Origin of the sequence: Bartonella elizabethae F9251 = ATCC 49927, from assembly GCF_000518165.1 — a bacterium.
GTDB classification, from domain to species: Bacteria; Pseudomonadota; Alphaproteobacteria; order Rhizobiales; family Rhizobiaceae; genus Bartonella; species Bartonella elizabethae.
The window spans coordinates 1-57,671 of record NZ_JADB01000003.1; the positions used below are offsets into that span (position 1 = coordinate 1).

General features: G+C 37.5%; 44 protein-coding genes and 3 tRNA genes. 25 read left to right on the plus strand and 22 right to left on the minus strand.

The genetic code is table 11. The features are described from left to right. The first annotated feature begins 155 nt into the window (after positions 1–155). The 4 genes from T429_RS0103750 to T429_RS0103765 all read left to right on the plus strand — a co-directional run bounded on the left by T429_RS0103750 (position 156) and on the right by T429_RS0103765 (position 1,493). Entirely contained in the window at positions 156–386 is a 231-nt protein-coding gene (locus T429_RS0103750) for a hypothetical protein (protein WP_005773397.1), read from the plus strand. A gap of 103 nt (positions 387–489) precedes the next feature. Next, a complete protein-coding gene (locus tag T429_RS0103755) occupies positions 490–735 on the plus strand; it encodes a ribbon-helix-helix domain-containing protein (RefSeq protein ID WP_005773398.1) in 246 nt (81 codons plus the stop codon). 2 nt (positions 736–737) lie between these two features. Beyond that, a complete protein-coding gene (locus T429_RS0103760; protein WP_005773399.1) occupies positions 738–1,007 on the plus strand; it encodes a type II toxin-antitoxin system RelE/ParE family toxin in 270 nt (89 codons plus the stop codon). A gap of 117 nt (positions 1,008–1,124) precedes the next feature. Further along, the gene (locus tag T429_RS0103765) at positions 1,125–1,493 is read left to right on the plus strand and encodes a transcriptional regulator (protein ID WP_005773400.1); all 369 of its coding nucleotides are present in this window, start codon (positions 1,125–1,127) and stop codon (positions 1,491–1,493) included. 100 nt (positions 1,494–1,593) lie between these two features. On the opposite strand, the gene T429_RS0103770 is transcribed toward T429_RS0103765, so the two are convergent. Further along, positions 1,594–1,668, minus strand: a tRNA-Glu gene (locus T429_RS0103770). Between the two features lie 1,429 nt (positions 1,669–3,097). Here T429_RS0103770 and T429_RS0103780 point away from each other — a divergent pair. Both T429_RS0103780 and glpX read left to right on the plus strand, forming a co-directional pair. Next, positions 3,098–4,414 carry a homoserine dehydrogenase gene (locus T429_RS0103780; protein WP_005773401.1) on the plus strand — a complete coding sequence of 439 codons (1,317 nt, stop codon included), beginning with the start codon at positions 3,098–3,100 and terminating at the stop codon, positions 4,412–4,414. Positions 4,415–4,547: 133 nt separating this feature from the next. Next, entirely contained in the window at positions 4,548–5,534 is a 987-nt protein-coding gene (glpX, locus tag T429_RS0103785; protein ID WP_005773402.1) for a class II fructose-bisphosphatase, read from the plus strand. A gap of 117 nt (positions 5,535–5,651) precedes the next feature. On the opposite strand, the gene T429_RS0103790 is transcribed toward glpX, so the two are convergent. After that, complete coding sequence (locus T429_RS0103790) at positions 5,652–6,758, minus strand: branched-chain amino acid aminotransferase (RefSeq protein ID WP_005775144.1); 1,107 nt, start codon at positions 6,756–6,758, stop codon at positions 5,652–5,654. 288 nt (positions 6,759–7,046) lie between these two features. Here T429_RS0103790 and T429_RS0103795 point away from each other — a divergent pair, with 288 nt between their 5' ends. Then, the gene (locus T429_RS0103795; RefSeq protein WP_005773405.1) at positions 7,047–7,322 is read left to right on the plus strand and encodes a hypothetical protein; all 276 of its coding nucleotides are present in this window, start codon (positions 7,047–7,049) and stop codon (positions 7,320–7,322) included. A gap of 198 nt (positions 7,323–7,520) precedes the next feature. Here the strand turns inward: T429_RS0103795 and T429_RS0103800 are convergent, their stop codons facing one another. The 3 genes from T429_RS0103800 to T429_RS0103810 form a co-directional block, all read right to left on the minus strand. Next, positions 7,521–10,031 (minus strand): SPOR domain-containing protein, encoded by a 2,511-nt coding sequence (locus T429_RS0103800; protein ID WP_005773406.1) that lies wholly within the window; start codon positions 10,029–10,031, stop codon positions 7,521–7,523. Between the two features lie 151 nt (positions 10,032–10,182). Next, positions 10,183–11,940 (minus strand): arginine--tRNA ligase, encoded by a 1,758-nt coding sequence (argS, locus tag T429_RS0103805; protein ID WP_005775143.1) that lies wholly within the window; start codon positions 11,938–11,940, stop codon positions 10,183–10,185. 30 nt (positions 11,941–11,970) lie between these two features. Next, positions 11,971–13,173: a deoxyguanosinetriphosphate triphosphohydrolase gene (locus T429_RS0103810; protein WP_005775142.1), complete on the minus strand. Its 1,203-nt coding sequence runs from the start codon at positions 13,171–13,173 to the stop codon at positions 11,971–11,973. A 110-nt stretch (positions 13,174–13,283) separates the two neighbouring features. Between T429_RS0103810 and T429_RS0103815 the strand changes: the two genes are divergently transcribed. The 5 genes from T429_RS0103815 to glmS all read left to right on the plus strand — a co-directional run bounded on the left by T429_RS0103815 (position 13,284) and on the right by glmS (position 18,826). Beyond that, on the plus strand, positions 13,284–13,607 hold the full coding sequence (locus T429_RS0103815) for a HesB/IscA family protein (protein ID WP_005775141.1): 324 nt from the start codon (positions 13,284–13,286) through the stop codon (positions 13,605–13,607). 40 nt (positions 13,608–13,647) lie between these two features. Continuing rightward, positions 13,648–14,631, plus strand: coding sequence for a hypothetical protein (locus tag T429_RS0103820; protein WP_034455975.1), 984 nt, complete (start codon positions 13,648–13,650; stop codon positions 14,629–14,631). Between the two features lie 25 nt (positions 14,632–14,656). Then, positions 14,657–15,463, plus strand: a complete 807-nt coding sequence (locus T429_RS0103825) for a cytochrome c biogenesis CcdA family protein (RefSeq protein ID WP_005773411.1) — start codon at positions 14,657–14,659, stop codon at positions 15,461–15,463. A gap of 14 nt (positions 15,464–15,477) precedes the next feature. Beyond that, positions 15,478–16,827 carry a bifunctional UDP-N-acetylglucosamine diphosphorylase/glucosamine-1-phosphate N-acetyltransferase GlmU gene (glmU, locus tag T429_RS0103830; protein ID WP_005773412.1) on the plus strand — a complete coding sequence of 450 codons (1,350 nt, stop codon included), beginning with the start codon at positions 15,478–15,480 and terminating at the stop codon, positions 16,825–16,827. A gap of 175 nt (positions 16,828–17,002) precedes the next feature. Continuing rightward, positions 17,003–18,826 (plus strand): glutamine--fructose-6-phosphate transaminase (isomerizing), encoded by a 1,824-nt coding sequence (glmS, locus tag T429_RS0103835; protein ID WP_005773413.1) that lies wholly within the window; start codon positions 17,003–17,005, stop codon positions 18,824–18,826. A 401-nt stretch (positions 18,827–19,227) separates the two neighbouring features. On the opposite strand, the gene recG is transcribed toward glmS, so the two are convergent. Next, a complete protein-coding gene (gene recG / locus T429_RS0103845; RefSeq protein ID WP_005773414.1) occupies positions 19,228–21,336 on the minus strand; it encodes an ATP-dependent DNA helicase RecG in 2,109 nt (702 codons plus the stop codon). A gap of 374 nt (positions 21,337–21,710) precedes the next feature. On the opposite strand from recG, the gene dnaE reads away from it, so the two are divergent. Further along, positions 21,711–25,199: a DNA polymerase III subunit alpha gene (gene dnaE, locus T429_RS0103850; RefSeq protein WP_005773415.1), complete on the plus strand. Its 3,489-nt coding sequence runs from the start codon at positions 21,711–21,713 to the stop codon at positions 25,197–25,199. A gap of 189 nt (positions 25,200–25,388) precedes the next feature. Here the strand turns inward: dnaE and T429_RS0103855 are convergent, their stop codons facing one another. Together T429_RS0103855 and T429_RS0103860 are read right to left on the minus strand one after the other, a co-directional pair. Next, on the minus strand, positions 25,389–26,636 hold the full coding sequence (locus T429_RS0103855; protein WP_005773416.1) for an FAD-binding protein: 1,248 nt from the start codon (positions 26,634–26,636) through the stop codon (positions 25,389–25,391). A 46-nt stretch (positions 26,637–26,682) separates the two neighbouring features. Beyond that, positions 26,683–26,931, minus strand: coding sequence for a zinc-finger domain-containing protein (locus tag T429_RS0103860; protein WP_005773417.1), 249 nt, complete (start codon positions 26,929–26,931; stop codon positions 26,683–26,685). Between the two features lie 325 nt (positions 26,932–27,256). On the opposite strand from T429_RS0103860, the gene T429_RS0103865 reads away from it, so the two are divergent. Next, on the plus strand, positions 27,257–29,440 hold the full coding sequence (locus tag T429_RS0103865; protein ID WP_005775139.1) for an RNA degradosome polyphosphate kinase: 2,184 nt from the start codon (positions 27,257–27,259) through the stop codon (positions 29,438–29,440). Between the two features lie 6 nt (positions 29,441–29,446). Continuing rightward, the gene (ppx, locus tag T429_RS0103870; protein ID WP_005773420.1) at positions 29,447–30,964 is read left to right on the plus strand and encodes an exopolyphosphatase; all 1,518 of its coding nucleotides are present in this window, start codon (positions 29,447–29,449) and stop codon (positions 30,962–30,964) included. A 484-nt stretch (positions 30,965–31,448) separates the two neighbouring features. On the opposite strand, the gene rnd is transcribed toward ppx, so the two are convergent. Then, entirely contained in the window at positions 31,449–32,603 is a 1,155-nt protein-coding gene (rnd, locus tag T429_RS0103875; RefSeq protein WP_005773421.1) for a ribonuclease D, read from the minus strand. Between the two features lie 132 nt (positions 32,604–32,735). On the opposite strand from rnd, the gene aspS reads away from it, so the two are divergent. Both aspS and parC read left to right on the plus strand, forming a co-directional pair. Beyond that, positions 32,736–34,529, plus strand: a complete 1,794-nt coding sequence (gene aspS, locus T429_RS0103885) for an aspartate--tRNA ligase (RefSeq protein ID WP_005773422.1) — start codon at positions 32,736–32,738, stop codon at positions 34,527–34,529. A 1,171-nt stretch (positions 34,530–35,700) separates the two neighbouring features. Further along, the gene (gene parC / locus T429_RS0103890; protein WP_005775138.1) at positions 35,701–37,950 is read left to right on the plus strand and encodes a DNA topoisomerase IV subunit A; all 2,250 of its coding nucleotides are present in this window, start codon (positions 35,701–35,703) and stop codon (positions 37,948–37,950) included. Between the two features lie 530 nt (positions 37,951–38,480). Here the strand turns inward: parC and T429_RS0103895 are convergent. The 10 genes from T429_RS0103895 to rpe form a co-directional block, all read right to left on the minus strand. After that, positions 38,481–39,737: a multidrug effflux MFS transporter gene (locus T429_RS0103895; RefSeq protein ID WP_005773425.1), complete on the minus strand. Its 1,257-nt coding sequence runs from the start codon at positions 39,735–39,737 to the stop codon at positions 38,481–38,483. 72 nt (positions 39,738–39,809) lie between these two features. Further along, a complete protein-coding gene (gene grxD, locus T429_RS0103900; protein ID WP_005773426.1) occupies positions 39,810–40,142 on the minus strand; it encodes a Grx4 family monothiol glutaredoxin in 333 nt (110 codons plus the stop codon). Between the two features lie 94 nt (positions 40,143–40,236). Then, on the minus strand, positions 40,237–40,470 hold the full coding sequence (locus T429_RS0103905; protein ID WP_005773427.1) for a BolA/IbaG family iron-sulfur metabolism protein: 234 nt from the start codon (positions 40,468–40,470) through the stop codon (positions 40,237–40,239). Between the two features lie 61 nt (positions 40,471–40,531). Further along, positions 40,532–42,742, minus strand: coding sequence for a phosphoribosylformylglycinamidine synthase subunit PurL (gene purL / locus T429_RS0103910; protein WP_005773428.1), 2,211 nt, complete (start codon positions 42,740–42,742; stop codon positions 40,532–40,534). Positions 42,743–43,030: 288 nt separating this feature from the next. After that, positions 43,031–43,702 carry a phosphoribosylformylglycinamidine synthase subunit PurQ gene (gene purQ / locus T429_RS0103915; protein WP_005773429.1) on the minus strand — a complete coding sequence of 224 codons (672 nt, stop codon included), beginning with the start codon at positions 43,700–43,702 and terminating at the stop codon, positions 43,031–43,033. 12 nt (positions 43,703–43,714) lie between these two features. Then, a complete protein-coding gene (gene purS / locus T429_RS0103920) occupies positions 43,715–43,954 on the minus strand; it encodes a phosphoribosylformylglycinamidine synthase subunit PurS (protein WP_005773430.1) in 240 nt (79 codons plus the stop codon). Positions 43,955–44,019: 65 nt separating this feature from the next. After that, entirely contained in the window at positions 44,020–44,784 is a 765-nt protein-coding gene (gene purC / locus T429_RS0103925; RefSeq protein WP_005773432.1) for a phosphoribosylaminoimidazolesuccinocarboxamide synthase, read from the minus strand. Positions 44,785–44,955: 171 nt separating this feature from the next. Next, complete coding sequence (locus T429_RS0103930; protein ID WP_005773433.1) at positions 44,956–45,504, minus strand: RBBP9/YdeN family alpha/beta hydrolase; 549 nt, start codon at positions 45,502–45,504, stop codon at positions 44,956–44,958. A 69-nt stretch (positions 45,505–45,573) separates the two neighbouring features. Beyond that, a complete protein-coding gene (purB, locus tag T429_RS0103935) occupies positions 45,574–46,881 on the minus strand; it encodes an adenylosuccinate lyase (RefSeq protein WP_026500874.1) in 1,308 nt (435 codons plus the stop codon). Continuing rightward, complete coding sequence (rpe, locus tag T429_RS0103940; protein WP_005773435.1) at positions 46,881–47,567, minus strand: ribulose-phosphate 3-epimerase; 687 nt, start codon at positions 47,565–47,567, stop codon at positions 46,881–46,883. Before rpe ends, purB begins: the two co-directional genes overlap by 1 nt. Before the next feature lie 145 nt (positions 47,568–47,712). Here rpe and T429_RS0103945 point away from each other — a divergent pair, with 145 nt between their 5' ends. Both T429_RS0103945 and dksA read left to right on the plus strand, forming a co-directional pair. Next, positions 47,713–48,246 carry a flavin reductase gene (locus T429_RS0103945; protein ID WP_005773436.1) on the plus strand — a complete coding sequence of 178 codons (534 nt, stop codon included), beginning with the start codon at positions 47,713–47,715 and terminating at the stop codon, positions 48,244–48,246. Positions 48,247–48,551: 305 nt separating this feature from the next. After that, positions 48,552–48,968: an RNA polymerase-binding protein DksA gene (gene dksA, locus T429_RS0103950; RefSeq protein WP_005773438.1), complete on the plus strand. Its 417-nt coding sequence runs from the start codon at positions 48,552–48,554 to the stop codon at positions 48,966–48,968. A 51-nt stretch (positions 48,969–49,019) separates the two neighbouring features. On the opposite strand, the gene T429_RS0103955 is transcribed toward dksA, so the two are convergent. After that, entirely contained in the window at positions 49,020–49,496 is a 477-nt protein-coding gene (locus T429_RS0103955; protein ID WP_005773439.1) for a flagellar biosynthetic protein FliO, read from the minus strand. 213 nt (positions 49,497–49,709) lie between these two features. Here T429_RS0103955 and T429_RS0103960 point away from each other — a divergent pair, with 213 nt between their 5' ends. Beyond that, positions 49,710–52,253, plus strand: a complete 2,544-nt coding sequence (locus T429_RS0103960) for a hybrid sensor histidine kinase/response regulator (RefSeq protein ID WP_005773440.1) — start codon at positions 49,710–49,712, stop codon at positions 52,251–52,253. A gap of 276 nt (positions 52,254–52,529) precedes the next feature. Here the strand turns inward: T429_RS0103960 and purN are convergent, their stop codons facing one another. Together purN and purM are read right to left on the minus strand one after the other, a co-directional pair. After that, complete coding sequence (gene purN / locus T429_RS0103965; protein WP_005773441.1) at positions 52,530–53,141, minus strand: phosphoribosylglycinamide formyltransferase; 612 nt, start codon at positions 53,139–53,141, stop codon at positions 52,530–52,532. Beyond that, the gene (gene purM / locus T429_RS0103970; protein ID WP_005773442.1) at positions 53,138–54,229 is read right to left on the minus strand and encodes a phosphoribosylformylglycinamidine cyclo-ligase; all 1,092 of its coding nucleotides are present in this window, start codon (positions 54,227–54,229) and stop codon (positions 53,138–53,140) included. Before purM ends, purN begins: the two co-directional genes overlap by 4 nt. 159 nt (positions 54,230–54,388) lie before the next feature. Here purM and T429_RS0103975 point away from each other — a divergent pair, with 159 nt between their 5' ends. The 5 genes from T429_RS0103975 (at position 54,389) to T429_RS0103995 (ending at position 57,305) form a co-directional block, all read left to right on the plus strand. Continuing rightward, positions 54,389–55,600, plus strand: a complete 1,212-nt coding sequence (locus T429_RS0103975) for an AI-2E family transporter (protein WP_005773443.1) — start codon at positions 54,389–54,391, stop codon at positions 55,598–55,600. Beyond that, entirely contained in the window at positions 55,597–56,286 is a 690-nt protein-coding gene (gene hdaA, locus T429_RS0103980) for a DnaA regulatory inactivator HdaA (protein WP_005773444.1), read from the plus strand. The genes T429_RS0103975 and hdaA overlap by 4 nt, the downstream gene beginning before the upstream one ends. A gap of 433 nt (positions 56,287–56,719) precedes the next feature. Then, a tRNA-Pro gene (locus tag T429_RS0103985) sits at positions 56,720–56,796 on the plus strand. Positions 56,797–56,883: 87 nt separating this feature from the next. Continuing rightward, positions 56,884–57,189: an ETC complex I subunit gene (locus T429_RS0103990; RefSeq protein WP_005775136.1), complete on the plus strand. Its 306-nt coding sequence runs from the start codon at positions 56,884–56,886 to the stop codon at positions 57,187–57,189. 39 nt (positions 57,190–57,228) lie between these two features. Next, a tRNA-Arg gene (locus tag T429_RS0103995) sits at positions 57,229–57,305 on the plus strand. Positions 57,306–57,671: the final 366 nt, after the last annotated feature.

Here is a 57,671-nt window from a genome sequence, read left to right on the forward strand (position 1 = left end):
GTGCGCTCTGCTTTGTCTCGTTGGGTGCGCGGCAAATAGGGCAGTTTCTTGTGTTGGTTGGTTACCAATTTATTTGGACAAGCAAGATCTGACCGCGATTAGTCCCAATTTAGCAAGAGATATATTGAAGCATAATCAACAGGGAGCACGCTTATGTGATTGGCAAAATGAGTAGAAAACAAAGTAATCAGGAACGAGATCTCTCAGAGACAGAACAACGGCTTCTTCATGAGATGATAGAAACCTATCAAGGCTTAAAGATGATGTCACGCATCATGAAGTGGATAGCCCTTATTGTCTTTATGTGTGTAATCGATTTTGCCCGTTTCATGGACGCGCTAGGGAATAGCTTCTCACACTTAAAAAAATGGATAACCAAGAGTTAGATATTTCTTCTGTAAAAAAAGAGATTGATATTAATTATAAGTTAAACTATGTTTAACTATGTTATACAATGTATAATCACTAAAATTTTAAAGAGGAGGTATTATGAGTATAAAAAGTGAACTTATAGCAGCTAAAGTAGATGTAAATTTAAAAAATGCATTTATGGCTATAGCTGAAAGAAAACACCGTCCAGCATCTCAAATTTTACGTGATCTTATTCGTATTTACGTTGAAAATAATAAAATACCTAATAAGGAAACGCTTGAAACTTTTCATAAAACCGACAGAAATGAAGATGTTTTTTATGCTAAAAATATTGCTGATTTGATGAAGCAACTGGACATCTAATTATGCGTTCAGTGAGTTATTCAGGAAAGTTTAAAAGAGATGTAAAACGGGCAAAAAAACGTGGGAAAGATATGCGAAAGCTTACAGAAGTTATGCAACTTCTCATTCATAAGCAGCAATTGCCTGCTATTTTAAATGATCACGCATTACAAGGCAATTGGAAGCCTCGTCGAGATCTTCATATAGAGGCAGATTGGTTATTAATTTATATAGTTGATGAAGAGCGAGTCCATTTTGATAGGACAGGTACGCATTCAGATTTATTTAAGTAAGAAATCGATAGTGAATTCTCAAAAAAATTCTGATTCGCATTAGCAATAATTGAGGAAAGTTTGAAAAAGATTTGTTAGAATCAGAGGAAATATTTCTTCTCTAACAGGACTTTTTATATGCTTACATCTTTTGGTAAAATTTTACGCAAAATTCGCGTTGATCATTTTGAACGACTCTTAAATATGGCTGATAAATTAGGTATATCTGTAGCATTTTTATCTTCAGTTGAGATTGGCAAAAAATCCGTACCCGTTGGTATGGAAGACAAGATTATAGAGCTGTATGCCTTAGATCAAGAGACAGCTTCTTTGTTAAGAAAGGAAGCTGATGTTTGTCGCAAGAATTTCACAATGAAATCTTCTAATTCATTGCAACATGAAACTATTGGTACGTTCGTTAAAAACTTAGAGAATCTTTCACAACAAGACTTAACAAGATTTAAAAAATTTGTAGAGAAATTTGATAAAAAAGCAGGCGTCCTATAGAGGCATGTTGCAAAATCCTATTCCCTTACACTTATTCGGGTATCCCTTACCTCTTAAAATATACGTGAAATCAATATATTATATATAAAAAAATAGGTAATGGTACGCCCAAGGGGAATCGAACCCCTGTTTCCGCCGTGAAAGGGCGATGTCCTAACCGCTAGACGATGGGCGCAAACCAATGATGAGGCTTATAGAGAGGATCTTTTTACTTCGCAAGCCCTCAGGGGCATTTTTTTTAAAAAAAGTGTGCTTTATGGAATGATTTTTGAGTGTTTTTTGTTGGGATCATTTTATTTTTTAAGATTTTTTGTCGAAAAAATATAGAGTTATCATGATGGATAGAAAATTTTACTGCAAATATCATTTACTGCAAATATCATATTGAGTGAATGATATTTTTTGTTTCATTTCAGTTTGAGGTTATAGATAAAAATAATCACAACAACATTTAAAAGATGTTTATTTTTGCATATTTTATTCATCTTTGTTTCATGCTTCTACATGTGAATATTTTGTGACTTGCTTGAGAGAGCTTTGATACAGAAAGCTGTTTATTTGAGCTTATCATAAAGAAAAACCATATAATTTATGAAGGAGAAAGCCAATATTTATGAGCAAGTTAACAAAGAGTACGAATCACATAAAAAGTTTTCTTTTGAAGCACAAGCCGTAGAAACTGTTCAATTTCAAAAAAAGAAAATTTGTAAGATAAAATGGAAGATATTGAGGAAAGTTCTATGAAATATCCTAAAAATTATTTTTTCTCAAACTTACTTTTGCACGATTGTAAAAAATTTAAATGTTTTTTATTTGTTCTCTTACATCTTTAGAAAGTTCTTTATTTGAAAATGAGGCAGTACAGATAAAGAGTTTATTGAGGTTTTTGTCATTTCAATTCGTTCGTTTTTCAAAAGAGTAGCAATAAGTTGAGATAAAATATGCGAATTTTGCAAATTTATTCTCCATATTTATAATGTTTCAGAATTATGCTGTACACATATGAGTTTTTGCTTTTTACTTTAATGTAAGGTTCTGTTTTTATATAGGAGAGCGTTAAGATTTTTGCATTAAAGAACGAGTTTAAGCTATATAATGGTAGGAAGGAATGTGGTATTATTTACTCATCTGCTTTATTTTATCCATTCTCCTTACGTATCACATAAGAGAATGTTTTTTGTTTAATACTTGTTGATTTAGAAGAGTTGTGTTTTTGTTTTCTTACTAAGTTTTCAATATTCTTTCGCTTGTTATTGATTTTTTTTGAGAGATTTTTTCTATCCTTTGTTGATAGAGTTGAGTTTTTGTGAGAAGTTTTTTGCCTATTTTTAAATAAGGAAATTTTAAAAGGAAACTTGCATTTATCCGTTTTGCAGATTTTCATTTTGAATTAATTTTTTTATAAAGGTTGTGAAATCTTTGAAAAAATAAATATTTTTATTTTTAGGAATTTTGATTGAACAAGCGGGGATAATTCTATTAGAAAAAAAGAAAGTGGAGTGAGCAGGGAATTTCTTTTGTTTTGAGGGATATAAGCATTCTTTGTGTCGAAGACACATCATTTAAACGATTTTTCAATAAAGATAGTGGGCAGTGGTTAAATAATGGCAGAAGCTTTAAAAGTTGGTGTTGCGGGACTTGGTACGGTTGGTACTTCAGTTGTTCGAGCTCTATGTGAAAAAGCGAATAGTTTAGCTTGTCAATGTGGGCGATCCATCAAAGTCGTTGCTGTTAGTGCACGCGATAAAGGCCGTGATCGTGGAATTGATCTCAGTAATATAAGATGGTTTGATTCACCTGTGGAGATGGCTGCTTTTGATGAGATTGATGTTTTTGTTGAGTTAATTGGTGGTGAATTGGATATTGTATATACTGCTGTTAAAAGGGCGCTTGAGGAAGGACATCATGTTGTGACAGCCAATAAAGCTCTTCTTGCTCGACATGGAGTAGAGCTAGCTATAATTGCAGAACAAAAGGGTGTTTTTCTTCATTTTGAAGCAGCTGTTGCAGGGGGAATCCCTGTTATTAAAGCGATGAGAGAATCACTTGTCAGTAATCACATATCGCGGATTTATGGTATTCTCAATGGAACCTGTAATTATATATTAACACGCATGTTTACAGAAGGTCTTTCATTCAAAGATTGTTTAGCAGATGCACAAAGACTGGGGTATGCTGAAGCAGATCCAACTTTTGATATTGAGGGAAATGATACGGCGCATAAATTAGCTTTGTTAACAAGCTTAGCATTTGGAACAGCTGTTTCGTTAGATGATGTTTATGTTGAAGGAATTCATAATATTTCGCAAATTGATATTCGGGCGGCTGATGAATTGGGATATCGAATTAAGCTTTTAGGGGTTGCATTAAAAACGGATTCTGGAATAGAGCAACGCGTTCACCCGACAATGGTCCCAACATCTTCAATGATTGCACAGATCAATGGTGTAACCAATGCTCTTTCTATTCAAAGTGATTTATTAGGTGAATTACTGTTTTCTGGTCCTGGCGCTGGAGGAATGGCAACAGCATCAGCTGTTATTGGTGATTTGGCTGATATAGCAAAAGCACGTTCTGATTTTCACTATGCACCTGTTTTAAGACGTCCAGCTTTAGAGCTTACTCCTCATAAAAAAGCACGCATTTCAAATCATGCAGGGGGCTATTTTATACGTTTAAATGTTCATGATCGTGCTGGTGTTTTTGCCACGGTTGCAAGGCATATGGCTGATAATCATATTTCGTTAGAGTCGATTGTTCAAAGACCTTTTATAGAAAACCAGATTGAAAAAACGATTATTTTAATCACGCATGAAACAACAGAAGTAAATGTACGACAGGCACTTGCAGAAATTGAAAAAGATGGACATCTTGTTGCAAAATCTCAATTCATTCGTATTGAACGTATGGCAGAGAATTGATAATTTATATTGATTTGACAAGCTGGAATACTTTTATCTCTTGTGGAAAGTTTTTATTTTTGCCAAAAGCTTTACTTTTAGAGCTTAATAGGGCTCATATTTTTCTGGTATTTATTCGGTAGGATTTTTTCACATGCCCACAACTCAGAAGACTTTAAATGGACTTGACCGTATTTTGACACTTGAATTGGTGCGTGTCACTGAACGTGCTGCTGTTGCTGCTGCGCGCTGGCGTGGACGTGGTGATGAAAAGGCTGCCGATCAAGCTGCTGTAGATGCAATGCGGAGGGAACTTAATCGATTACCTATTGAGGGTACAGTGGTGATTGGTGAAGGTGAGCGGGATGAAGCTCCTATGCTTTATATTGGAGAAAAAGTAGGTCTTCAAAATGGACTGGCAATCGATATTGCACTTGATCCATTGGAAGGAACAACGCTTTGTGCTAAAAATCTTGCCAATTCTTTAGCAGTGGTTGCCATTGCTGAAAAGGGAAACCTCCTTTATGCTCCTGATGTTTATATGAACAAAATTGCTATCGGTCCTGGTTATCCAAAGGGAGTGGTGGATATAGATGCTTGTCCTACCGATAATATTCATGCTCTTGCAAAAGCTAAAGGAGTAGCTGTTAATCAGATTACTGTTTGTATTATGGATAGGCCTCGTCATGAAAAATTAATTGATCAAGTGCGAGCGACAGGGGCATCGATTCGCTTGATTGGTGATGGAGATGTTGCTGCTGTTATTGATACAACTGATCCAGAAGAAACAGGTATCGATCTCTATATGGGGATTGGTGGAGCTCCAGAGGGTGTTTTAGCATCTGCTGCTTTACGCTGCATTGGAGGACAGATGCAAGGTCGTTTGTTGCTTGATACAGAAGAGAAAATTGCTCGTGCAGCCAAAATGGGGATTAGTGATCCTAATAAGGTTTATACAATGGAAGAAATGGCAAAAGGTGACGTTTTGTTCTCAGCGACAGGGGTGACAGATGGTAATATGCTTTCTGGTGTTAAATTCACGCCACGCTACATCCAAACGGAAACTCTTGTTATGCGTTCCCATACGGGGACAGTTCGTAATATTAAAGCACAGCATAGAGATCATTCGAAATTTGATTAAATATTTTTTCTTTTGTCATCCTTAGAAAAATAGAGAGATTATTTTTAGTGTCTACACTTCCATGAAGGTCTAATATATCTTCATGGAAGTGTTTATAGATATGAGAATATCAACTTATTATGAGAGCTGGACAGAATGAACCCAGCCATTTTTATCTTCTATATTCCCTTTTTGAAGATCAACTAATTGTGTTCGAAGTTGCTTTGTGACTTCTCCGACTGTTTCATTTCCGATAATAAATTCTCCTCCTTTATATCTAAAACGGCCAATTGATGTGACAACGGCAGCTGTACCACAGGCAAAGACTTCTTTAAGGTGTCCACTCTTTGCATCCTCTTGAAGCGATGCAAAAGAATAAGGACGCTCTTCTATCTTTAATCCTATTTGTTGAGCCAACTGCAAAATTGAATGACGTGTTATTCCTGGAAGAATCGTTCCATTAAGGGGAGGGGTTACGAGTGTGTTATTATCCATAATAAAACAGACATTCATACCGCCAAGTTCTTCAATCCATGTATGTTCAACCATATCAAGGAAGAGCACTTGGCTACAATTGTTTTCAATTGCACTTTTTTGTGCAAGTAAGCTGGCTGCATAGTTTCCACCACATTTGGCAGCACCTGTCCCTCCTGGACCAGCACGGCTATATTCTGTTTCAATCCAGACGCTGACAGATTTTTCTTCTCCTTTGAAATAGGATTCAACTGGAGAGGCTATGATACAAAAAAGATATTCTTGAGAAGGGCGAACGCCCAAAAAGTTTTCATTGCCAAACATAAATGGACGAATATAGAGACTGGCGTTGGGATGATCAGAAACCCATTTTTGATCAATTTTTACGAGTTGATGAACGGCATCCAGAAAAATATCTTTTGGTAATTCTGGCATGGCTAACCGTTTTGCTGACTCTATAAACCTTTGTGCATTGGCATCAGGACGGAAGAGCAAGATGCGTCCATCTTTTGTGCGATATGCTTTTAAACCTTCAAAAATTTCCTGTCCATAATGCAAGGCAGTACTTGCAGGGTTAATTTCTAAAGCTTTGTATTGAGAAATAACGGCGTTATGCCAACCTTTGTTTTCCGTCCATTGAATAGTACACATATGATCTGTAAAAAATTGACCAAAACCCGGATTTTTTAGAATTTCTTCACGTTTTTCTTCTGGCAAAGGTGATGGGTGCTTTTCTATTTTAAAAGTAAGTGACGATAGGGGAGATTTCATAAGAAAAACCTTTTGAGAATGTTTTATTTTTTATTAATAAATGATAATAAGATATTTTGATCATAACTGTATTATTAGCAAATCCTTTGTGTCAATGTTTTATTGTAGAACTCAAAGGCTATGGTTGATATTTTAATTCTATTCTCGGCTCTTTTTTCCATCTTTATGCAGGTATTTGGAACCTTTATCTCTCTTTATCGTTTTCTCAAAATAAGTATCTGAATAATTTCATATATGCATATTTTCTAGAAATTTAAAGGTAAGGGAATCGAGAAAAGGAAATCCACTATGATTGATAAAAATTATCACACATATGAAGAACGTATGGCTGAAGAAAGAAAAGATCGTGAACAGCGTGTTTCAATCGCTAAGGGTATTTTTGCTATTCTTCTCGCGCTATTTATTATCTGGTTTATTTTTGGTTTTTTAGGATCTTTTTTTGCAAAATCTCCTGAACATAACTCATATTATAATACTCCAGAAAAAAACCAGAGCATAACAATGCCCCAAAAAGATTTAAATTCATCTCCTCCTGTACCTTATACCTATAAGAGTACGCAGTGATTTTTTTGTAAACATAATCTTTTAAATAAAGCGAAAACTGACGTAGTTTAAAAAATAAAGTCAGTTTAAATACATAAGCAAAAAAGATTGAGATGATTTTAATTTCTGAAGTTTTTGATAAATCTCATTCAATGCTATTGAAATAAATGGCCTTAAAATAAATCATGTAACGGTTTTAACAACCGTTACATGATTGGTTTAACGTGTGATGAAGCAACTTCCACCAGAATTTTTAATGGTTTCACAAAGGATTATAGCTTCATTACGGTTTTGCGTTTGAATACGAACACGGTAATAGGTTCCTTTTCCTGGTATAAAAGCCGGCTGAATATTTAAAGGACGGGACCCGATAATGAATCCAAATTTGGATTTCATCTTTTTTAAAGAATCCTTCGCTAATTCATGCGTTGGTTGAGAGGAAAGTTGTACATAATAATCCTCTGAATTTTGGGGTGAAATTCTGTTTGCTGATGTGGGACGAGTGGCGGCGTTCGTTTCGACTTCTACATTTCTCTCTGCATGAGATGGAATTGGGATAAATTTTTCTTCAATACTCGTATTAGAAGTATTTTCAGCGATTATTTTATCAATATTATTTTTGAGATCATAATCACTTTCTTGGTCATTTCTATCGGAATTATGCGATGAAACAAAGGATGACTCTTGAATCTCGTCAGGAATTTGATCGATGGATTGTGTAGATTGAGCAGCTGTTTTGCTCTCTGTTTGATGTACAGGAGCCAGTGTAATTGTACCATCTTGATTGACAATAACGGTTTGTACTTCTCGCGTTGGAACAGTATGATTGATAGCTTCAGTGACTGCATCTTCAACATCAGATTCAGTCGAAGGAGAGGGTGAAACGTTTGGAGCCTCTTCTGAATTTAATCCCTCTAAGCTATCAGGTTTTTCAGAGCTATCAATAAGAAGTTGTTGTGTATTTTCTTGTTTGTCATTTTGTCCAGTTGTTTGTTTATAGACATCTAAATTATGGGCAATATCATTTTTCGTTTCAGTTGTTTCTGGTTTGAATTTAAAAGGTGTATTATCAGCGTGGATAATGACCCTTTCTTCATTTTTCTGTGATGGCATGAAAAAATAAGAGTAACCAGTAAACCCAATGGCTATTAAAATAAGAAGAAAAATACCTTTGATGAAAACTTTCCCCAAAACAGAACTTTTAAAGGGGGGAGGCGCTGAGGGAGGCGTAGGGATTCCATCTGAGCTTGTGTATGGTGAATTCTCACTCAAGGAGGGGGAATTATATTCGATATTGCCAGCAGAGAAATAGTCGGCATTTTGTTCTTTAGAGTTTATATACCCCCCTTCTTTTGAATTTTGCATAGTTTGATGAAAAATTTCAGTGAAAGCTTCATTGTTGTGTTGTTTTTGAGAAAAGTTATCTGTTGGAACATTTCCTACATTGAGTACATCTGCAAATTCTTCTTCTAAACCACCTGCTGGTACATCATATTCTGGGGCTTCATACGGGACTTCTGGAACCATAATAGGACCAGTTTTTTCTACGATTTCTTCTGAAAATTTATAAGTATCAACATTAGGAGGGGGCGTATCTCTGTGTGTATAATTATGGGCAAAAAAGCTCTCTGTTTGTTTCGTATGAAGAGGTTTTGATGAGGAAAGAAACTCATCTAAATTATTTTGATTATATGAAATTTCTCTATTTGGGTTAGAGACATTTTCAGGCTTATTGATGTATTGGGGTTGAGCCTGATTATATGTTGGAAATTTTTCACTATAAGTTTCTTGTTGTGAGGGATTTTCTTCAAAAAAATAGGGGTAATTGGTTGTATGATCCTCTTGTGAAGATCTCTCTAAATAAGATTGTCGGTCAACGTGTGTAGAATCCAAAGGAGAGGAGAAGCCACTTGTTGTTTGATTTCTCGGCGTGTTTTGTTTTTCCGACACAAGGTTGGAAGATGAGAAAAATTCATCTTCTTTTGAAGAAGAGGAGACATTCGTATAATCTTCTTGGGTCCAATTTTCTTGATTTGCTGAAATTTTATAGGGATGGTTTATAGAACGAACATAGAAGTCTTGATTGTCATCATCAGCTTTTTGTATATTCGAAGTTTCAGGTTGTTGTGAAGTCGTTTGTGAAAAACGGTCGGTTCTTTCAACAGTTTCTGTCTCATCTCTTTTATTTTCGCGTCTTTCAGATTCATTAAAAAAGATATTTTCTGATTCTGATTGTGAGATAAAATTCCTTTTTTCAAAGAAAGGATGAGCACGTGTTGCTGTCTTTTTCTGTTGAGACAATTGATTCTTTTGGATTGGTAATGGAGAAAGCGCGTCTAAAATTTGTTCTTCATCATGACTGGTCGGTGAAGAATATTTTTCTTCAGATAAATTATTTTGTTTTGAATGGTTGAAAGAACCAGTTTGTGCAATATCTGAGGCTGTTGCAGTGCTGGTTGCATGCGAGTTCCACGGTTTTTTTTGATCATCAAAGGTTGAGTCGCGTGTTAAATTATTTTCAAGTTCTTCTTCTAGGAAGGACAAATCAAAATCATCAGAAGATGATGTTTTGGAATGAGATGTCGAGCGATCTGTCTCTAAAGAAGAGTGCTCATTTTGGTTTCCGCTTTGTTTGGTCGGATTAAAAATGCGCGTAAGTCTTTCTAAAGGATCATGGTGTTCATGATCTTGTTTTATTTCGTGCGGATTTTTGCGATCGTTATCGCTCATAGCTTTTCTCACATAATGATTTGCACTGACGTGCAATCAATGGTTAATTTTGATTTGTTATGTTAAAATTATAAATTTTCCCCCTCTCATGCAAGGATACATGAAAAAGTTTACCAATAAAGTATCTATTGTATGTATTTATAGAACTTTTTCAACGCATTTCTATTGGGGCTTCGACTCCTATGATGCTAAGTCCTGATGATAAAATATTGATAACAGCTTGTATCAAGCCCAATCTTGCAAAGGATAACTCTTTATCATTAGGCTGAATAAAGCGTAAATTGAGACTTTCACTCCCTTTATTCCAATGGGTGTGAAAGCAGGAAGCAAGATCATAAAGATAAAACGCTAATCGATGGGGTTCTTTATGAACGACGGCTTGTTCAATGATACGGGGATATTCAGAAAGTTTGCGTATTAATAATATTTCATTGTCATCTGTTAGTCGATGAAGATGGGAGATCAATGTGTCCTTTGAAAAGCTTTCAATATGAAGTACTTCTTGTGCTTGACGAAAGACTGAGTGACAACGTGCACTTGCATATTGTACGTAAAAGATGGGGTTATCTTTTGATTGTTCCGTTACTTTTGCAAAATCAAAATCAAGAGGTGCTTCGCATTTGCGGTATAGCATCATAAAACGTACTGGATCACGACCAACTTCTTCGACAACATCTCTTAGAGTCACAAATGATCCGGCTCTTTTTGACATGCGTACAGGTTGACCATCGCGAAAGAGTTTTACCAATTGGCATAAGAAAACACTTAGTTTGGCTTTATCCCCAGAAATTGCTTTTGCCATAGCTTCTAGCCGCTTTATATAGCCAGCATGGTCTGCGCCTAGAATATAAATCATTTCATCAAAATGACGATTAAATTTATCCCGAAAATAAGCAACATCAGCAGCAAAATAAGTGTAAGAACCATCAGATTTAACCAAAACACGGTCTTGGTCATCACCAACATTTGTTGAACGAAACAAAGTTTGCTCGCTTTGTTCCCAATCTTCTATATTTTGTCCTTTGGGAGGGGGGAGTTTTCCTTTGTAAATATAACCATTTAAAGTGAGGTCGTTAATGGTATTACGAATAGCTCGGGCATTATCTGCGTAAAGCATTCGCTCAGAGAAAAAGATATCATGATAAATATTAAGAGCTGCCAAATCTTCGCGAATCATGGACATCATTGCCTGAATCGCTCGTTCTTTCACGATAGATAAGGCTTCATCTTTATCCATGGAGAGGAGCTGGTCACCAAACTCTTGAGCCAACGATTGACCCAATGGTATCAAGTACTCTCCAGGATAGAGCCCCTCTGGAATTTCATTAATTTTTTGTCCAAGCGCTTCACGATAGCGCAACAGTACAGAATGAGCGAGAACTTCGATTTGTTGACCAGCATCATTGATATAATATTCTTTCGTGATGTTATAGCCCGTAAATTGCAGCAAATTGGAGAGAACATCTCCAACAACGGCTCCGCGACAGTGTCCTACATGCATAGGGCCTGTAGGATTTGCTGAGACATATTCAACATTGACGCGTTTTCCCTGTCCCATCGGCATGCGACCATAAGAAAGGCCTAATTCAAGCATGGACTTTATAGCATCTTGCCAAAATAATTTTGTAAGCTTGATGTTGATAAAACCAGGGCCGGCAACATCAATATTCTCAATAGAAGAATCATTTTTAAGTAGTTCTATGATTTTATCGGCAAGCGCACGGGGCCCCATCCCAATAGATTTTGCAAGCACCATGGCAGCATTGGTTGATAAATGACCATGGGAGGAATCACGTGGGGGATCAACGGTGATTTTTGATAAATCTAGATCTTCTCCATTTTTTCCTTTTATATCAGATAATTCAATTGATTTTTTAATTTTTTTTTCGAAGTTTTTAAAGATATTCATATTGAGCTTCCATGATGATGCTAAAAGCCATTAAACGAAATGATCTGTATGGTCAAATAAACGGTGATATTCACGTAAAGCATAGTGATCAGTCATCCCTGAAAGAAAGTCAGCAATCAGACGTGCTAACTCTTGATTTTTTAAGTGCACTGCTTTTTTGCACCAACTTTCAGGCATTGTCTCTGGATTCTCATAATAACAATTGAATAATTTTTGTACAATGTTTTTTGCTGCATTGCGACGACTGAGAACTTGTTTGTGATAATAAAGATTTTTAAAAAGAAAATTTTTTAGTTCTTTTTCGTAAACGGTCATTGACGGTGAAAAGGTAACAATAGTTTGTTTTGCTTGGTAAATATCGCTTATACTGGTTGGTTTGATGCGTGCCAAATTTTCATGTGATTGTTTGATAACATCTTCGACCATGGTTGTGATTTGTCTTCGTACCAGTGTGTAACCGCGTCGTGCTTGGTCGAGCTGGGGGTGCTCATCGGTTATGTTTTTTAAGATGGCTGCTGTTAGAGAAACGTGTTCAAATTGATCGAGGGTTAAAAATTGCGATCGTAAACCATCATCAATATCATGGGCATTGTATGCGATATCATCTGCAATCGCAGCACATTGTGCTTCTAGTCCTGCAAAACAATCGAGTGCAAGATCTTGCTTTGCATTGTATTGTAAAATATCGGTGGAAACTTCTTTATTTTTCGCGTGAGGACCTAGAAGAGGCCCGTTATGCTTTACAAGACCTTCGAGGGTTTCCCATGTAAGGTTGAGGCCATCAAAATTTGCATAGCGCTGTTCTAGTTTTGTAACAATGCGTAAGGCTTGTGCATTATGATCGAAGCCGCCATAATCCGCCATGGCTTCATTGAGAGCTTCTTCTCCTGCATGGCCAAAGGGCGTGTGTCCAAAGTCATGAGCAAGGGCAATGGCTTCGGCAAGATCTTCATCAAGATACAGAGCCCTAGCGAGTGTTCGTGCAATTTGAGAAACCTCTATGGAATGGGTAAGGCGGGTACGATAATGATCGCTTTCATCAGCAATAAACACTTGCGTTTTATGTTTAAGACGTCGAAATGCATTAGAATGGATAATACGATCTCTATCTCGTTGAAAGGGTGAGCGCGTAGAGCTCATCGTTTCATGGAATAATCGGCCGCGGCTTGTTTGCGGGTGAGCACTGTAGACGGCTCGAGATTGGTAATTGAAGTTGATCGTGCCTATATCCATTGCAAGCTGTCCATTATCATCTTAAAATTAAGAGTGGTTTATGTGAATAAATTTTCTCTTTAATAGTGTGGGATACTCTTTCTTGATGGTTTAATGCAAGGATATATAAAATGAATGTGAAAATTTCAGAGGCTGCTGCTCAGCAAATTGTACAGATACTTTTGCGTGAACCTGATAAAATAGCCTTACGTATTTCTGTTGAAGGCGGTGGATGTTCTGGTTTTTCTTATAAATATGACTTGGTTTCTGAAATGTGTAAAGATGACCTCGTTTTCAAAAAAGATGGGGCAACGGTGCTTATTGATTCACTATCGATTCCTTTCATGGAAGGAGCTGAGATTGATTTTGTTGATGATCTTATGGGACAGTCTTTTCAGATTCATAATCCCAATGCCGTTTCATCATGTGGTTGTGGTGTAAGTTTTTCAATTTGAGAGTGGGGACTTTGTGATATTGTTTCTTGAAAAAAATATCATGTTGGTCAACAATGTAAAAATGGCTAGTCTTATAAAAATAGTGCACCGATGTGTGCGGTTATGCGTGGTGCTTACTTTGTTGATCTGGAGCCATTGTGCTTTTTGTGAAGAAGGAGTAGATCAACAGCAGGGACAATCACGGAGTTTTATTCTAAAGTCCCAAGAACAGCAAAAAGAGAATTTAGCATCTCAGGCACAACTCATTTTGAATGCTCGGTTAACAAATAGCCGTCAAGATATTGAGAAAGGGCTTGTCTGGCGCCTTTATGCCCCTATTCTAGGAATTGATAATAAATTACCATTAGTGGCAACCCATAAGGGGGGAAGTGCGCGTTTTGATTTAGAGCCAGGAAGTTATCTTGTTCATGTCTCATTTGGTCATATGAGTGCTATGCGCCATATTCGTCTAGAAAATGGGCAGTGTCTTGTGAAAAACTTTTATCTTGAGGCAGGGGGTCTTATTTTAAATGCAACACTGCTCAATGGTGAAATCAATGAAAAGGAATTACGTTTTACGATCTATGAGGATGAAAAAGAAAATGATGATACGGGGATCATTTTATCAAATGTTAAACCTCAATCCGTTGTACGTTTAAAAGCTGGTCGCTACCATGTTGCTTCCCATTATGGTTCCATTAATGCGACGGCTCGTTCGGATATTCAAGTAGAGGCTGGTAAAATAACGGAAGTTACTCTTGAACATCAGGCTGCTCAAATTGTGTTAAAGCTGGTACGACAAGAAGGAGGAGAAGCACTTGCAGATACAAGTTGGTCTCTTGCCAATGATTCTGGCGATATTGTATATGAAACAGTTGGGGCTTATGTTTCACTCGTGTTAGCGGAGGGAGAGTATATTGCCATTGCTAAAAATAAAGATAAAATTTATCAAAAGGTTTTTTCTGTCGTTTCTGGTCATGATGAAGATATAAGTGTGGTTGCGAATGAACAAAATATGCAACGAATTGATGAAGATATGGATTGATCGTTGTTCATAGAACTAAACCGTGATGAAAGATGGGGTGTGCGTTTTGATTGAAATTTCAACAATTAGTGTGTTTTTTGCGGGGGCTCTGTCTTTTCTGTCACCCTGTGTTTTGCCATTAGTTCCCCCTTATTTATGCTATATGGCAGGGATTGGTATTGATGACTTTCGATCAGAAAAGCGTGATGAGAAAGTCTTTATACGGTGGGCTTTATTGTCTTCTGTTATCGCTTTTGTTCTTGGATTTACCACTGTTTTTGTTGCTTTAGGTGCTAGTGCAAGTACAATTGGTAAATTCATCGGTTATTATCGTGATTGGTTTGCTCTTGCTGCTGGAGTGATCATTATTATTTTTGGTTTAAATTTTTTAGGGCTTTTCAAGATTTCGTTTTTATTTCGTGAAGCGCGTTTTCAGACTCATAAAACACCTGCTGGTCCTTTAGGAGCCTATGTTATTGGTTTAGCTTTTGCCTTTGGTTGGACCCCGTGTATTGGTCCCATTTTAGGACCTATTATAACGCTTGCTGGAACAAAAGAAACTGTGGGTGAGGGCGCTATTCTATTAGCAGTTTATGCGTTAGGTCTTGCTGTTCCTTTTGTATTGGCAGCCTTATTTTCGAGTCATTTTATGCGGTTTTTAGCAGCTTTTCGTATTCATTTAGGAAAAGTTGAAAAAATTATTGGTGTTTTTCTTATTCTTACAGGGATTTTGTTTCTAACAGGCTCTATGCAGGATCTTTCATTTTGGCTTTTAGAGCATTATCCTTCATTGAGTTATGTTGAAGATATTCGTTGGCACGATATTGTAAACTTTTTTGGATTTTCTCGTTAGTCTGATGTGTTTTTATGGTTAGAAGTTGTCTTTCTATTGTTCTTGCTGCAGGTGAAGGGACGCGCATGAAATCGTCTCTGCCTAAAGTTCTTCATAAAATTGCTGAATTGCCTCTTATATGCCACGTTCTAAAACAAATAGAATTGGCAGGATCTTCACAATTGGCTGTTGTTGTGGGATTTGGTGCTCAAGAGGTTGCACATGTTGTTCAGTCATGTGTAAAAGATGTGATGATTTTTGAGCAAAAAGAGCGTTTAGGAACGGCGCATGCTGTTTTATCGGCTCGTTTAGCTTTGCAAAGGCGAGTGGATGATGTTCTCATTGTTTTTGGGGATACGCCTCTCATTCAGCAAGATTCATTGCAGCAAATGCGTACACAGCTTGCTGATGGAGCAGATGTTGTTTTTTCAGGCTTTCATACCCAAGATCCAACAGGTTATGGACGTCTTCTCGAGAAAAATGGTCAATTGATTGCAATTGTGGAAGAAAAAGACGCAAGCGACGAAGAAAAAAAGATTTCTTTTTGTAATGGGGGAATACTCGCTATGCGTGGAAAACATGCCCTTTCTCTTTTAGAGAAGGTTGATAATAACAATGTGAAAAAAGAATACTACTTAACCGATATTGCTTCTCTGGCAACACGCGAAGGGTTGGATGTACGTGTCGTTGAAGTTCCTTTTGAAAATATCGCAGGAATTAACAACTCTCTTGAGCTCTCTGAGGCTGATTCTTTGTGGCAAAAACGTAAAGCGCGCGATTTAATGTTATCGGGTGTTACACTCTTAAAACCAGAAACAGTCTATTTTTCTCATGATACAGAAATTGAACCAGGTGTGGTGATAGAACCAAATGTTTATTTTGGATTAGGCGTGAAAGTACACTCTGGTGCTGTTATTCGTGCATTTAGTTATCTCGAAGGTGCTGTGGTGGGTCAAGATGCGCAGATTGGTCCCTATGCACGTTTGCGTCCTGGAACAGAGTTGGCAAAATCCGTAAAGGTTGGAAATTTTTGTGAAGTCAAACAAGCTAAGGTAGGAGAATCTTCTAAAATAAATCATTTAAGTTATATTGGTGATGCCGAAATTGGTGCACATACCAATATTGGAGCCGGTACGATTACGTGTAATTATGATGGATTTAACAAATATAAGACCACGATTGGTGATCATGCTTTTGTTGGGTCTAATACGGCGCTTGTTTCCCCATTGGTGATCGGGGATGGCTCTTATGTTGCTTCAGGAAGCGTTATTACTGAAAATGTTCCTATGAACAGTATGGCTTTTGGGCGTGCACGACAGGTTATAAAAGAAGGCTATGCAACAAAATTTCGGGCACGCTTGTTAGAAAAAAAACAGAAAAAATGATCATTTTCAATCTATTCCTTTGTTTTGTACTGATCCAACGATGGAGAGGAGGTTAATTCTTAAAGATTGCCGTACTCCATGTTTGAATTATTTTATTATTTATCGTTTTAAATAAAGGCTATTAGATTGTTTTATGATATTTAAATCTTAAAGATATGTGGGTTGGAGCTTTTTAATGTGTGGAATTATTGGAATTCTTGGAAAGAGGTGTGTTACATCCTCTTTGGTTGAAGGATTAAAGCGTCTTGAATATAGGGGGTATGATTCATCTGGGGTGGCAACAGTTTATAATGGGCATCTTTATCGTGTACGTGCTGAGGGGAAGCTTGTTCATTTAGAAGAAAAATTAAAAAAAACTCCTCTGGAAGGAAATTTAGGGATTGGACATACACGTTGGGCGACACATGGCGTTGCTGTTGAGCGCAATGCGCATCCTCATGTAACTGAAAAGCTTGCGGTTGTGCATAATGGTATTATTGAAAACTTTGTAGAATTGCAAAGAGAACTCATCGAGGATGGTTATATCTTTGAGACAGAGACGGATACAGAGGTTATTGCACATTTAATAACGCGTGCATTAAAAAGTGGTCTTTCTCCGCAAGAAGCTATGCGTAATAGTTGGAAAAGATTGCAGGGGGCTTTTGCACTTGCTCTTATTTTTGAAGGTGAAGATAACCTTATGATTGCGGCTCGCTCTGGTCCACCGTTGGCAATTGGTTACGGAAAAGATGAATTTTTTGTGGGGTCAGATGCTATTGCTTTGGCCCCATTCGTTGATCATATTAGCTACTTGGAAGATGGGGATTGGGCTGTTCTCACACGGGAAGGCGTCACAATTTATGATGGAGACAATCAGCCGGTAAAACGTTCTGTGACAACCTTACTTGAAGAAGCATTATTGATTTCTAAGGGAAATCATCGTCATTTTATGCACAAGGAAATGTTTGAGCAAGCTGAAGTTATTTCTCATAATTTGGCGCATTATCTTGATCTTGGCAATTATACCGTTCGATCTTTTGAGAATTTGATTGATTGGAAAAATATTCATCGTCTCCTTTTTGCGAGTTGTGGAACGGCTTATTATTCAACCTTAGTTGCGCGCTATTGGTTTGAGAAATATGCCGCTTTGAGCGTTGATAATGATGTTGCGTCCGAGTTTCGTTATCGTGAACCCCCTATAACCTCTGATGTATTATCCCTGTTTGTTTCTCAATCTGGTGAAACAGCTGATACATTGGCTTCTTTGCGTTATTGTCGTGAGCGGGGTGTAAAAACAGCAACAATTGTGAATGTTGAGCAATCAACAATGGCAAGAGAGGCTGATTTTATTTTTCCAACACTTGCTGGACCGGAAATTGGTGTTGCTTCAACAAAAGCCTTTACCTGTCAATTGGCAACACTTGCTTCACTCGCACTTAGTGCTGCTAAACAACGAGGTTATCTCACGGTTCAAATGGAACAGCAATTGGTTCAACAGTTGGCAGAAGTTCCCCGTATTTTAAATGAAGTCTTAAAATTAGAAGGTAAAATTGAATTTCTTTGTCGTGATTTGGTGAATGCAAAAAGTGTTCTTTATCTGGGACGTGGAACTTCTTATCCGATTGCTTTGGAGGGAGCTCTTAAATTGAAAGAGCTTTCTTATATTCATGCTGAAGGTTATGCGGCGGGCGAATTGAAGCATGGACCAATTGCACTGGTGGATGAGACAATTCCCGTTATTGTTGTGGCTCCTTATGATCGGTGGTTTGAAAAAACTTTGTCTAATATGCAAGAAGTAGGAGCGCGCAATGGTCGTATTATTTTGATAACCGATAAAAAAGGAGCAGAAGCAGCTTGTCTTAAGACTTTATCAACGATTACTTTGCCCGTTGTTCCAGAATTTATTACTCCTATTATTTATGCGCTTCCCATTCAGTTAATCGCTTATCATACGGCTGTTTTATTAGGAACAGATGTTGATCAACCGCGTAATTTAGCAAAATCAGTCACTGTTGAATAAAAATAAATTGTATATTTCTGAATTTTTGGAGAATAATCAAGTGTAACAAATTGATTTATAATGGTAGTTTGTTTTCTCATTTTTTCTGTTGAATGAGAATATCAAAGATAGGATTTTTCATTCCAAATCCTTAATGAAAGAATAAAAAATATTCTCTTAAGCGATCAAAAAATGGATCAGATCTATAAAGATAAGGGGCAAAAGAACGCATTATGCTTCTCCTCTTTTAATGCAAGAGTAATCCAGATTGAGAGAAAAGATGCTGCTGTTGGTTTGTTTATACTTTCATGAAGCATAGATGGCGTAGGGAGTTTGTTAAATCATTTATGAGTGATCCCAAGAAAGAATAGCTTATTTGCATAGCGGGTGTTTTTATTTTTATCAAAGGTTCTTTTCTATCATTATCCTGCTCGTAAGAGACGTGTAGCGTTGTCGTGTCCGAAAAGATAAAGGAGCAACCGTAAAGCTTGTCCTTGCTCAGAAGAAAGATGAGGATCGCGTTGTAAAAATAAGCGTGCATCCTTTCTTGCTATTGACAAAAGATCACTGTGAACAGCAAGATTTGCTATATGAAATTCAGGGACGCCAGACTGTTTTGTGCCCAAAAGTTCTCCTTCGCCTCGCAAGCGCCAATCTTCTTCGGCAATTTCAAAACCGTCTTCTGTATTACGGATAATATTTAGGCGTTTTGCTGCTGTTTTGGTGAGTGGATCTTTATAGAGCAAAATGCAGGAAGATTTTTTATCACCTCGTCCTACACGTCCACGCAATTGGTGTAATTGTGAAAGACCAAAATGTTCTGCATGTTCGATGATAATAATCGAAGCGTCTGGGATATCCACGCCGACTTCAATGACGGTCGTTGCAACTAAAATACGTGTATTTCCGCATTTAAAAGATGCCATAGCAGCTTCTTTTTCTGCTGTAGACATTTTGCCATGAATCATCCCAACGCGAGCTCCAAAGCGTTCATGAAGAAACGCAAAACGATTTTCAATTGAAGTAAGATCAAGAGCTGTCGATTCCTCCACTAAAGGACAAATCCAATAGAGTTTTTCTCCTTTTTCGAGTGCAATTGCAATTCGCTCTATAAGCTCATGCATACGTTTCAAAGAAAGCATTGCTGTTGTAATTGGTTGTCGTCCCATTGGTTTTTCTGTAATTTTGGATACATCCATGTCACCAAAAGCTGTTAAGACAAGTGTGCGGGGAATGGGTGTGGCGGTCATAACTAGCATATCCGGTTTATTGCCTTTTTCTGTAAGGGCAATACGTTGGTGCACACCAAAACGGTGTTGTTCATCGATAATGGTTAAAGCGAGATTGTTATAAGTAACACTGTCTTGTATGAGTGCATGGGTCCCAATGACGATAGAAACTTGGCCTGATAAAATATCATTCAGAATATTTGTCCGCAATTTTCCTTTTTCTCGTCCTGTTAAAAGCGTTGTTTGTAAGCCTATCTTTTCGGCAAGAGGAGTGATGGTGGCAAAATGTTGCCGAGCAAGCACTTCTGTGGGGGCCATTAAAGCTGATTGTCCTGAATTTTCAGCAATTTGTGCCATTGCCATTAGTGCCACGACTGTTTTTCCCGCGCCTACATCGCCTTGGAGCAGTCTTAGCATCGGTTCTGGTGAAGCAAGATCATTGGCGATATCCTCTACCGCTTTTATCTGTCCCTTTGTGAGCTGAAAGGGGAGAATATTAAGCAATTTTTTCGTATAAGTTTCCGTTGATGGTCGAGGAGTCCCAACAAGAGATTTTGTTTTTAAACGAACAAGACCTAGCGCCAATTGACAAGCGAGCAGTTCATCATAGGCAAGACGTTTACGTGCTGTACTTTCTAAGGATAGATCATCGGGGTTAATGGGGGCATGGATACGGCGTAAAGCAACAGAAAAGGAAGAAAAATTTTGTTGCTTTTTAATATTTTCATCTATCCATTCTGGGAGGAGAGGAATAAAATCGAGAGCGTTTTGTATAGCACGTCTTAACGTCTTTGAAGCGAGTCCGGCGGTAGAAGGATAAACAGGTTCGATGAGAGGAATCTGATTTGATTGTTCACTCGGGATAATATAGTCGGGATGCGCCATTGAAAGTTGCCCGTTAAACCATTCAACTTTTCCTGATACAATGACTTTTTTCCCCTCAGAGAGTTGTTTTTTGAGCCAAAGAGGCTGTGCATGAAAAAAAACTAAATTTATTTTTCCTGTTTGATCATGGGCAATAACACGATAGGGAATTTTCTTATGACCACGAGGGGGTGGTTGATGTTGATCGATGACAATTTCCAGCGTAACAGTCTCTCCTTCTTTTGCGTAAGCAATGCTGGGACGCATCCTGCGGTCTATAACAGAATGAGGCATTAATTGAAGAAGATCCATAAGGGTTGCTTCACGTTGTGTAGGATTCACATTTAAAAGTTTTGTCAGTAAACCATAGACTTTAGGTGTAATACCAGCAAGGGTTCGAATAGAATTAAAAAGAGGAGTAAGAAGACTTGGAGGCATAAGAAAATTTAACCTGCTCTTTTTGTTTTTTCTAGACCTTTAGAAGAGCTTTTTGGGGATAAATTCATAAAGAGGAAATTGTTTGATTAACTTATTGAGTTTTAGGAAGAAAAATGAATATTTAAAAAGATATACTAAAAGAATGCTAAAATTAAAGAGCTTATATGAGGTATATTTTGCTTCTTTTTATTTTAGGCGTTTATTTGCTGTGAATAGAAGAATTTTCTTGATAGAACTCTCTTATAAAGATCAATAAAATTGAGATATTTTCCTATGTGGAATGATAAATTTATAGTTTTAAGGTTATGCTAGCCTGAAATTTTTGCTCTAAGGGGTTTTGTTTAGCATTTAGTTTGTAGTGGGAAATTGTTAGAGTGATCAAAGATAAAAATAAACTGCAAGAGGACAAAAATTCTCTTCCTCGCTTTATTCATTTGAGAGTGCATTCAGCTTATTCCTTGCTTGAAGGGGCTTTAAAAATCCCACAAATTATTCAACAGGCGATTTCAGATCATGCACCAGCGGTTGCTATTACCGATACCAATAATTTATTTGGGGCTTTGGAATTTTCTCAGTATTGTCTTTCTCATGGGGTTCAACCTATTATTGGTTGTCAGATTACCGTTGATTTTTGTGATAAAAATGATCATTCACGTTTGGTTAAAGGACGGAATGCTTCTGATTTTTGTTCTGTCGTTCTGTTGGCTGCTAGCAAAACCGGTTATGCTCATTTGGTTCGTCTTGTAAGCCGTGCTTATCTTGATAAATGTGATACTGATCCTCCTCATATTAAAGCTGATTGGTTAGCGGCACACAGTGAAGGCATCATTGCTTTAACGGGCGGCAAGGGAGGACCTATTAATCTTTCCTTGGCAGAAGAAAAAAAAGAACGCGCCCTTGAGCGCTTAATTTATTTGAAAAAAACTTTTGCTGATCGTCTTTATGTGGAATTACAACGGCATGGCTCTTATGACCGTGGGGTAGAAGCAGATCTTATTGAATTGGCTTATGCGCATGAAGTTCCTCTTGTTGCAACGAATGAAGCTTTTTTTCTGAAGAGAGAGGGGTATGAAGCGCATGATGCATTAATGGCTGTTTCAGAAGGGCAAATCGTCTCTAATCCTGATCGCAAAAGGGTGACGCCAGATCATTACTTGAAGTCACAAGATGAAATGGTTGCATTGTTTTCTGATCTGCCAGAAGCTTTAGAAAATAGTGTTGAAATTGCATTGCGTTGTCATATTGCCACGCCTCTTCGAAAACCGATATTGCCTCGTTTTATAGAACAATCTACTAATTCAGAAACTACTTTAGAAGCAGAAGATAGTGAATTGTTAAATCAAGCTAAAGCTGGTTTAGAAATGCGACTTAAAACGATTGGATTGGCTGTAGGGTATACGATCGCAGATTATGAACAGCGGCTTGATTATGAGATCTCCGTTATTACGCGTATGCAATTTTCTGGATATTTTCTTATCGTTTCAGATTTCATAAAATGGGCGAAAATTCATGATATTCCTGTTGGTCCAGGGCGGGGTTCTGGTGCTGGTTCACTTGTTGCTTATGCATTGACGATTACCGATGTTGATCCATTGCGTTTTTCTCTTCTCTTTGAACGTTTTCTCAATCCAGACCGCGTTTCGATGCCAGATTTTGATATTGACTTTTGTCAAGAGCGGCGTGAAGAAGTTATTCAATATGTTCAAAAAAAATATGGACGTGATCAAGTTGCTCAAATTATTACCTTTGGTAAGTTACAAGCTCGTGCGGTTTTGCGTGATGTAGGGCGTGTTTTAGAAGTTCCTTATCGTCAGGTGGATTATCTTACAAAACTAATTCCTGCCACGCCAGGAAGTCAGGTAGAATTAGCGGATGCGATTAAGGATGAACCTAAATTTGAAGAAGAAAAGAAAAAAGATCCCGTTGTTGGACGCACATTAGATATAGCACTTCAGTTAGAGGGACTTTATCGTCACGCTTCCACTCATGCTGCGGGGATTGTTATTGGAGATCGTCCACTTTGGGAGCTTGTCCCGATGTATCGCGATCCTCGTTCTGATATGCCTGTTACGCAATTTAATATGAAATATGTTGAACAGGCTGGGCTGGTAAAGTTTGATTTTCTTGGGTTAAAAACGCTTACTGTTTTGAAAATGGCCGTTGATTTTGTTGCTAGACAAGGGAACAAAATAGATTTGTCAAATATCCCTCTGAATGATGAAGCAACCTACGCTATGATGGCACGTGGTGAAACGGTTGGCGTGTTTCAGGTGGAAAGTTCTGGTATGCGCAAGGCGCTGATTGGAATGAAGCCAGACCGTATTGAAGATATTATTGCGCTGGTTGCGCTTTATCGTCCCGGTCCAATGGAGAATATTCCAACCTATAATGCACGCAAACACGGAGAAGAGGAAATAGCTTCTATTCATCCTAAAATAGATCATCTGATTAAAGAAACACAAGGTGTTATAGTCTATCAAGAACAGGTAATGCAGATTGCTCAGGTGCTGGCTGGTTATTCGCTTGGAGAAGCTGATTTATTACGTCGTGCTATGGGGAAAAAAATTCATGCAGAAATGCAAAAACAGCGTACACGTTTTGTCAATGGAGCCGTTGCTGGTGGTGTTGATAAAGAGCAAGCGGATATTATTTTTGATCTTTTAGCAAAATTTGCCGATTATGGTTTTAATAAATCACACGCTGCTGCTTATGCAATTGTTTCTTATCAAACAGCTTATATGAAAGCTAATTATCCCGTTGAGTTTTTAGCTGCTTCAATGACGCATGATATGACAAATACGGATAAGCTCAATGATTTTCGGCGTGAGGCATTAAGGCTGGGTATTGAAGTTATTGCACCTTCTATACAAACATCTCATCGTGTTTTTGAGGTTGGTGAGAACTGTATTTATTATTCTCTTGCTGCTATTAAAGGGGTGGGAGAAACAGTTGTCGATCATATCGTTGCTTGCCGTGGGAATAAGATTTTTAAGAATCTGGAAGATTTTTGTGCACGTGTTGATCCTCGTATTGTTAATAAGCGTGCGATGGAAAGTTTAGTTTATGCTGGTGCTTTTGATTGTTTTAATATTGCGCGTGAAGTTTTATTAGCCAATCTTGGAACGCTTCATGCACGGGCACAGCGTATTCTCGATGACAATTCTAGTGGGCAGTTTGATATATTTGGAATGGAAGGCGGATTAAAAGAACCATTAATTTTATCCCAAACGACTCCTTGGTTACTGGCTGAGAAACTTTATCGAGAATTTCAAGCAATAGGCTTTTACTTTTCGGCTCATCCATTGGATGAGTATCAAGCTATTCTCGCCAAAAAACGTGTTCAGACTTGGAGTCATTTTGCCAATGCCGTTAAAGGGGGAGCAACAGCTGCACGGCTTGCTGGAACCGTTGTAGCAAAGAATCTACGCAAAACAAAATCTGGTAAAAAAATGGGAATTATTCATTTTTCTGATACAAGCGGACAATATGAGGCCGTTCTCTTTTCTGAAGCACTTTCGGATTATGAGGAGATGCTAGAACCTGGAAAATCTTTTATTATTACGGTAAGTGCAGAAAATCGCTCTGAAGGGGTTAGTTTGCGAATTGAGACAATTCAGTCTTTGGAAAAGGAAGCATTACAGCAGCATAAAATGATGCGTCTTTTTATAAAAACAGTTGAGATGCTTCCACAAATTGAACAAAATTTAAATCTTGGGGGAAATGGAGAGGTCGGACTTATTTTAATTCAAGAAAATGGATTGCGAGAAGTCGAAATCGCACTTCCAAAGCGATATAAGGTCAATTCACATGTCGCAAATGCTATGAAATTAATTCAGGGTGTTGTCGATGTAGAATTAAGTTAAAACAAGAGTAAAGAGAGGGGGATATTCGAGGGGATTTTTGCTTTTGGAAAAGTTGGAAGTTGAGTTTTGAAAAACAGATAAGTGATTTCGAAAGAGCTTGCTTTTATTTGAGTAAATACTGGTGGATTTTTAATGTCATAAAGTCAAAAAATCTATTTTCTTGCTAATATTCAAAGTACGGCAAGAACTTTATAAGTTTTGATCATTATTTTTTATGGAATTCATAACATCATACCTATAAAGCCAGTGGAGGTTTGACATAATGCTCTCAGATGTACGAATTTTCATTATAAGATTACGGGCTATTGCTATGGGGCCGGTTGCATGATAAGCTAATCTGTTGAAATCTCCGCGTTTTTTTACTTTTTCAAGACGGGGAATGCGTGTTGTTTCGTAAAGCGAAAGTGCTTTCGTTAATGAAAGATCTTTCAATGAAAGTGCTTCTGCTAATGTAGCAGCATCTTCGATTGCCATAGCAGCACCTTGCGCTGCAAAAGGTAAAGCTGCATGCGCACAATCGCCAACAAATACTTGTCTCTCTAAGCCTAGAAAACGATTTTGTTTCATGTGAAAGAGAGGCCAATATCTCCATTCATCAATATGATCAAAGATTTGTAAGATTTTTGAATTCCAATCCTTAAAAAGAGATTTAAGTTTTTCTTTATCTCCTTTATGTGCCCATCCTTCTTTTGAATTTTCTCCATGCGTAATAGCGACAAAGTTAAAAATTTTTTCTGACGACTGAAGGGGATAGACAACAAGATGATTGTTTGGTCCCATCCATGCTGTGATTGTCTTCATATTTTGTAACGAAGAACGAAAGCTTTGAGGAAGATTATCACATGCTGTTGTTGCACGCCAAGCAATAAAGCCACTAAAACTTGCTTTTTCATGAAAAGGAGCTTGTTGCCGTAATGTTGACCAAACGCCATCACATCCGACTAGGAGGGGCGTTGAATAAAGCTGTTTTGTTGCTGTATCTGTTTTTGTTGTCGTTATTTTAATGTTGGTTGCAGAGTGGGTAGAAGATATGATTGTTTCGCCTGCTTTGTATTTAATCAGGGGATTTTCAATCACTGCATTATATAAAATTTTTTGTAAAGCCGCACGATGAATGGTCATATAAGGGGCTTTCCAATATTTTTCTGTTAGATTGATAAGATGAGCATGTAGACGTGTTTTTAAAGATATTCCATCTTTTAACTCAAGAAAATCTGGGATTATTGCGACTTCAGTGAGTTTGTTAAGAAGTTTCCAGTGAGCAAGAATAGATGTTGCATTTGGAGTGAGCTGAATACCAGCACCTATCGTTTCAAGTTGCTTACATTTTTCGATAATGGTGCTTGCAATTCCTTTATGAGCGAGCGCTAAAGCGGTGCTTAAACCCGCAATTCCGCCTCCAACGATGATGGGTGATTGCTCCACAAATGATTTCATATTAAATAAGCAAAACTAAAAGAGTGGTAGAAAGCTCGATAACGCATTATACTGGCTCTTTTGGATGATATAAACATCCTGTTGGGTTTGTTTGATCGTAGGAGAGTGAGGGAACATAACGATAAAGGGTTGAGCAATAAGGGCAGATTTTCTCATCAGCTGCTCCCATATCGATAAAGATATGAGGATGATCGAAGGGTTGTGTTGCGCCTACGCACATAAATTCTTTCACACCAATTTCGATTGTTTTATATCCAAGGTCATTTTGGAAATGAGGAATGTTATGATCAGCCATGGTGTATAAACTCCAGAATAAATTGTCTCATCCACTATGATGAGGCTCTTCCATTTTACAAGCACGAGTTTGTAATAATGCTTATAATAATGCAAGATGCTTTTTAAGACAAAATGCTCTTCTATTATGCTATATAGAATGATCGGCATGTGTTTAGCACTTTGCATATAGAACTTTTTTCTAAGTATTTTTAAATATTAAATGGAAACATAATAATAAAAATGAGACATTGATGTATTATGAGGAGGATAACATATTATAGAATGTTATGTGAGGTATTTCGTCAAGGATTTTAGAAAGTATAAAAGAAGATTAATGAGCATATATGGAACAGAGGGTGGCAGATAAAATTTTTCTATCGGATATAACAATGAAAAATCCGGTGCGGTTTATTAATCGAGAGTTTTCATGGTTACAATTTAATAATCGTGTTTTGATGGAAGCTGCTAATTCGAAACATCCTTTATTAGAACGGTTACAATTTCTTTCGATTTCAGCAACAAATCTTGATGAGTTTTTTATGGTTCGTGTTGCTGGTCTTGTGGCTCAAATTCGTGCTCATGTTACAGCGTGCAGTGCAGATGGGTATACTCCACAAGAACAACTTGATGTTGTGTTAGCTGAGATTTCACGGTTGCAGGCTCATCAACTACGGGAATTGAATGTTTTACGTGGAGAATTAAAAAAGAATGATATTGAAATTATTTGTTCTAATGATCTTTCAGATATTGAAAAATCGTGGCTTGAAAAATATTTTCTTGATACAATTTTTCCTGTTCTCAAACCTTTGCCTGTTGACCTTACACATCCTTTTCCTTTTATTCCTAATTTAGGGCTTTCTCTTGCGTTTCAATTGTCTGAAGAGGCGGGGCAACACGTATGTACAGTGTTATTACCCATTTCAATGCTTTTAAGGCGTTTTATTCTTCTTCCTCAAGAAGAGGGGCATCATTTTCGTTTTATTGCATCTGAAGATGTTATTTACCTTTTTATTAAATATCTCTTTCCTCACTATGAAGTTAATGAAATTGGTACATTTAGAGTGATTAGGGACAGCGATATTGAAGTAGAAGAAGAAGCTGAGGATCTTGTTCATTTTTTTGAAAAGGCGCTTAAAAGGCGGCGGCGTGGGCAGGTTATTCGCATTGAATTTGACGCAAAAATGCCAGAGAATTTACGCCAATTTATAGCGAATTGTCTTGCTGTTCCTGATAACTGTATTCATGTTCTTGATGGGCCTTTGGCACTTAATATGGTCTCAGAAATTGTTTCTATTCCCCGTGATGATCTCAAATTTATTCCTTATATTCCTCGTGTTCCCGAATCCCTTCGTAAACATAATGGGGATTGTTTTGCGGCGATTCGTGAAAATGATATTGTGATTCATCACCCTTATGAAACGTTTGATGCTGTTGTCCAATTTTTACGTCAAGCTGCCCACGATCCTGATGTTGTGGAAATCAAACAAACACTTTATCGGACGTCAAATGATAGCCCAATTGTTAGCGCTTTGATTGAAGCGGCTAAACAGGGAAAGTTTGTGACCGCTTTGGTAGAAGTTAAAGCACGTTTTGATGAGGAAGCAAATATTCGTTGGGCACGGGATCTTGAATATGCTGGAGTTCAAGTGATTTTTGGTTTTATTACTCTAAAAACGCATGCTAAGATGTCTTTGGTTGTAAGACGTGAAGGAAAACGTCTTTGTTCTTATGTTCATCTTGGAACAGGAAATTACCATCCTGTTAACGCTAAAACTTATACGGATCTTTCTTTTTTTTCCACGGATGATGATATCGCTCATGATGTTGTGTTATTGTTCAATTATATTGCGCAATATGAGCGTCCACATGAAACAATGAAGATTGCTTTTTCGCCCTTAACATTGCGTGGTCGTATTCTTCGACATATTGAAGGGGAAATTGCTCATGCACAACAAGGAAAGTTTGCTGCTATTTGGATGAAAGTAAATGCATTAGTTGATCCTGAAATTATTGATGCTTTATATCGTGCTAGTCAAGTAGGGGTACAGATTGATTTGGTTGTGCGGGGGATATGTTGTTTACGACCTCGTATTCCAGGAATTTCGGATAATATTCGTGTAAAATCAATCGTAGGGCGTTTTCTTGAACATAGTCGCATTTTTTGTTTTGGAAATGGTCAGGATTTGCCTAACGAAAATGCACTTGTTTACTTAGGCTCTGCTGATATGATGCCTCGTAATCTAGACTACCGTATTGAAATATTGGTTCCAATTTTTAATAAAATGGTGCGGCGGCAGATTCTTTTACAAATTATGCTGGCTAATCTCATTGATAATCAACAAAGCTTTGATATACTGGAAGATGGAACATCGAAACGTATCACACCGCAGAAAGGTGAAAGTCCGTTTAATGCGCAGGAGTATTTTATGGCCAATACAGGTTTTGCGGGGAAAAATGAGTCTTTTGAATCTTCTATTCCGCGCTTGGTTGCGTTGCATCGCCAACAAGCTAAAATACATAAAGACTGAAATCCAATGACACATAGAGATGCTCAAGGTCGGCTAAAAGGGCGTAAGCCTGTTGCTGTTATTGACATTGGATCAAATTCTGTTCGGTTGGTTATTTATGAAGGGCTTGTTCGCTCCCCAACGGTTTTGTTTAATGAAAAGATTCTTTGTGGTCTTGGTCATGGTGTTGCAAAAACGGGGTTTTTAGAAGAAAAAGCGGTGAAAATGGCGTTGCAAACGCTCAAACGATTTCGAACACTGTGTCGACAGATTGGGGCAGATGAGGTCTATACTTTAGCAACGGCAGCAGCACGAGATGCAAAAAATGGTGTCGCGTTTATTCAAAATGCTGAAGATATTTTACAAAATAAAATATATCTGCTTTCAGGAAGTGAAGAAGCAATGTATTCCGCCTATGGGGTTGTTTCTACTTTTTATCAACCAAAGGGGCTTTCTGGAGATCTCGGGGGGGGAAGTCTGGAACTTATTGATATTGATCATTCTGATGTTGGTGAAGGGATTACGCTTCCATTGGGTGGTTTACGACTACAGTATATGTCAAATAATGATAGTGCTGTTGCTACAAAAATTGTGCATGAGCAATTTTATAAATCTTCTGTTGTGCGTACGCGTAAAGGCATGGCACGTTATTTTTATGCCGTAGGGGGAACATGGCGTAATTTGGCAAAACTCCATATGGCAATGAAACACTATCGTCTCCCTGTTATGCATGGCTATGAAGTTGATGCTATGGAAATGGAGAAATTTTTACGTCTTGTGGCAGGCGGCAATATTGATAATATGAGAGGGATTGCGGCGGTTTCACAGAATCGTCGGAAACTTTTATCGTATGGGGCAATTGTCCTTATTGAACTCATTCAGTCTATGGAGTTTGAAAAGATAATTTTTTCTGGTGCTGGCGTTCGTGAAGGTTTTCTTTATTCACGCTTGCCGCAGACTATTCGACTTTCAGACCCTCTCATTGCTGCATGTACAGAAATGGCTATTTTACGGGCACGTTCTCCAAAACAAGCAGAAGAGCTTATTGATTTTACGACGAATGCCTTTGACGTTTTTGGAATTTCAGAAACTGAAAATGAATGCCGTTATCGTCAAGCGGCTTGTCTTCTCGCAGATATTGGTTGGCGTATACATCCAGATTATCGAGGCAATGAAGCAGCCAATCAGATAGCATTAGGATCTTATCCAGGAATTTCTCATGAGGGGCGCCTTTATGCAGCGCTTGCGGTTTTTTTTCGCAATACAAGTGTATTGGTTGATAAAGAATCTCTTCCTATTTTTCAATTAGCAACGCCAAATATCATTGAGAAAGCACGTATTCTTGGTGAAACCATGCGTATTGCTCATCTGTTTAGCGCTTCTGTTGCAGGGATTTTACCTCATTTATTGTGGCTTAAAAAAGAAGATCATATCGTTTTGCAGATCCCCCAAAATTACGCTGGATTATTGGGAGAACGTCCTCTTGGACGATTAAAGAAGTTATCGAAAATAATAAAGAAACCTCTTGCTTTTGAAGTTTCTTGATTTTTCCTTCTCATTTATTCGCATTTTAGATCTTAAAAGATTAGGTGTTTTAGTTTCTATGCTCATTGATTTTTAATGATTGCATTGCCATTTTTATTAAGAATTTTTCTTTTAAAACTTTTATGAAAAGATTCGTGTTTTTTAGATTTTTTTAACAAAATTGTTAGTTGATTGAGCTGTTCTCTTTAATAAGCGTTTATGATTTAAGTTTTTTTAATTTGTCAGCAGCAGATTTTATTTATCCTATTTGTATTGTCCTATAGAGCATACTAGTTGATGCAGATAATAAGGAGCGTAATGGATTTTAAAAATGAGAATGTTTTAAATTTACTCAGAAGTTTTTTTTATATTATTTCAAATAAAATTGATTCAATAAGATGCAATTGTAAAATTTTTCTCTTTTGATTTGCTACTCATTTTGACACAATACGAGTTTCTCTTCAAAAGCATTTATAGCAATCTCAGGATGTGGAAGAAATATACATTAAAGCTGTTTTGTACTTATTTTTCCATCGTTAAAGTAAAATCCTATCTGTCCCTTTAGCAGTTGTTCAGCTTTTTGACCAAATATTTCATAGCGCCAGCCATTCATAGCAGGGATATTTTTCTTTATTCCTCCATTGGCGATTTTTTCTAAATCACTAGATGTCGCAATAATTTTGGGGGCAATGCTGTTTTCGTCTGCAACAAGTTTTAATAATACTTTGAGCAGATCGATAGCAGCGGCTGTCGTATCATTGAGTGGGTTATATTTAGGAATAGGGGGTAAAGTAGAAAGATCCGCCTCTAAGCCTTCGTGGACAGCCTTGATTAATGATGACGTCATTGAACGTTTATCCCAATTTTTATTAAGGCTGCGCAACCGTTTTAACGCAGATTCATCTTTTGGTTGTTGGGTTGCTATTTCTATGAGACATTCATCTTTCATGATATGACGACGGGGCATATTGTGTTTTCGTGCTTCACGTTCACGCCAAGCGGCTATCTTTTGTAGTACAGCAAGTTCACGCGGTTTTTTAACTTTTCCTTTCACTTTTTTCCATGCTTCATCTTCTGGCATATCATAGGTTTTAGGATTTAAGAGGATAGTTATTTCATCATCCATCCAGTGAGTCCGTTGATTTTTTTCTAATCTTTTTTTCAAGAGGAGATAGACATCTCTTAGATGAGTGACATCAGCAACGGCATAGAGTAATTGTTTTTCAGACAGGGGGCGACAACTCCAATCTGTAAAGCGGGAAGATTTATCAAGATGATGCCCCGTGCAGCGCTGTACAATTTGATCATAGGATATCGAATCACCAAATCCGCAAATTGATCCGGCTATTTGTGTGTCGAAGAGAGGGGAAGGAATAACGCCTCCAAGATAATAAATCGTTTCAATATCTTGGCGAGCAGAGTGAAAAACTTTGACAATTTTTTTATCGATCATGAGGTCAAAAAATGCTTGTAAATCAATATCTGGGGCTATGGGATCAATCAGGACTGTAACATCTGGTGATGCGAGCTGGATTAAACACAGTTGAGGCCAAAAAGTTGTTTCGCGGATAAACTCAGTATCAACTGTTACAAAATCAGAGGTCCGTAGAGCGTTAAGTGCAATTTCAAGATCTGTTGTTTGTGTAATAAGATTCATCATTTTATTATCATTCGATACATTAAATTTGTCTTTTATTGACTTTATTTTCCCGTTTTTATTCTCATATCTTGACAAATGGTTATTAAAAAGCGTTTGTAGCGCATGTGAATATTATAATCAAAGGCAAAAAACATGCACCGTTATCGCAGTCATCATTGTGCGGCTCTTCGTAGATGTGATGTAGGAACACAAGTTCGTCTTTCGGGCTGGGTCCATCGTGTTCGTGATCATGGAGGAATTCTTTTTGTGGACTTGCGTGATCATTTTGGAATCACACAAATTGTTGCGGATCCTGCTTCGCCAGCTTTTAAAGTTATTGAAAAAGTGCGTTCTGAATGGGTCATTCGTGTTGATGGGGAGGTATGTGCGCGGTCTGATGAGGTTATCAATGCAACGCTTCCAACAGGTGAAATTGAAATTTTTGCACAAGAGGTAGAAATTCTTTCAAAATCTGAGGAGCTTCCTTTACCGGTTTTTGGTGAGCCTGATTATCCAGAAGATATTCGATTAAAATATCGTTTTCTTGATTTGCGTCGGGAGACTATGCATAAAAATATTATGCGTCGGACTGAAATTATTGCGTCTATGAGACGGGCTATGCAAAATAATGGTTTTACGGAATTTACAACGCCGCTTTTGACAGCCTCATCGCCGGAAGGTGCACGTGATTTTTTGGTTCCAAGTCGTGTTCATCAGGGAAAATTTTATGCACTACCACAAGCACCACAGCAATATAAGCAGTTGTTGATGATGTCAGGTTTTGATCGTTATTTTCAAATTGCGCCATGTTTTAGAGATGAAGATCCGCGGGCTGATCGTCTTCCTGGTGAATTTTATCAATTAGATATTGAAATGAGTTTTGTTGAGCAGGAAGATGTTTTAGCAACGATGGAACCCATTATGCGTTCTATTTTTGAAGAATTTGCAGATGGGAAAACGGTGACACAAAACTTTCCTCGCATTTCTTATGAGGAAGCAATGCGGAAATACGGTTCTGATAAGCCTGACCTGCGTAATCCGATCATTATGGAAGATGTTTCTCAGCATTTTTATAATTCTGGTTTCAAAGTGTTTGCTCAGATTTTAGCGAATGATGAGAATGCACAAGTGTGGGCTATTCCGGCTAAAACGGGTGGAAGTCGTGCTTTTTGTGATCGTATGAATGGATGGGCACAAGGTGAGGGACAACCAGGGCTCGGTTATATTTTCTGGCGCGAAGAAGAAGGAAAATTTGAAGGAGCAGGGCCTATCGCCAAAAATATTGGTGAGCAGCGAACTGAAGCGCTTCGTAGACAACTTGGACTTGAAAATGGGGATGCTTGTTTTTTTGTAGCTGGAGATCCAAAAAAATTCGCATCTTTTGCTGGAGCAGCCCGCATACGGGTAGGAGAAGAATTAGGCCTTGTCGATAGAGAGAGTTTCTCTTTAGCGTGGATTGTTGATTTTCCATTTTTTGAATGGAATGAAGATGAGAAAAAAATTGATTTTGCTCATAATCCTTTTTCCATGCCTCAAGGGGGAGAAAATGCTCTGGAATCTCAAGATCCTCTTACGCTTAAAGCTTTTCAATATGATCTTGTTTGTAATGGTTATGAGATTGCATCCGGTGGAATTCGTAATCACTTGCCTGAAATGATGCTTAAAGTTTTTGAACTCGTAGGACTTTCTAAGGAAGTTGTGAAAGATCGTTTTGGTGCTCTTTATCGCGCATTCCATTATGGAGCTCCCCCCCATGGCGGTATGGCTGCGGGAATTGACCGCATTATTATGCTGTTGCAAGGTGTTAAAAATTTACGTGAAGTTGCTTTATTTCCTATGAATCAACAGGCACTTGATCTTTTGATGAGTGCGCCATCTGATGTTTCTTCTACACAATTACGTGAGTTAGGAATCCGTATGGCTCCTACGCACAAAAATAGTTCATAAAGTGATTTATAGATTGTTGTCGTTTCTTTCTCCATAGTGTGAAGTTTTTGATGCTTCTCAAGAGCATATCTGTTGTTTATCGACTTAGAGAGGTGAAGAATGCTATTGTATTAATCCTTCCAGAGGCATTGTTTTTAAAGAAATATCTCTCAATGTATAGTCTATCTCGTGTTATGACACTCTCTCATGAAGGATATAACTTAAAACCTCATGAGTGCTATGAAAAACCATTGCCATCTTTATTGAATAAAGAGTAAGCTGTCATTTTCCTTATCTTAGATAGTCGCTCTTCCCTTTGTGATAAGCAGGAAAATGATTGTGCTTGATTTATCATGAATAAATTGGAAATGAGAAAACTTTAGAATACTTGGGATTTTTATTTAAGTTATATATATAACAATATTTTATATATATTTTGTTGAATTTCTTACGACATGGTAAAAGATAATTATCTCTCTTCGCGTTTATGAAAATAATGCATTTTTTCTTCCTATGGGTTCAACCTTGGGGAACTCTATAAGCTTTGAATATTTTTTAAGTTTTTCATAGAAAAACAGGATGAAGTTGTTATACAATTTACCTTATACTGAAAGATGATGTTTGAAAGGTGCTTTTTTCATTCCTAAAAGGATGAAATGACTCTTTGTGAGCCCTCAAATTATATTGTCGGATTTGGAAAAACTTTCAATAAAGTTTTTGTTTAGAATAATTTGCACTCACAATATATTTTGGGAAAAATTGTTGTTGTTGGATAGACTATAAAAATTGATTTTACATCGTTTTGAAAAGTTATATCATAACTCCAGTTTTCTTAGATGTATCGGCCAATAATAGCATTGTTTTTAGATTTTTATTTATTTAAAAATGCTTGTCGCTTTCTTTAATAATGAAGATATTTTCTACTTCTTTTAGTTTGTTTTTTTACCTCTTAAAGAGGATATTGAAAGAAGTTTTCGATAATGTATTAAATATTTTCATATATTGTTTAGGACAAGAGGAAAGAGGCATATATAAATTTTTCAAATTGATATAATTTTCTGTTCATGTTCTAATTACAACGTTTATTTTTATGTCGTTGACTTTTAATAGAAAAGTTTACTCATAAGAGTTTGCATTAAATAAATCCTACATAATAATTTCTTATTATTGTGGGAGTTTTTGTTCTAATATTATGTTTGATAAAATGAATTTACCTTTTGATAAAGAACATATTGAGCCAATAGAGTTACGTTCCGCTTTACAGGAACGCTATTTGGCTTATGCACTTTCTACGATTACGCATCGTGCATTGCCTGATGTGCGTGATGGATTGAAACCTGTCCATCGTCGGATTGTTCATGCAATGCGTCTTCTTAAACTGAACCCTGGACAATCTTATGCGAAATGTGCGCGAATTGTTGGTGATGTCATGGGAAAATTTCATCCTCATGGAGATGCCTCTATTTATGATGCTTTGGTGCGTTTGGCTCAAAGTTTTTCGGTTCGTTATCCGTTGGTTGATGGACAAGGCAATTTTGGTAATATTGATGGTGATAATGCTGCGGCTATGCGTTATACTGAAGCACGCATGACTGAAGTGGCTGCGTTGTTGCTTGAGGGAATTAATGAAAATGCTATTGATTTTCGTTTGACCTATAATGAAGAAGATGAAGAGCCTGTTGTTCTTCCAGGTGCTTTCCCTAATCTTTTAGCTAATGGTTCTTCAGGTATTGCTGTTGGTATGGCAACATCTATTCCTCCCCATAATGTTGCTGAGCTCTGTGACGCAGCTCTGCATTTGATTGCACACCCTGATACGCGTGATGAGGATTTAAACCAATTTGTGCTGGGACCTGATTTCCCAACCGGTGGTATTTTGGTTGAACCTAAAAAGAGTATTGAGGAATCTTATCGTGTCGGGCGGGGTTTTTTTCGATTACGTTCACGTTGGCATCAGGAAACTGGTAGCCGTGGTTCTTATGTGATTGTTGTGACTGAAATTCCCTATCAAGTTCAAAAGTCACGCCTTATTGAAAAAACTGCGGAATTGTTGCTTGCGCGGCGCTTACCAATGCTTGAGGATATTCAGGATGAATCAGCAGAAGATATCCGCATTGTGCTTGTTCCTAAAAATCGGTCGGTTGATCCTGAACTTCTTATGGAATCTCTTTTTAAATTGACTGATTTTGAAGTAAGGTTTCCTCTTAATCTTAATGTTTTATCGTTGGGAAAAATACCGAATGTGCTCTCATTGCGAGAAAGTTTGCAACAATGGCTTGAACATCGTCAAGAAGTCCTTATTCGACGTTCTCACTATCGGCTTGATCAAATTGATGGCCGATTGGAAATTCTTCATGGTTATCTTATTGCCTATTTGAATCTCGATGAGGTTATTCAGATTATTCGTGAAGAGGATGAACCGAAAAAGGAGTTGATTAAGCGTTTTGAATTAACAGAAAATCAAGCTGAAGCTATTCTTAATATGCGCTTGCGTTCTTTACGCAAGCTTGAAGAATTTGAAATTCGTAAGGAGTTTGAAACGCTTAAAGCTGAAAAAGAAAAACTACAGAATTTGTTAGCCTCTCCTATAAAACAATGGAAAATAATTTCAGAAGAAATTAAAAAAGTTCGCAACACTTTTGGTCCTGAAACGCTCTTAGGGAAAAGGCGTACGACATTTGAAGAAGCACCAAGACATGACCTTGATGATATTCAACAAGCAATGATCGAAAAAGAACCGGTGACTGTTGTTATTTCTGAAAAAGGGTGGGTGCGTGCTTTGAAGGGGCATTTGCACGATTACAAAGCGCTTTCTTTTAAAGAAGGAGACAGTTTGAAGTTGGCATTTCCAGCATTTACGACCGACAAGATTGTGCTAATAAGTAATGGTGGAAAGTTTTTCGCACTTAGTGCAAATAGTTTGCCTGGAGGACGAGGACAGGGTGAGCCCATTCGTCTTTTAGTTGATATGGATGATGAGCATGATGTTCTTACAGCTTTTGTGCATCATGCAGAAGAAAAATTGCTCCTGGTTTCATCTCAGGGCTATGGCTTTATCGTTCCTGCTGCAGAAGTGATTGCCAATACACGAAAAGGAAAGCAGGTGATGAATGCGAAATCTCCTGATAAGGTAAAGCTTTGTGTTCCAGTCAATGGTGATCATGTTGCTGTGGTTGGTGAAAACCGCAAAATGCTTATTTTTTCTATTGAACAAATACCAGAAATGAATCGTGGTAAAGGGGTTCGTTTACAACGTTACAAAGAGGGTGGCATTGTTGATGCCAAGACTTTTAATTTATCAGAAGGTTTAAGTTGGCAAGATACTGCTGAACGAATTTTTAACCGTCAAGCTGATGATCTCATTGAATGGATGGGAACACGTGCAGGTGTCGGGCGTCTGGTTCCAAAAGGATTTCCAAAATCAGGAAAATTTACCAATTAAATAATAGAACGTTTTTATTTTAAGCCTATAAAAACGTAAAAGAAATGCTTATATATTTTTATCCCACGATAAGATATCAATTTATAAGAATAGTTTCAATATCATTCTCATGTTGAATGAGAAGCTCTGAGATCATAGGTTTTCTTATTTCAATCTTCTTCATGTTGAAACAATCAAAATGATCCACTTGTATATCACAAGTGGATTAGTATTGTAGATAGAAATTTATAAAGAAAAGAATTAAAAATTTCTTTTATGAGCTGTTTTAAGAGCCAAGAGATGTTGTAACATTGGGGGCAGAAATACAAAGGTAAAAGCTTTACACGCTTCATAAGCGTGGGGATGATAGAATGTTTTATATCATGTATAAGGACTATCGTGCAATAATTTGATGTTTTGAGAGGTATATCTTTAAAACAAATATGTGAATGTTTAACACAAAAATGTTCTATTGGGAGGTATTTTGTTTTGTGTGAAAGGCCTATCTTTCTTGTTCAAGAGAGATGTTATTAGTTTTCTCTTAAGTATGCTTATTCGTTAGGGTTATGATGATACTGCCTAAAGAGATGACCGCGTTCAGCCCATAAGACAAGAAGGATGGCAACGAGACTGAGAAAGAAAAATCCTGCTGAGTTTGGGATGGTTGTTTCATCAAATTGTTGCGCTACAAAAAAGCTCAACCCTGCACCGATAGATGTTTGGAGAAATCCGGAGACAGAAGAGGCTGTACCAGCAATTTCGCCCAGAGATTCGAGAGCAAGTGTATTAAAATTGGCCATTATACCACCGCAGGTAAACATTAATATACAATATAATGTCATATAAAAGGGGAAAGAGATAACGCCACCTGCTAAGACGGATCCAATAAACCAAATGCATGAAGTGGCACAAAAGAGCAAAAGCATCGTATGAGCAATACGCCGCATTCCAAGACGTCCAACAAGTTGAGAATTCATGAATGATGAGAAAGCCTGAAATGCAGCGCCGATGGCAAAAGCTATCGGAAACCAAAAGCCTAAGTTATAAATTCCTTCGTAGGTTTGTTGTGATGTATTAACAGCAATAAAAATACAGCCTAAAATGATGGACGTTGCAAGTGTGTAGCAAAGTGTAGTACGATTTGTCACAACAATCCATAAGTTGTGCTTAATGGAAGAAAAGGAAAGAGGGCGTTGTTCATGAAGTGTTTCAGGCAAGCGAAATAGAATCCAAATCATTAGCCCAAAACCAATCATTGCCATGAAAACAAAAATAAATTGCCAGTGCCCGAGCAGTAAAATAATCTGTCCTGTTGCGGGACCAACCATGGGGGCAACAAGAAAAACCATCATAACAATAGACATGACTTCTGCCATTTTTCGACCACTGTAGAGATCACGGACGACAGAAACTGTAAGAACGCGCATAGACGCTCCTCCAATCCCTTGCAAGACACGCAAAATAAGCAAGAGAGAGAAATCAGTTACAAAGGCACAACCAATCGCCGTAAATGAATAAAAAGCAAGCCCAATAAGCATAAGTTTGCGTCGTCCATACCGATCGCTTATTGGACCAAAAAATATTTGAGCAATACCATAGCTAATAAGATAACTCGAAATGATATAATGTTGATCATTCTCGTTGAGAACATTTAATCCTTCCAAAATATTGGGCATAGCTGGCAACATAATATCTACCGCTATAGCATTAATAGCCATGAGTGAAGCAATTAGAATAACAAATTCTTTATAGCCAATTTTTTTTCTAATCGCATCACTATGCGTTTGTTCATCAACTGAATATGACATATGGCATCCTTGAAATAAAAATTTCGTCTAAAAACAGCTCTCTTTTAAGAGTCTGAATAAAATAAAAGATACCTATGATTGATTACACGGAATATTCTTTTCTTTTAAAAGTTCCTGTAACTCATTGTTTTGAAACATTTCTTTAACAATATCACACCCTCCAATAAATTCACCTTTAACATAAAGCTGTGGAATTGTTGGCCAATTTGAGTATTCTTTAATCCCTTGACGCAATTCGTCAGAAGTCAGAATATTAATCCCTTTATAGTCCAATCCTAAATAGTTGAGGATTTGAACAACTTGTCCTGAAAAACCGCACTGTGGAGCGTCAGGCGTTCCTTTCATGAATAAAATGACGTCGTTTGTTTTAATCTCGTTGTCAATAAAATCATGAACAGTGGTCATTTTTATTCCTCGATATCTCAGATTTTTATAAGTGTGTAATGTTCGTACTATTTTTAATCGTATTGAATGAATGAATGCAAGAAGAAATTTTAGACTATTTTGGGATATTTGTTTGTAACATTAAGGCGTGAAGATCATTCCCCATATTACCTTTAAGGGCATCATAGACCATTTTATGTTGCTGAACACGGGTTTTACCACGAAAACTTTCAGAGATAACTTCTGCAGCATAATGTTCTCCATCGCCAGCAAGATCACGAATTGTTACAGTCGCATCAGGAATACCTTCACGAATAAGTGTTTCAATTGCATGGGCACTCATTGCCATCATTATTCTCCTATGTCGTTCATTTTTTGTAAGAGTTATTTTAAGAAAAAGAATAAATTTTTTATTCTTTACCCATAAATTGTGGAAACCAGTTCTCATAGGCTTGTGTGAGACTTTCTACTGAAAGTGCGAATATTCCATCTATATGAAGGGAATCTCCCTCAACTTGACCCAGCTCTATTAAAGAAATTGCGTGGGTTTGTGCATGCTCTTTAAGATTGTTGAGAGCATCAGGTTTGATGGCTAAGAGATAACGTCCTTGGTCTTCTCCAAAAAGTTCTGCATGGTGGGGAGATTTATTGCTTAATTTTACTTTGATTCCCTTCCCTGCTTTAATGACCATTTCTGCAAGTGCAATCGCTAGTCCTCCATCAGAAATGTCATGAGCGGCATGAACGAAACCGTTATGAATGACATCTCGGACAAATTGACCATGCTTTTTTTCAAGTTGCAAATCTACGGGGGGAGGGGCACCTGCATCAATATTTAAAATGTCACGTGCATAGATTGATTGTCCTAAATGAGAGCCGCAATCTCCTACTAAAATGATACTATCTCCATTTTGCATACCACTTATTGTGACCATTTTTGACCAATCATTCAGAAGTCCTACACCAGCAATTGTGGGGGTAGGAAGAATAGCTTCCCCATTTGTTTCGTTGTAAAGAGAAACATTGCCTGAAACGATAGGGAAGTCGAGCATTCTGCAAGCTTCTCCGATGCCTTTAATTGCAAAAACCAGTTGTCCCATGATTTCAGGTTTTTCAGGGTTTCCAAAATTGAGATTATCTGTCGCAGCCAGTGGTGTTGCACCTGTCGTGCTAATATTTCTCCAGCATTCTGCGACAGCTTGTTTTCCTCCCTCATAAGGGTCTGCTTCACAATAGCGCGGGGTTACATCAGAAGAAAAAGCAAGAGCTCGTCTACTCTTATTGTTGACGCGGATGACGCCCGCATCACTTCCTGGACAAATGAGGCTATTTCCTTGGATAAGCGTATCATATTGTTCATAAACCCATCGTCGTGAACTTTGATTAGCAGAATTCAATAAGGTTAAAAGCACATCACCAAGATTTTCAACTTTTTTGACGTCTTCTGCTTTCAGAAATGTTTTTTTGGCAGGCTCACTCCAAGGACGATCATAAACAGGCGCTTCATCACCAAGTTCTTTGATGGGAAGATTAACAACTTCTTCTCCCTGATGAAAGACACGAAAACGTAAATCATCGGTTGTTTTTCCAATAATGGAAAAATGGAGCCCCCACTTATGAAAAATTGCTGCTGCTTGCTTTTCTAGCTCTGGTTTAAGAACCATGAGCATACGCTCTTGACTTTCAGAAAGCATCATTTCATAGGCTGTCATGTTTTCTTCACGAACGGGAACTTTATCGAGATTAAGCTGTATTCCTAGATTTCCTTTTGCACCCATTTCAACGGCAGAAGAGGTGAGTCCTGCAGCCCCCATATCTTGAATAGCAACCACGGCTCCAAGTTCCATGAGCTCTAAACACGCTTCAAGAAGACATTTTTCTGTAAAAGGATCACCAACTTGAACAGTTGGGCGTTTTTCACTGATTGAATCATCAAATTCAGCAGAAGCCATTGTTGCTCCACCAACACCATCTCGCCCTGTTTTGGCACCAAGATAAACAACAGGGAGCCCTACGCCTTGTGCTTTAGAATAAAAAATGGCATCTGTCTTTGCAATACCGGCGACAAAAGCGTTAACGAGGATATTGCCATTATAACGCTCATCAAAATTGATTTCTCCACCAACTGTTGGAACACCAAAAGAATTGCTGTAACCACCTATTCCAGAGACAACACCAGAGACAAGATGGCGTGTTCGGGGGTGTTGAGGGGCACCAAAACGCAATGCATTCATCGCTGCAACAGGACGGGCACCCATTGTAAAAACATCACGTAAAATACCACCTACACCTGTTGCCGCCCCTTGATAAGGTTCAATATAAGAAGGATGGTTATGACTTTCCATTTTGAAAACAACACATTGCCCTTCACCAATATCAACAACACCAGCATTTTCACCAGGACCTTGAATGACACACTTTCCTTCTGTTGGAAGTGTTTTGAGCCATTTTTTAGAGGATTTATAGGAACAATGTTCGTTCCACATTGCAGAAAAAATTCCCAATTCAGTAAATGTTGGTTCTCTCCCGATTAACGTTAAGATACGTTGATATTCATCCTCTTTTAGACCGTGTTGTGCAATGAGCTCTGGTGTAATTGTGATGTTATTGCAAGGATTCATGAGTACTTATCCGTCAAATTAATCGAAATTCAGCATTTTAATTTTTTTTAATCTAGCAGTTTAGATTATGGAAAACTATGTGGTTTAATAAAAAAATATTCATCTGTAAGGTGGCAGATTTTGTTTGTTAGGTTGGGTGGATTTCAAGACCAAAAACAATCTTAAATAATTATGTATTTAATAATATCCATTGTTATTTGTATAGAATTCCCGTTTATAAATTTACAACGTGAGAAATGATATAAACTTTTGTTTTTAAAGTTATTGCGTATAGGGATTTTTGTAGCATTATCTATTAACTAATTCTAAAGTGCTTTGAAAAAGTAAACGACCGTCAATTCCTCCATGGGCAGGTTCAATAAAGTTTTCAGGATGGGGCATCATACCAAGAATATTACCAGCTTTATTAACAATACCAGCAATATCTTTTATTGAGCCGTTAGGGTTTGTATTTTCTGCGTAGCGAAAAACAATTTGTTCATTATCTTCCATCTGTTTTAATGTTTCACTGTCAGCAAAGTAATTTCCATCGTGGTGGGCAACAGGACAACGAATAATTTGTCCTTTAGAATAATATCGAGAAAATTTTGTTTTGGCGTTAACGACTTCAAGTTTGACTTCACGACAAACAAATTTTAAGGAGGCGTTACGCATTAAAGTCCCAGGGAGCAATCCAGCTTCCAACAAAATTTGAAATCCATTACAAATACCTATTATTGTAACCCCTTTTTGTGCTTTTTCACGAATAGCTTTTAAGACGGGGGTTCGTGCTCCAATAGCCCCACATCGCAAATAGTCGCCATAAGAAAAACCACCCGGAATAATAATAACATCTACATCGGGAATTGTTGTTTCTGTTTGCCAAATTTTGAGTGGCTCAACTCCTGTTATATGATGCAATGCTGCAACCATATCTCGGTCGCGATTTAATCCAGGAAGTTGAATGATGGCAGTTTTCATGAGGGGGCCCACTTAAAGAAGTTCGATAGTATAATTTTCGATGATAGTATTTGCGAGTAATTCTTCACACATCTTCTCAAGTTTTTTCTTTGCCGTTTCAGAGGGTTGATCATCAAGAACGATATCAAAAACTTTTCCTTGACGAATGGAGTGAATACCTTCGAAAGCTAAACTTTTTAAAGCACCGACAATTGCTTCTCCTTGTGGATCAAGGACGCTTTCTCTTAAAGTAACTATAATGCGTGCTTTCATTTTTTGCTTCCTGTTTTTAAAAGAACCTCTTCTTTGAAGAGAGATGTATTGATAGAAGGGGATAATTATTTTACCAAGACAGGACCACTTGGCCGAGTTGGTTCATTTTCATTCATAATACCAAGGCGTTTGGCAACCTCTTGATAGGCATTAATAAGCCCCCCCATATCACGACGAAAACGATCTTTATCCATTTTTTCTCGTGTTTGCATATCCCATAGTCTTGCAGAATCAGGTGAAATTTCATCAGCAAGAACAATGCGCATTGTTTCATCTTCCCATAGGCGACCAAACTCCATTTTAAAATCAATTAACTGGATATTGACACCGGCAAAAAGCCCAGAAAGAAAATCATTAATACGAATTGAAAGTTGCATGATATCTTCTAGCTCTTGTGGGACAGCCCACCCAAAGGCAGTGATATGTTCTTCTGTTACCATCGGATCATCGAGAGAATCATTTTTATAGTAGAACTCAATGATAGATTGCGGGAGTGGGGTTCCTTCTTCTAGTCCTAAACGTTTTGCAAGAGAGCCAGCCGCGACATTGCGAACAACAACTTCCAATGGAATAATTTCCACTGCTTTAATAAGCTGTTCGCGCATATTTATGCGTTTGATGAAATGTGTTGGGATACCCAAACGCCCAAGATGGCTAAAGATATGTTCCGAAATTCGGTTGTTTAAAACCCCTTTCCCGTCAATAATTTCATGTTTTTTTGCATTAAAGGCTGTGGCATCATCTTTAAAAAATTGAATATACGTTCCTGGTTCAGGACCTTCATATAAAATTTTAGCCTTGCCTTCATAAATACGGTGGCGACGATTCATTATAATTCTCTATTTATCTTGAGAGGTTTTTAATAACATTAGTCAATGATACTATCCTAATTGATCGAAATTCTCAATGATATTGCTATGATACTTTTATAATTTTTGTCATGATACATCTGCCTAAAGGAAAAAATACAGAGATAATGAGAAAAAGGCCCTCTCTTTGGATCAAATTTTTGCAAGAAAATGAGAGAGAACCATAAGTCCTTCAGGCCAAGGTCCGTGTCCAGATTCTGCGTTAATATGGCCGGAATACCCAGCATCAACAAGGAGTGAACCCCAGTCATGAGCGATTTTTTCTGCGACTGAAAATTGACAAAATTCATCGTTGCGGCTAGCTATGACAACAGAAGGAAAAGGCAACTTTTGACGATGATAGGGGCCAAATGTCATTAAATGTTTGGGACGTATTTTCTCATTAGCGACATCGGGAGGCGCAACAAAGAAAGCGCCACAAATTTTTTCTGCATTTTGTATCGTTGCATGAAGTGCGGTAGGAACGCCTAATGAATGAGCAATAATCATAACAGGCCTTTGAGCTTGTGCGATGGCGGTTTTAACTTCATTAACCCACTCATCACAAACAGGCTTTGACCAATGGGCTTGTTCTATGCGGCGGGCTGTCGACAGTTTCTTCTCCCAACGTGTTTGCCAATGATCAGGGCCAGATCCTTTGTAGCCTGGAACAATAAGAATATCGAGTTGATTTGCTTTCATGAATTAGTTTTCTTTGTTACAAGAGTTTTTTGATCATAGAGGGAATAGATTTAGGCTTTCTATGTTGTTCTATTGTTGTTCAAAAACACGTTTAAAAATCGTATTGATATGTTTGGTGTGATAAGAAAGATCAAATTTTTCTCGAAGCTCTGATTCACTTAAAGCTTTGCTAACATCTTTGTCGTTGAGCAGTTCTTCTAAAAAATCTTTTCCTTGTTCCCAAACCTTCATCGCATTTCGTTGTACAATCCGATACGCATCTTCGCGACTGATTCCTGCTTGTGTGAGTGCTAAAAGTACCCGTTGTGAGTGAACAAGACCTCGGAATTTATTGAGATTTTTTTGCATATTTTCTGGATAGACAATGAGATTTTCAATGACAGATGTGAGGCGAGAAAGAGCAAAATCAAGTGTAATCGTTGCATCAGGGCCAATATAACGCTCGACAGATGAGTGAGAAATATCTCGTTCATGCCAAAGGGCTACATTTTCCATGGCAGGGAGTGCAAAAGCACGGACCATACGGGCTAATCCCGTTAAATTTTCTGTTAAAACTGGATTACGTTTATGAGGCATTGCCGAGGAGCCTTTTTGCCCTGGTGAGAAATGTTCTTCTGCTTCGAGAACTTCCGTTCGTTGTAAATGGCGTATTTCTATCGCGAGCCTTTCAATAGAGGACGCAATAACACCAAGTGTTGCAAAAAACATCGCATGACGATCCCGTGGTATAACTTGGGTGGAAACGGGTTCAGCACGCATCCTCAAGGCTTTTGCGACGTGTTCTTCAACGCGTGGATCGATATTGGCAAAAGTTCCTACAGCGCCTGAAATTGCGCAAGTAGAAATTTCTTCGCGTGCTGCTAGAAGACGTTTGCGACAACGGGAAAACTCAGCGTATGCGAGAGCGAATTTGACTCCAAATGTCGTTGGTTCAGCATGAATGCCATGACTCCGCCCAATAGTGATTGTTTCTTTATGTTCAAAAGCACGTTTTTTTAAGGCTTCAAGGAGTTGGTCTATATCCTTGAGCAAAATATCACTCGCACGCATCAATTGAATGCTCAGCGTTGTATCAAGAACATCAGATGATGTCATACCTTGGTGGATAAAACGTGCTTCTGGTCCAATGAATTCAGCGAGGTGGGTTAGAAAAGCAATAACATCATGTTTGGTAACGGCTTCAATTTCATCAATACGATTGACATCAAATTTAGCAGCTGCCCCTTTTTCCCAAATGACTTTGGCGGCTTCTTTCGGAATAACTCCCAGTTGAGCAAGAGCATCACAGGCATGGGCTTCAATTTCAAACCAAATACGATATTTTGTTTCGGGAGACCAAATTGCTACCATTTCAGGGCGGGAATAACGTGCGATCATCATTTTTTTCCTTGTTGTGAGAGGAGAGCTGCTTGGCGCAATGCACTTATGCGTGTTTTGTAAAGCTCTTTGTTTCCGTTTTTATAAATTGCAGAGCCTGCGACAAATACATTTGCACCAGCTTTTGCAGTTATTCCAATTGTATCAACGGTGATACCACCATCAACTTCAAGATCAATAGGGCGATTTGCAATCATGCTTTTAACGCGCTTAATTTTATCTTTTATTTCTGGAATAAAATTTTGTCCACCAAAACCGGGATTGACGGTCATGATGAGGATGAGATCTAATTGATCAAGCAAATATTCAAGGACATGTTCAGGGGTGCTTGGATTGAGTGCAATTCCTGCTTTTTTACCCATTGCTTTGATTGTCTGGAGTGAACGATGTAGATGGGGACTTGCTTCAGCATGAATGGTTATAATATCTGCACCTGCTTTTGCAAAAGCTTCTAAATAAGGATCAACAGGTTTGATCATCAGGTGGACATCAAATATTGCTTTGGTGAATGGGCGCAGAGCCTTGACGATTTCAGGGCCAAAGGTGATGTTGGGAACAAAGTGCCCATCCATAATGTCAAGATGGAGCCAATCTGCACCAGCATCAACAACATCTAATATTTCTTGCCCAAGTTTAGAAAAATCAGATGCCAAGAGCGAAGGTGAAATGAGATGAAAATGGGGCATAAAAATCTCCTTGATTGGCTATTTTTATCATGTCGCTCTGTATACACAAATATCTTTTGTGTTATGACGAAAAAGAAAAATACGTATTATAGATTTTTTTTATACAAAGACCGCTTGAAATTTTAAAGTTTGATAAGTGAAAGATATGTCGAATCATAAAACATATTTGAAGCCTGAACTTCAAGATAATATTACTGTTTCTTCGCAAGAATATCGAGATGCTATGAGTCATTTTGCAGGCGCTGTGCATATTGTGACAACAGATGGCATTAAAGGAAAGCGCGGGGTGACGGTTTCGGCGTGTTGTTCTTTATCAGATAATCCTCCAACGCTTCTTGTTTGTCTCATGCGCCATAACCTGAAGAATCATGTGTTTATGGAGAATGGAATTTTTTGTGTTAATAGCTTGGCAGGAAAACATCGTCCATTAGCGGATGTTTTTTCGAGGCGTTGCAATGTTACACAAAATGAACGTTTTGATGTGGCTCAATGGGGAACTTTGCAGACGGGAGCGCCCAGTCTTTCAGATGCTTTAGCCTCTTTTGATTGTCGTTTAATTTGTTGGCACGAACATGCAACCCATTGTGTCTTGATTGGTGAAGTTGTTGCAATCAACCGTAGTCAAGAAAAAGATGCTTTGATGTATTTGAATCGTGGATATCACACTTTACCTTTATAAAGATTTTTATTTTTTGGCATTGATGAAATGATTTATTGGTGTTCCATTTAAATTTTAGTGCACTGAAAAAGGAGGAGCGAGATTACTTGGAACTTTCTTCTTTTTTCAGGTTTCTTAATAAATGAGAAAGATGACTTTGGGGTGATCTTCGATCAAAATTCCAGCTTAGGCAAAAAAGCGATCAGGATCAAACAGCATATTTAGACATATTTGTAGATTGTTATGAAAGAACATTTTATTCTTGTGTTGATGGGTATTGCACAATATATAGACCCCACAGAGCAGATGTGGAGGTTTTTTATTGCATGAGCGAAGAGATTGATGCTCAATATCGCCCTAGTGAAGATGAGCCTTTTATGAATGAACGGCAGAAAGCATATTTTCGTGCTAAATTAGTTTCTTGGAAGAATGATATCTTAAAAGAAGCGCGTGAGACTTTGGAAAATTTGCAGGAAGAGAATGTTGGTCAACCTGATTTGACTGATAGGGCATCTTGTGAAACTGATCGTACAATTGAATTACGTGCTCGTGATCGTCAAAGAAAACTTATTGCAAAAATAGATGCTGCCTTGGAGCGAATTGATAATGGAACATATGGTTTTTGTGAAGAAACCGGCGAGCCCATTAGTATCAAGCGTCTTGAGGCTCGGCCGATTGCCGTTTTGTCGCTGGAAGCACAAGAACGTCACGAACGTCGTGAAAGAGTTTATCGTGATGATTAAAGTTATGAGAACGATAAATAAACGAAGTTTGTAGAGATAAAATTGTATATTTTATTTTGGAGGGGTAGGAATAAACAAAGATGGTTCTTGTCTCCCTTCAATTTCGGCCGTGATGGCTGAATCTTTTACCGTTTGATTCGTAAAAGAAGAAGAGGTTTTATCTGTCGTCTCGTTTCTTTCTGTAAGGGAGGATGTGGGGTGGGGATGTATTTCTTTCTTCTGTGTGCTGGATGTGCTGGTAATATCCGATTCTACAACAACATCTGTTAATCCGCCAATAAGGAGTAAATGTTCTTTATTATCACAACGGACTAAAACAAGGCGGCGTGTTTTATCTATAGAAATTGCTTCACATAATGCTAATCGTGATAGACTTTTTTTTCTATTAGTGTTGTATCTTCCCGTATTCAAACGGCGTAAAAACAAGATAATTATGATAAGAGCTAGGACTGTTATTATGAAAAACAAAAAACTTATTGTTACGTTTGCAGCAGATACACCTATTTGGTCTGATAACCAAGTAACCATAGATTTTCTCCCATTGTGGTATGGAAATTATCATTTTTTATTGAGATAAATTTATAACATACCCTTAAAAGATTCACTTAAAGATAAAGAAATAAACTTTTTAACATTAAGTGAGCTTTCTTAGAAAGATAATATCATAGTATATATTGTATAACAATGAATATAAAGGAAGTTTCTTAGCATAAGAGACAGCTAAATCTAAGGCAAAGAGAGATGGATAAAGGTTTTGAGAATAATGAAAGATCAGTGTCTTCGTCTTCTGTTCGTCGGAGAGTTGTGATTTTAGGTGTTATTTTTATCTTTGTTTTCCTTTTCACTGTGGGCTTTTTAGATTTTTTTTATCCACAAAGTTATTTGCAAAAGGCTGTGGTAGCATCTTTTTTGATTCTAGCCACTATTGGTGTTGCAACACTCATTTTAAGTGGAATGGGAATTTTAAGATACCATGCATCGTGGTTGCATGAAGATTTTGATTTTAGCTTCTTTAATAGAAGCGATGATGCGATTGTAATCTCTGATCTTTCTGGTTTTGTTTATTATTCTAATCAAAACTATCAAAAAATTCTAACCTATAAGCCTGAAGGGTCTTGTTATAGGGTTATTGCTGATCTTCCAGGAGCTGGTGCACTTTCCTATCGCTTAAAAGCTGCTGCCTATAATAATCTTTCAGCGCAAGAAGAGTTAAGAGTAGAGCAACCAATCTTTACCGATTCTACACAAAAAAAATCTTTTTGGTATAATATCTCTGTTCAACCTATTACAAAACGGAAAAAAAAGCTTTTATTTTGGCGCATTAGCGATATTTCGCATTTACAACAAAACCGAGAAGTTTTTTTCTCTAACCTTCAAGAGGCGATTAATCACTTAGATCAAGCACCTGTTGCTTTTATATCCGTTAATACACAAGGTACACTTCTTTATGCCAATGCGGTTTTTGCCGAATGGTTTTCAATTGATTTAGCAAATTTCTCAGTTGGTCAATATCAGTTTGATTCATTATTTGAGAGCGTTGGCGCTAAAAGTTCATGGAGTGATATTTGTTTACAAACTAACAGATATCAAAACTCAGGTTACTCTTTACCTTATAGATTTTCATTGTGTTTAAATTCACAGACGATAGGTGAGAAAATATTTCATTGTTTTATTTCTGCTTCTCCTCTCTTAGAGGAGGAAGCCGTTTATCGTATTGTGATCATTCCACAACAAATACAAAAAGAAGAGGCTGATGAATCAAAATTACCCAGTATATTAGAAGAATATTTTGATGCGAGTCCTTTTGCAATTGCCGTGGTAAATCAGGAAGGGCAATTGATTCACATGAATAATGCTTTTTCATCACTTACGGCGTGTATGGATAAGACTATCAACTTTTATGATATTATTTCCCGTCGTGATTGTGTGCAGTTAGAGCGTGCTTTTCAGAAAATTGCGACCAATAAAAATTATTTTGTTTCTTTGGAAACGGTTTTAGAAAAGAATGAAGAACGCCATTTGCGCCTCCATGTGATGTCTGTACCACTCTATCATGGTGATGTGCTACAAGATTTGATCATTATCTCTGTCATTGAAACAACAGAACAAAAAACACTTGAAGATAAAATGATGCATAGTCAGAAAATGCAAGCTGTTGGACAATTGGCAGGTGGCATTGCGCATGATTTTAATAATGTTTTAACAGCAATTTTAATGTCATGTGATCTTCTTTTAAATACGCACCGGAGCTCTGATCCTGCGCATGCTGATCTGATTAATATTAAAAATAATGCTAATCGTGCGGCTGCTCTTGTCCAGCAATTACTCGCTTTTTCTAGAAAGCAAACCCTTCGACCTGAAGAGGTTGATTTCACAGAACTTTTATCCGATATTCGCAATCTTGTTTTACCACTTTTAGGGAATAATATTCAGTTAAAAATTATCCATGGAAGAGATTTGTGGAGCGTTGAAGTCGATCAAGCCTCTTTTCAGCGTGTGATTATGAATTTGGTTATTAATGCGCGTGATGCCATGTTTGATGGAGGTATTGTTACGATTACGACAAACAATATTACAAAACAACAAAGTGCTGACTTTAATCATCTTGGTTTAGCAATTGGTGAATATGTGCAATTAACTATTTCAGATACAGGAACTGGGATATCTACTGCTATACAAGAAAAAATGTTTGAGCCTTTTTTTACAACTAAAGAAGTTGGAAAAGGAACAGGCCTTGGTTTATCAATGGTTTATGGAATTATCAAGCAGAGTGGTGGGTATATTTATTGTGAAAGTAAAGAGGGAGAAGGAGCAACATTTCATATTTTTCTGCCTCGTTATATTCCAGATATAAAAGGAGAAATTTCTCAAAAAATTGAAAAAGAGGAAGAGAAAGATAAAAATATAGATTTAACAGGATCTGCGACTGTTTTATTGGTTGAAGATGAGGATGCGGTCAGAATGGGGGGGGTAAGAGCTCTTCAAATGAGAGGATATACGGTTTTGGAGGCAGCTAGTGGAGTGGAAGCCCTTTCTATTCTTGAGGAAAAAAAAGGCGTTGTTGATATTATTGTTTCCGATGTGGTGATGCCAGAAATGGATGGGCCTACTTTATTGAAGGAAGTGCGTAAAAGCTACCCTGATATCAAATTTCTTTTTGTTTCTGGATATGCAAAAGATGCTTTTGCTAAGAATCTTCCACAAGATGCTGTTTTTGGTTTTTTATCTAAACCCTTTACACTCAAACAGTTAGCTCTAACAGTTAAAGAAACACTTTCGTCATGAAACCCAAATTAATGCAATAGAAAAATTACGTATTTTAAGATTTTTTGGGAGAAATACGAAAGTATTTTGATTAATAGAGCGTGTATTAATATCCAGAAAACGAAATGAAGAAGAATGGTTTGGAAATTTAAATAAAACTCAAAACAATTGCACATTCTACGCAAAAATTTATGAAGAAATAGACTTAACCCCGTCAACTTCAGAGTTTTTTAACCATAGATTCTAAAGAGAAACTGTATCTACAACGTTGAAAAATTCTATAGACTGCTGATATACTCAAAAGGATAAAAGCTGTTGTTGCGTATCGACTCTTTTGCTTTTTCCTTCAATAAATGCTTTTAAGGCTTGGGGGTAGAGTTTATGCTCTACTTTAAGGACCCTTTGTGCTAAGCACTCAGTGTTATCATCCGGATAGACCGGAACGGCTGCTTGGGCAAGGATTTTGCCAGCATCCATGTCTTCTGTAACAAGATGAACAGTACAACCCGTGATTTTTACGCCTGCTTGTAAAACTCTTTCATGCGTGTTTAAGCCTTTAAATGAAGGCAAAAGAGAAGGGTGAATGTTTAAAATTCGCCCCTCATAACGTTTTACAAAGCGTGATGAGATAAGGCGCATATACCCCGCAAAGCAGATAAAATCTGGCTTATATTGATCTAAAATCTTGAAAATATCTTCTTCATGTTCTTGTTTTGTTTTATAGATTTTGCGATCAACAATATGAATTGGTAAATTATGATTTTTTGCCTTTTCAATACCGTTTGCACGTGGATTATCGCAAATAACTGCGACGATTTTAGCAGGATATTCCTTTTGTTGACTTGCTTGAGCAAGGGCGACCATATTGGACCCATTACCAGATATGAAAACGACGATTTGTTTTTTCATAAATGCAGTTTCCCTTTATAAAGTATTCCTTTATTTTGATCTTGGCGTTTTATTAAAATGCCAAGGGGAGTCACAGCTTCTCCATTTTTTTCAAGAGCTTGTGTAATTGTTTCAGCAGCATGCTGTGCTACGATAATGATCATGCCAATACCACAATTGAATGTTCGTAACATTTCTCTTTCTTCTATTTCACCTTGTTTGGCAATCCATGAAAAGACGGAGGGAACCTTGATGGTAGAAAGATTAATTTCAGCGCAAAGAGAAGAGGGAATGACACGTGGAATATTTTCAGGAAAGCCTCCACCCGTAATATGCGCTAGAGCCTTAATTCCTTCGTATTTTCGCATGATGGGAAGAAGCGATTTCACATAAATGCGTGTTGGTGTCAGAAGTGCTGTACCAAGGCTGTTTTGGGAGGCAAAAGGAGCAGGGTCATTCCATTTGAGATGACTTTGTTGAACGATTCGTCGAACAAGTGAAAAGCCGTTGGAATGAATTCCAGAGGCGCTTAGACCTAGGATAATATCGCCTTCTGTCAAGTCCTTTGAAGGGAGAAGCGCACTGCGTTCACATGCGCCTACCGCAAAACCTGCTAGATCATAATCTCCTTCTGCATACATTCCTGGCATTTCTGCAGTTTCTCCTCCAATAAGAGCAGCGCCGGCTTGTTGACATCCTTCTGCAATGCCAGAAACAATTGCAGCACCTTGTTCAGGGTCAAGCTTACCCGTTGCAAAATAATCCAGAAAAAAGAGAGGTTCTGCTCCTTGTACAAGTAAATCATTGACACACATAGCAACCAAATCAATTCCTACAGTATTATGGTGACCACTTTCAATGGCAATTTTTAGTTTTGTTCCCACTCCATCATTGGCTGCGACTAAAATAGGATCTGTAAATCCGGCTGCTTTTAAATCAAAAAGGCCACCAAAACCGCCAATTTCTGCATCTGCTCCGGCTCGTTTTGTCGCGCGTATAAAGGGTTTAATTTTTTCTACCATAGCATTACCCATATCGATGTTTACACCGGCTTTTGCGTAGGTAAGACCAGCTTTGGATTTAGTATTTGTAAGATCTTGATTGCTCATTGGAGCCTTCCTTTAATGGAAAATCAGGTTTTGATGTTATGCAATGCCATGATAGAGTTTTCTCTGCAAGAGATATTGATAACAAAATAAGCAACTTTACTTGTACCTTATTTTGAAGATGTTTATAATTTTTGTGAAGAATTTTTTTTAGGATATTTTATGAGCAAGATATCAGATAATCATGGGCAGTCTTCGTGGAAACTTATGAAAAAGAAAGGGAGTGAGGGTACATCCCGTGACCGTTATAAGACTTATACGCCAGCATATACACAATTACCGTTGCCAAATAATATGAAAAGACAAATCTTTTTTTGGCTGGGGACGCTGATTTTTTTCATTTTTTTTATGTTTGTTTTTGGATCAATTTTGCTTCCTTTTGTGGCAGGAATTGTGTTGGCTTATTTTCTTAATCCCATTGTTCAACTCCTTGAAAAGTTTGGTATTCGCCGTGTTTTTGGTACTGTCCTTATTACCTTATTTATTGTTATTATCTTTGTCGCTGCTTTAGTTATTCTGATTCCTATTATTAGTTCGCAAATACAGCAATTTGTGAGTGATGGCTTACCTGTTTATATTAATCGTATTCAAACTTTTTTCGTTGAGCATGATTTTGATTGGATAAGGCACTATTTTGGAAGTGATCCAAATGAATTACGGAGTAATATTAAAGGGCTTTTGGGAGAAGGTTCTGATTTTATTACATCTCTTTTGAATTCACTTTTGAAATCAGGCAAGTCTATTGTTAATATTGTTAGCTTATTTGTTGTGGCGCCTGTGGTGACATTTTACATGTTATTAGATTGGCCACGTATGGTGACAGCAATTGATTCGTTAATACCGCGTGATCATCTTGAAACCGTTCGAAGTATTTTTCATGAAATGGATAGAGCTATCGCAGGCTTTGTTCGTGGACAAGGAACCGTTTGCCTCATATTGGGGGGGTATTATGCGATTGGTTTAACGATTGCAGGACTCAATTTTGGTCTTTTGGTTGGTATGTTTATTGGTCTTATTAGTTTTATTCCTTATATTGGAACAATGAGTGGTTTGGTTCTTTCTGTTGGGATTGCATGGGTCCAGTTTTATCCCAATAATTGGGGGGGAATCATCATTGTGATGGTACTTTTTTTAATTGGTCAATTTATTGAAGGTTATATTCTTCAACCAAAACTTGTTGGTTCATCAGTAGGATTACATCCCGTGTGGTTGATGTTTTCGCTTTTTGCTTTTTCTTCACTTTTTGGTTTTACTGGTATGCTTGTTGCTGTTCCGGCAGCGGCGGCGGTGGGTGTTTTAGTTCGTTTTGCCCTTCATACTTATCTTAGTTCTCAGATGTATTCGCGAAGTGGAAAGTCGGAGCCACTAAAATGAATGGGCGAGAAACGCAATTATCTTTAAACTTCCCTTATGAGCCAATTTTTCAATTTGATGATTTAGTCGTAACCGATAGCAATCGTATGGCTTTTCAGCTTATTGATCACTGGCCTAATTGGAGCGTGCCTATTGCAGTTTTGGTTGGAAAAGAAGGATCTGGAAAAACCCACTTTTCGAGTATATGGCAGCAAAAAGCAAATGCATTCAGGATTCAGCGCAATAAAATTGATCAGGCTGTTGCTATGGCTTCTTTAGGCAGATCATTTTTAATAGAGGATATTGATGCAGCGGAAATTAATGAGACAGAACTTTTTCATTTAATTAACAGTGTTAAGCAAGCAAATGTCGATACACGACAAGCTACTTTATTGATGACGGCACGAACACTCCCTTCTACTTGGAAGTTAAAGTTAAATGATCTTAAAAGTCGTCTTAATTCAGTAATGTTTGTTGAAATTAATCAGCCTGATGATGCATTGTTAACAACTGTTGCCTTTAAGCTTTTTTCCGATAGGCAGCTTATTGTGCATCCAGATACGGTTTATTATCTTATCAGCCGTTGTGAACGTTCTTTATTTTCATTGAAGCATGTTATTGATTCTGTTGATCAGTTGGCGTTACAAAGAAAAAGAAAAATAACGCGTGCTGTGATTGCTGAAGTTTTGAATAGAAAAAAAACGTAAACACTTCTTATCATGACGTCACATGATATTTCCTTTTATTATTGTTTGAATATAAGGAAGGACGCGTCATTTAAATTTTCTGCTTTCTTAATATCTGTTAAAAGTGAAAGGTATTATTTTTATTTTTTGATGCGTTTTTTTAAATGGCTTTGAGATTTTATTGGATGAATATTCGTTTTATCATTTTTACAAGCCATATATTTTGTATTTGAAAATGTTTCTAAAAAGAGGCTTATTATTTTTTTCTATTGGTGGAATTTGGGTACAGGTGCTATTTTCTATTTTCGTCAATAAATATGTTATGGGGGAGGAAAAAATTTAAAAACGTTATTTTTTGTAAAGAAATGCAACAAAATTGAAAAAAAGTGTGTTTTTCTCTTGCACTTCTGTTGTGAAAATTTTAGGAAATGTGCATCAAATAAATGTTAAATGGCGGAGCGTAGCGCAGCTTGGTAGCGCACCTGATTTGGGATCAGGGGGTCGTAGGTTCGAATCCTATCGCTCCGACCATATTTGATAAAGTGTATGAGAAGACCCAGTTGGGTACGTGTGGTGAAAAACGATCATTCAAGTGTTATGTAACTGAAGGGAAAAGGCATGATCGCACGTATTTATAGTCCTGCTAAGACTGCTATGCAGTCAGGGAAGGGGAATACAGGCTTTTGGATTCTGCAGTATGAGCCGATGAAAGCAAAAATGCTGGAGCCTCTTATGGGTTACACGGCAACATCTGATATGAATAGTCAGGTAAGAATCCGATTTAATAGAAAGGAAGAAGCGATTGCTTTTGCACGCAAGAATGCTATCCCCTATCGTGTAGAAAAGACACATATGTCGATTCGGCGTGCTGTTTCTTATTCTGATAATTTTCGCAGTGATCGGCAGCAATCTTGGACACATTGAGTTGAAGATGCTATTTTGAATTGAGAAAATAATCAGTTGGGTCCCGTAGCTCAGCTGGATAGAGCAACGGCCTTCTAAGCCGTGGGTCACAGGTTCGAATCCTGTCGGGATCACCATTTTAAGAAAATTAATAGACAAAAAAATTGGGAATTTTCCTTTAATTCTCTTAATTTATTTTTCTGTACACCTTGAACCTTTTTCATGTTTTTTATTAATGCTATTGCCTGTTTTGTTGGTTGTTTGAGTATAAAGTGATGACATGTTATTTTATGGACAGCCAAAAGTACTTTAAGTTGTGATATAGTAGCTCCTGTATTTGCTTACCACGTATTGCTGGTCATTTTTTTACCCATTGCTGATTTTTTTAATGCAGCTGCATTCCATGCTTTAGAAAACAGATTGCCAAAGCTTTTTTTAGGTGATTTTTTTTATTTTTCTAAAAATGAATGTGCTATTTCTTAGATGAGGGGTAAGCATTGCGT

Excerpts from the sequence above, each read along its gene's own strand:
- T429_RS0103905 (WP_005773427.1), bottom strand. The coding sequence starts at position 40,470 with ATGGCAATGAGTGCCCATGCAATTGAAACACTTATTCGTGAAGGTATT.
- rnd (WP_005773421.1), bottom strand. The coding sequence starts at position 32,603 with ATGATGAATCTTATTACACAAACAACAGATCTTGAAATTGCACTTAAC.
- T429_RS0103765 (WP_005773400.1), top strand. The coding sequence starts at position 1,125 with ATGCTTACATCTTTTGGTAAAATTTTACGCAAAATTCGCGTTGATCAT.
- recG (WP_005773414.1), bottom strand. The coding sequence starts at position 21,336 with ATGCCTCCAAGTCTTCTTACTCCTCTTTTTAATTCTATTCGAACCCTT.
- T429_RS0103780 (WP_005773401.1), top strand. The coding sequence starts at position 3,098 with ATGGCAGAAGCTTTAAAAGTTGGTGTTGCGGGACTTGGTACGGTTGGT.
- purL (WP_005773428.1), bottom strand. The coding sequence starts at position 42,742 with ATGAATCCTTGCAATAACATCACAATTACACCAGAGCTCATTGCACAA.
- glmS (WP_005773413.1), top strand. The coding sequence starts at position 17,003 with ATGTGTGGAATTATTGGAATTCTTGGAAAGAGGTGTGTTACATCCTCT.
- glmU (WP_005773412.1), top strand. The coding sequence starts at position 15,478 with ATGGTTAGAAGTTGTCTTTCTATTGTTCTTGCTGCAGGTGAAGGGACG.
- T429_RS0103855 (WP_005773416.1), bottom strand. The coding sequence starts at position 26,636 with ATGAAATCATTTGTGGAGCAATCACCCATCATCGTTGGAGGCGGAATT.
- aspS (WP_005773422.1), top strand. The coding sequence starts at position 32,736 with ATGCACCGTTATCGCAGTCATCATTGTGCGGCTCTTCGTAGATGTGAT.
- T429_RS0103790 (WP_005775144.1), bottom strand. The coding sequence starts at position 6,758 with ATGAAATCTCCCCTATCGTCACTTACTTTTAAAATAGAAAAGCACCCA.
- T429_RS0103955 (WP_005773439.1), bottom strand. The coding sequence starts at position 49,496 with ATGGTTACTTGGTTATCAGACCAAATAGGTGTATCTGCTGCAAACGTA.
- T429_RS0103760 (WP_005773399.1), top strand. The coding sequence starts at position 738 with ATGCGTTCAGTGAGTTATTCAGGAAAGTTTAAAAGAGATGTAAAACGG.
- T429_RS0103820 (WP_034455975.1), top strand. The coding sequence starts at position 13,648 with ATGTTGGTCAACAATGTAAAAATGGCTAGTCTTATAAAAATAGTGCAC.
- dksA (WP_005773438.1), top strand. The coding sequence starts at position 48,552 with ATGAGCGAAGAGATTGATGCTCAATATCGCCCTAGTGAAGATGAGCCT.
- purS (WP_005773430.1), bottom strand. The coding sequence starts at position 43,954 with ATGAAAGCACGCATTATAGTTACTTTAAGAGAAAGCGTCCTTGATCCA.
- T429_RS0103865 (WP_005775139.1), top strand. The coding sequence starts at position 27,257 with ATGGAACAGAGGGTGGCAGATAAAATTTTTCTATCGGATATAACAATG.
- T429_RS0103895 (WP_005773425.1), bottom strand. The coding sequence starts at position 39,737 with ATGTCATATTCAGTTGATGAACAAACGCATAGTGATGCGATTAGAAAA.
- purB (WP_026500874.1), bottom strand. The coding sequence starts at position 46,881 with ATGATCGCACGTTATTCCCGCCCTGAAATGGTAGCAATTTGGTCTCCC.
- T429_RS0103960 (WP_005773440.1), top strand. The coding sequence starts at position 49,710 with ATGGATAAAGGTTTTGAGAATAATGAAAGATCAGTGTCTTCGTCTTCT.
- rpe (WP_005773435.1), bottom strand. The coding sequence starts at position 47,567 with ATGCCCCATTTTCATCTCATTTCACCTTCGCTCTTGGCATCTGATTTT.
- T429_RS0103930 (WP_005773433.1), bottom strand. The coding sequence starts at position 45,504 with ATGAAAGCAAATCAACTCGATATTCTTATTGTTCCAGGCTACAAAGGA.
- T429_RS0103860 (WP_005773417.1), bottom strand. The coding sequence starts at position 26,931 with ATGGCTGATCATAACATTCCTCATTTCCAAAATGACCTTGGATATAAA.
- purN (WP_005773441.1), bottom strand. The coding sequence starts at position 53,141 with ATGAAAAAACAAATCGTCGTTTTCATATCTGGTAATGGGTCCAATATG.
- parC (WP_005775138.1), top strand. The coding sequence starts at position 35,701 with ATGTTTGATAAAATGAATTTACCTTTTGATAAAGAACATATTGAGCCA.
- purM (WP_005773442.1), bottom strand. The coding sequence starts at position 54,229 with ATGAGCAATCAAGATCTTACAAATACTAAATCCAAAGCTGGTCTTACC.
- ppx (WP_005773420.1), top strand. The coding sequence starts at position 29,447 with ATGACACATAGAGATGCTCAAGGTCGGCTAAAAGGGCGTAAGCCTGTT.
- argS (WP_005775143.1), bottom strand. The coding sequence starts at position 11,940 with ATGAATATCTTTAAAAACTTCGAAAAAAAAATTAAAAAATCAATTGAA.
- grxD (WP_005773426.1), bottom strand. The coding sequence starts at position 40,142 with ATGACCACTGTTCATGATTTTATTGACAACGAGATTAAAACAAACGAC.
- T429_RS0103945 (WP_005773436.1), top strand. The coding sequence starts at position 47,713 with ATGTCGAATCATAAAACATATTTGAAGCCTGAACTTCAAGATAATATT.
- hdaA (WP_005773444.1), top strand. The coding sequence starts at position 55,597 with ATGAATGGGCGAGAAACGCAATTATCTTTAAACTTCCCTTATGAGCCA.
- T429_RS0103795 (WP_005773405.1), top strand. The coding sequence starts at position 7,047 with ATGATTGATAAAAATTATCACACATATGAAGAACGTATGGCTGAAGAA.
- T429_RS0103825 (WP_005773411.1), top strand. The coding sequence starts at position 14,657 with ATGAAAGATGGGGTGTGCGTTTTGATTGAAATTTCAACAATTAGTGTG.
- T429_RS0103975 (WP_005773443.1), top strand. The coding sequence starts at position 54,389 with ATGAGCAAGATATCAGATAATCATGGGCAGTCTTCGTGGAAACTTATG.
- glpX (WP_005773402.1), top strand. The coding sequence starts at position 4,548 with ATGCCCACAACTCAGAAGACTTTAAATGGACTTGACCGTATTTTGACA.
- T429_RS0103755 (WP_005773398.1), top strand. The coding sequence starts at position 490 with ATGAGTATAAAAAGTGAACTTATAGCAGCTAAAGTAGATGTAAATTTA.
- T429_RS0103810 (WP_005775142.1), bottom strand. The coding sequence starts at position 13,173 with ATGGATATAGGCACGATCAACTTCAATTACCAATCTCGAGCCGTCTAC.
- purQ (WP_005773429.1), bottom strand. The coding sequence starts at position 43,702 with ATGAAAACTGCCATCATTCAACTTCCTGGATTAAATCGCGACCGAGAT.
- purC (WP_005773432.1), bottom strand. The coding sequence starts at position 44,784 with ATGAATCGTCGCCACCGTATTTATGAAGGCAAGGCTAAAATTTTATAT.
- T429_RS0103990 (WP_005775136.1), top strand. The coding sequence starts at position 56,884 with ATGATCGCACGTATTTATAGTCCTGCTAAGACTGCTATGCAGTCAGGG.
- T429_RS0103815 (WP_005775141.1), top strand. The coding sequence starts at position 13,284 with ATGAATGTGAAAATTTCAGAGGCTGCTGCTCAGCAAATTGTACAGATA.
- T429_RS0103800 (WP_005773406.1), bottom strand. The coding sequence starts at position 10,031 with ATGAGCGATAACGATCGCAAAAATCCGCACGAAATAAAACAAGATCAT.